This window comes from Corallococcus exercitus (genome assembly GCF_003611585.1).
Lineage (GTDB): Bacteria > Myxococcota > Myxococcia > Myxococcales > Myxococcaceae > Corallococcus > Corallococcus exercitus.
The window spans coordinates 1-57,671 of the sequence record NZ_RAVW01000002.1; the positions used below are offsets into that span (position 1 = coordinate 1).

The 57,671-nt window shown below is 71.0% G+C and carries 28 protein-coding genes (1 of these 28 running past the window's edge); 7 read left to right on the forward strand and 21 right to left on the reverse strand.

Going from position 1 to position 57,671, the window contains the following annotated elements; translation table 11 throughout:
* From D7W79_RS00380 to D7W79_RS00430, 12 genes are all read right to left on the reverse strand, one after another.
* A partial coding sequence (locus D7W79_RS00380; protein WP_120523321.1) for a non-ribosomal peptide synthetase occupies positions 1-24,051 on the reverse strand: 24,051 nt, incomplete at its 3' end.
* Positions 24,052-24,371: 320 nt separating this feature from the next.
* Positions 24,372-25,322, reverse strand: a complete 951-nt coding sequence (locus tag D7W79_RS00385) for a bifunctional UDP-sugar hydrolase/5'-nucleotidase (protein ID WP_208729597.1) — start codon at positions 25,320-25,322, stop codon at positions 24,372-24,374.
* Between the two features lie 66 nt (positions 25,323-25,388).
* Positions 25,389-25,523, reverse strand: a complete 135-nt coding sequence (locus tag D7W79_RS45600) for a hypothetical protein (RefSeq protein ID WP_276375021.1) — start codon at positions 25,521-25,523, stop codon at positions 25,389-25,391.
* The gene (locus tag D7W79_RS00390; protein WP_120523322.1) at positions 25,520-26,383 is read right to left on the reverse strand and encodes a tetratricopeptide repeat protein; all 864 of its coding nucleotides are present in this window, start codon (positions 26,381-26,383) and stop codon (positions 25,520-25,522) included. Before D7W79_RS00390 ends, D7W79_RS45600 begins: the two co-directional genes overlap by 4 nt.
* Before the next feature lie 78 nt (positions 26,384-26,461).
* Complete coding sequence (locus D7W79_RS00395; protein WP_120523323.1) at positions 26,462-27,655, reverse strand: CheR family methyltransferase; 1,194 nt, start codon at positions 27,653-27,655, stop codon at positions 26,462-26,464.
* A 9-nt stretch (positions 27,656-27,664) separates the two neighbouring features.
* Entirely contained in the window at positions 27,665-28,723 is a 1,059-nt protein-coding gene (gene cheB / locus D7W79_RS00400) for a chemotaxis-specific protein-glutamate methyltransferase CheB (RefSeq protein WP_120523324.1), read from the reverse strand.
* A 90-nt stretch (positions 28,724-28,813) separates the two neighbouring features.
* Positions 28,814-31,780: a response regulator gene (locus tag D7W79_RS00405; RefSeq protein WP_120523325.1), complete on the reverse strand. Its 2,967-nt coding sequence runs from the start codon at positions 31,778-31,780 to the stop codon at positions 28,814-28,816.
* A complete protein-coding gene (locus D7W79_RS00410) occupies positions 31,777-33,603 on the reverse strand; it encodes a methyl-accepting chemotaxis protein (protein WP_120523326.1) in 1,827 nt (608 codons plus the stop codon). The genes D7W79_RS00405 and D7W79_RS00410 overlap by 4 nt, the downstream gene beginning before the upstream one ends.
* Position 33,604: 1 nt before the next feature.
* A complete protein-coding gene (locus tag D7W79_RS00415; RefSeq protein WP_120523327.1) occupies positions 33,605-35,446 on the reverse strand; it encodes a methyl-accepting chemotaxis protein in 1,842 nt (613 codons plus the stop codon).
* Positions 35,443-35,811 (reverse strand): protein CrdC, encoded by a 369-nt coding sequence (locus D7W79_RS00420; RefSeq protein WP_120523328.1) that lies wholly within the window; start codon positions 35,809-35,811, stop codon positions 35,443-35,445. The genes D7W79_RS00415 and D7W79_RS00420 overlap by 4 nt, the downstream gene beginning before the upstream one ends.
* A 4-nt stretch (positions 35,812-35,815) precedes the next feature.
* A complete protein-coding gene (locus D7W79_RS00425; protein ID WP_120523329.1) occupies positions 35,816-36,253 on the reverse strand; it encodes a chemotaxis protein CheW in 438 nt (145 codons plus the stop codon).
* 23 nt (positions 36,254-36,276) lie between these two features.
* A complete protein-coding gene (locus D7W79_RS00430) occupies positions 36,277-37,026 on the reverse strand; it encodes an OmpA family protein (protein WP_120523330.1) in 750 nt (249 codons plus the stop codon).
* A gap of 177 nt (positions 37,027-37,203) precedes the next feature.
* Between D7W79_RS00430 and D7W79_RS00435 the strand changes: the two genes are divergently transcribed.
* Positions 37,204-38,676, forward strand: coding sequence for a sigma-54-dependent transcriptional regulator (locus D7W79_RS00435; protein ID WP_120523349.1), 1,473 nt, complete (start codon positions 37,204-37,206; stop codon positions 38,674-38,676).
* A gap of 9 nt (positions 38,677-38,685) precedes the next feature.
* On the opposite strand, the gene D7W79_RS00440 is transcribed toward D7W79_RS00435, so the two are convergent.
* Positions 38,686-39,369 (reverse strand): hypothetical protein, encoded by a 684-nt coding sequence (locus D7W79_RS00440; RefSeq protein ID WP_147441743.1) that lies wholly within the window; start codon positions 39,367-39,369, stop codon positions 38,686-38,688.
* A 310-nt stretch (positions 39,370-39,679) separates the two neighbouring features.
* Here D7W79_RS00440 and D7W79_RS44420 point away from each other — a divergent pair, with 310 nt between their 5' ends.
* From D7W79_RS44420 to D7W79_RS00450, 3 genes are all read left to right on the forward strand, one after another.
* Positions 39,680-40,249, forward strand: a complete 570-nt coding sequence (locus D7W79_RS44420; protein ID WP_208729598.1) for a hypothetical protein — start codon at positions 39,680-39,682, stop codon at positions 40,247-40,249.
* Positions 40,239-40,619 (forward strand): GIY-YIG nuclease family protein, encoded by a 381-nt coding sequence (locus tag D7W79_RS44425; RefSeq protein WP_208729599.1) that lies wholly within the window; start codon positions 40,239-40,241, stop codon positions 40,617-40,619. Before D7W79_RS44420 ends, D7W79_RS44425 begins: the two co-directional genes overlap by 11 nt.
* A gap of 89 nt (positions 40,620-40,708) precedes the next feature.
* The gene (locus tag D7W79_RS00450) at positions 40,709-42,226 is read left to right on the forward strand and encodes an Hsp70 family protein (protein WP_120523332.1); all 1,518 of its coding nucleotides are present in this window, start codon (positions 40,709-40,711) and stop codon (positions 42,224-42,226) included.
* Between the two features lie 4 nt (positions 42,227-42,230).
* Here the strand turns inward: D7W79_RS00450 and D7W79_RS00455 are convergent, their stop codons facing one another.
* Together D7W79_RS00455 and D7W79_RS00460 are read right to left on the reverse strand one after the other, a co-directional pair.
* Complete coding sequence (locus D7W79_RS00455; protein ID WP_120523333.1) at positions 42,231-44,945, reverse strand: PAS domain-containing hybrid sensor histidine kinase/response regulator; 2,715 nt, start codon at positions 44,943-44,945, stop codon at positions 42,231-42,233.
* A 116-nt stretch (positions 44,946-45,061) separates the two neighbouring features.
* Positions 45,062-46,261, reverse strand: coding sequence for a hypothetical protein (locus D7W79_RS00460; protein ID WP_120523334.1), 1,200 nt, complete (start codon positions 46,259-46,261; stop codon positions 45,062-45,064).
* Positions 46,262-46,461: 200 nt separating this feature from the next.
* Here D7W79_RS00460 and D7W79_RS00465 point away from each other — a divergent pair, with 200 nt between their 5' ends.
* Positions 46,462-46,866 (forward strand): response regulator, encoded by a 405-nt coding sequence (locus tag D7W79_RS00465; protein WP_244221530.1) that lies wholly within the window; start codon positions 46,462-46,464, stop codon positions 46,864-46,866.
* A gap of 10 nt (positions 46,867-46,876) precedes the next feature.
* Here D7W79_RS00465 and D7W79_RS00470 read toward each other — a convergent pair whose 3' ends face one another.
* The 6 genes from D7W79_RS00470 to D7W79_RS00495 form a co-directional block, all read right to left on the reverse strand.
* Positions 46,877-47,551 (reverse strand): SOS response-associated peptidase, encoded by a 675-nt coding sequence (locus D7W79_RS00470; protein ID WP_120523335.1) that lies wholly within the window; start codon positions 47,549-47,551, stop codon positions 46,877-46,879.
* A gap of 93 nt (positions 47,552-47,644) precedes the next feature.
* On the reverse strand, positions 47,645-48,316 hold the full coding sequence (locus D7W79_RS00475) for a DUF2378 family protein (RefSeq protein ID WP_120523336.1): 672 nt from the start codon (positions 48,314-48,316) through the stop codon (positions 47,645-47,647).
* A gap of 69 nt (positions 48,317-48,385) precedes the next feature.
* Positions 48,386-49,828, reverse strand: a complete 1,443-nt coding sequence (locus D7W79_RS00480) for a sensor histidine kinase (RefSeq protein WP_120523337.1) — start codon at positions 49,826-49,828, stop codon at positions 48,386-48,388.
* A gap of 351 nt (positions 49,829-50,179) precedes the next feature.
* Entirely contained in the window at positions 50,180-51,823 is a 1,644-nt protein-coding gene (locus D7W79_RS00485; protein ID WP_120523338.1) for a GMC family oxidoreductase, read from the reverse strand.
* A 102-nt stretch (positions 51,824-51,925) separates the two neighbouring features.
* A complete protein-coding gene (locus tag D7W79_RS00490) occupies positions 51,926-52,450 on the reverse strand; it encodes a hypothetical protein (RefSeq protein WP_120523339.1) in 525 nt (174 codons plus the stop codon).
* A 92-nt stretch (positions 52,451-52,542) separates the two neighbouring features.
* Complete coding sequence (locus tag D7W79_RS00495) at positions 52,543-52,749, reverse strand: hypothetical protein (protein WP_171435039.1); 207 nt, start codon at positions 52,747-52,749, stop codon at positions 52,543-52,545.
* 59 nt (positions 52,750-52,808) lie between these two features.
* On the opposite strand from D7W79_RS00495, the gene D7W79_RS00500 reads away from it, so the two are divergent.
* Together D7W79_RS00500 and D7W79_RS00505 are read left to right on the forward strand one after the other, a co-directional pair.
* Positions 52,809-55,199 (forward strand): glycoside hydrolase family 31 protein, encoded by a 2,391-nt coding sequence (locus tag D7W79_RS00500; protein WP_120523351.1) that lies wholly within the window; start codon positions 52,809-52,811, stop codon positions 55,197-55,199.
* 188 nt (positions 55,200-55,387) lie between these two features.
* A protein-coding gene (locus D7W79_RS00505; protein WP_120523341.1) for a PAS domain-containing protein crosses the window boundary here: on the forward strand, positions 55,388-57,671 show its 5' portion. It continues 932 nt past the right edge of the window; the window shows 2,284 of its 3,216 coding nt (coding positions 1-2,284); it begins with the start codon at positions 55,388-55,390; its stop codon lies off the right edge, out of view.

Genomic DNA, 57,671 nt, shown 5'->3' on the forward strand with positions numbered 1-57,671 from the left:
GCCCTTCGGGCGGCCGGTGCTTCCCGACGTGTAGATGAGGTACGCCACGTTCTCCGGGCGCACGTCCGACGTCGGCGGGCAGCAGGACTCCTCCGCCCATTCCTCCTCACGGTCCAGGCACACGGCCTGCGCGGTGAAGGCGGGCAGCGACTCCAGGAGGTGTGAGTGCGCCACCAGTGCCGGACCCTGTGCATCCTCCAGCAGCCAGCCCAGCCGCTCCTTCGGGTAGCTCGGGTCCAGCGGCACGTATGCGCCGCCGGCCTTGAGGATGCCCAGTGTTCCCACCACTACGTCCGCCGTGCGCTCCACGCACAGGCCGACTCTCGACTCCGGGCCCACTCCCAGCTTGCGCAGCCGGTGTGCCAGCTGGTTCGCCCTCGCCTCCACCTCCCGGTACGTCAACCGCTGCTTGCCGCTCACCACCGCCACGGCTTCGGGCGTGCGCTTCGCCTGTGCCTCGAAGAGCCGAGGAATCGTCGCGTCGCGCTCGTACTCCGCCTGCGACTGATTCCACGTCACCAGCACCTGCTGGCGCTCCGCGGACGTGAGCATCGGCAGCCGACCCACTGCTTCCTCCGGCCTGGCCACCACGCCTTCCAGCAGGACGCGCAGGTGCTCCACCATCCGACGCATCGTCTCGGCTTCGAACAGGTCGGTGCTGTACTCCACCGCACCCGTCAGTCCGTCCGGCGTCTCCGTGAAGAAGAGGCTCACGTCGAACTTCGACGTCCCGCCTGAGAGCTCCACGGGCTTGAGCGCCATTCCGGGCAGCCGGGCTTCACCCACGGGTACGTTCTGGAGTGCCAGCAGCGTCTGGAAGAGCGGCGTGTGGCTGCGGCTGCGCTCGGGCTGGAGCGCCTCCACCAACTTCTCGAAGGGCACGTCCTGGTGCTCTTGCGCCTCCAGGACCGTCTCGCGCACCTGGTGGAGCAGGCCCCGGAAGCTGGGGTCTCCAGACAGGTCCGTCCGCAACACCAGCGTGTTGACGAAGAAGCCGATGAGCCCCTCTACCTCCGCGCGCGTGCGGCCCGCGATGGGTGAGCCCACGCTGATGTCCTGCTGGCCGCTGTAGCGCGACAGCAGCACCTGCCATCCCGCCAGCAGCACCATGTACAGCGAGGCGCCTTCGCGCTGCGCGAGGCCTCGCAGGCCCTGGGCCAGCGATTGCGGCCAGAGGAAGGCCTGGGTCGCCCCCGCGTTGCCTCGCACCGCGGGACGCGGACGATCCGTGGGCAGCTCCAGCACCGGCGGCGCGCCGGCAAGCCGCTGCTTCCAGTAGTCCACTTCCCGCTGGAGCGTCGCGCCCTGCAACCAGCCGCGCTGCCACGCCGCGTAGTCCGCGTACTGCAACGGCAGCTCCGGCAGCGGAGAGGGCAGGCCCTGAACGAAGGCCGCGTAGAGCGTACTGACCTCGCGGATCAGCACGCCGAGCGACCACCCGTCCGACACGATGTGATGCATCGTGACGACGAACACGTGCTCCCGCTCGGCCAGCTTCAGCAGCAGCGCCCGGATGAGCGGGCCGTGTGCCAGCTCGAAGGGCCGCAGCACTTCCTGCTCCACGCGCCGCTGGAGCGCGGGGGCGTTCGACGTCAAGTCGTCCATCGCCAGCTTGAAGCCGCTGTCGGACGTGGTCCGTTGCTCCGGCTCGGGGTTGCCCGCGACGAACGTCGTGCGCAGGGCCTCGTGGCGGTGCACGACCTCACGCAGGGCCCGCTCCAGGGCTCCCACGTCCAGGTCGCCTTCCAGCCGCATCGCCACCGGCACGTTGTAGAGCGCCGTGCCCGGCTCCAGCTGATCGAGGAACCACAACCGCTGCTGCGCGAACGACAACGGCAGCGAAGTTTCCCGCGACACGGGCACGAGGGCCGGTGCCTTCGCGCGTCCGGCCTTCTCCAGCCGACGAGCCAGCGACTCCACCGTGGGCGCTTCGAACAGCGCGCGCAGCGGAAGCTCCGCGCCCGTCTCCGCGCGCACTCGTGACACCACCTGGGTCGCGAGCAGTGAGTGGCCACCTAGCGCGAAGAAGTCGTCCTTCACACCCACCTGGGGCACTCGCAGCACCTCCGCCCAGATGGCCGCGAGCTTCGCTTCTGTCTCCGTGCGCGGCGCTTCGTACGTACTTCCAGCCTTGGGGGCCTCCGGCTCCGGTAGCGCCTTGCGGTCCACCTTGCCGTTGGAGTTGAGCGGCAGGGCCTCCAGCACCACCACCGCGCCCGGCACCATGTACTCAGGCAGCCGCTGACGCAGGCTGGCCTTCAGCGCCTCTGCCTCCAGCGTCTTGCCTGCCTTCGGCGCCACGTACGCCACGAGGCGCTTCTCCGCGCCCTCCCCCTTCGCCACCACGACGGCTTCCTTCACCGCCTCCTGCTGGCGCAGCGCGGACTCCACTTCTCCCAACTCGATGCGGAAGCCGCGCACCTTCACCTGGAAGTCCACTCGCCCCAGGTACTCCAGCACTCCGTCCGCCCGGTACCTCACCCGGTCTCCCGTGCGGTACATGCGGCTGCCTTCGGGGCCGTACACCTCCGGCAGGAACTTCTCCGCCGTCAGCTCCGGCCTCAGCAGGTAGCCGCGTGCCTGGCCTTCTCCGGCCAGGAACAGCTCTCCGGCCACGCCCACCGGCACCGGCTGGAGGTAGCGGTCCAGCACGTACGCCCGCGTGTTGGTGAGAGGCCGGCCGATGTTCGGGACCTCCTCCCGTCCCACCAGCGACCACGTCGAGTACGTCGTGTCTTCCGACGGGCCGTACAGGTTGTAGAGCTTCTTCACCGTCGGCACCGCGTACACGGCCTTTGACAGCGTCTCCGGCAGCGCTTCGCCCGCGAGATTCACCACGCTCACCGACGGCGGCACGGCGTTCAGCCGCACCAGTTGTGCCATCGCGGAGGGTACCGTGTTGATGAGTGTTACCTCTGCGTCGGGCTTCTCCTCTGCCAGGTGCAAGGCATTGCGCACCACCACCACGCTGCCGCCTCGCACCAGCGGTGCGAAGAGTTCGAAGACGGAGAGGTCGAAGTTCAGGCTCGTCGCCGCGAGCACGGCCTTCGTCTCCTCCTCCGTGAAGGTTTCCGTGGCCCACGCGAGGAAGGCCGCCGCATTCCGGTGCGTCACCGCCACGCCCTTCGGGCGGCCGGTGCTTCCTGACGTGTAGATGAGGTACGCCACGTTCTCCGGGCGCACGTCCGACGTCGGCGGGCAGCAGGACTCCTCCGCCCAGTCTTCCTCACGGTCCAGGCAGACGGCCTGCGCACTGAAGGCGGGCAGCGACTCCAACAGGTGCGAGTGCGCCACCAGCGCCGGGCCTTGCGCGTCCTCCAGTAGCCAGCCCAGCCGCTCCTTCGGGTAGCTCGGGTCCAGCGGCACGTACGCGCCTCCGGCCTTCAAGATGCCCAGTGTCCCCACCACCACGTCCGCCGTGCGCTCCACGCACAGGCCGACTCGCGACTCCGGGCCCACTCCCAGCTTGCGCAGCCGGTGCGCCAGCTGGTTCGCCTTTGCCTCCACCTCCCGGTACGTGAGGCGCTGCTTGCCGCTCACTACCGCCACGGCTTCGGGCGTGCGCTTCGCTTGCGCCTCGAAGAGTTGCGGAATCGTCGCGTCGCGCGCGTACTCCGCCTGCGACTGATTCCACGTCACCAGCACCTGCTGGCGCTCCGCGGAGGTGAGCATGGGCAGCCGGCCCACCGCTTCCTCCGGCTTCGCCACCATGCCTTCCAGCAGGACGCGCAGGTGCTCCACCATCCGGCGCACCGTCGCCGCTTCGAACAGGTCGGTGCTGTACTCCACCGACCCGCTCAAGCCCTGCGGCGTCTCCGTGAAGAAGAGGCTCACGTCGAACTTCGACGTGCGGCCCTCCAAGGCCAGGGGCTTGAGCACCAACCCCGGGAGCTGGGCCTCATCGATCGGCACGTTCTGGAGCGACATCAGCGACTGGAACAGCGGCGTGTGGCTCAGGCTGCGCTCCGGATGGAGCGCCTCCACCAGCTTCTCGAAGGGCACGTCCTGGTGCTCGTACGCGCCCAGCACCGTCTCCCTCACCTGCGAGAGCAACGCCCGGAAGGACTGGTCCCCGTCCACCTGGGCACGCAGCACCAGCGTGTTGACGAAGAAGCCGATGAGCCCCTCCACCTCCGCGCGCGTGCGGCCCGCGATGGGCGTTCCCACGCTGATGTCCGTCTGCCCCGAATAACGCGACAGCAGCACCTGCCAGCCCGCCAGCAACACCATGAACAGCGACGCGCCCTCCTTCTGGGCGAGCGCGCTCAGTCCGCGCGACAGCTCCGGGGACAGCATGAAGCCCAGCGTCGTGCCGGCGTTGGTGCGCACCGCCGGACGCGGACGGTCCGTGGGCAGCTCCAGCACCGGCGGCGCCCCCGTCAGCGACTGCTTCCAGTAGTCCACTTCGCGCTGGAGCGTCTCATCCCGCAACCAGTCCCGCTGCCAGGCCGCGTAGTCCGCGTACTGCACCGGCAGCGGAGGCAGGCTCGCCGCCAGCCCTCGTGACAACGCGGTGTACAGCGTCACGAGCTCCCGGAGCAGCACGCCCACGGACCATCCGTCGGAGACGGAGTGGTGCATCGTGACGACGAGCACGTGGTCGCGCGCGTCCAGGCGCACCAGCAGCGCGCGCAGGAGCGGGCCCCGCATCAGGTCGAAGGGCCGGGCCATCTCCCCCATCACCCGGCGCCGGGCCTCCTCCTCCGTCGCCTCTCCAGACGTCCCCAGGTCCACGAGGCGCAGCGGCACGTCCACGGACGCGTGGATGCGCTGGACCGGCTGACCCGCCTCTTCTTCGAACGTCGTGCGCAGGGCCTCATGGCGGCGGACAACGCCGTGCAGCGCCTGCTCCAGCGCCGCGGCGTCCAGCTCGCCCTCCAACCGCACCACCGTCGGCACGTTGTAGAGGGGACTGCCCGGCTCCAGCTGATCGATGAACCACAGCCGCTGCTGAGCGAACGACAATGGCAGCGACGCGGGACGCGCCCCGGCGCTCAGCATGGGCACACCGGAGCGTCCCAGCTGGGCGAGCCGCGCCGCCAGCGCTTCCACCGTGGGCGCCTCGAACAGCAGGCGCAACGGCATCTCCACGCCCAGCGCCGTGCGGATGCGCGACACCACCTGCGTCGCCAGCAGCGAGTGGCCTCCCAGCGCGAAGAAGTTGTCCTGCACGCCCACGCGCTCCAGGCGCAGCACCTCCGCCCAGACGGTCGCGACCTTCGCCTCCGGCACGGTGCGCGGGGCCACGTAGGCGTCGCCCAGGCGGGCGGCCTCCGGCTCCGGCAGCGCCCTGCGGTCCACCTTGCCGTTCGCGTTGAGCGGAAGGGCGTCCAGCACCATCAGCGCCGAGGGGACCATGTACTCCGGCAGCCGCTGCCGCAGGCCCGCGCGCAGCGTGTCCACCGCCAGCGCGTGGCCCTGCTTCGCCACGACGTAGCCCACGAGCCGCTTGTCGGCACCGTTGCCCCGCACCAGCACCACGGCCTCGCTCACGCCCGGATGCTGCGCCAGCGCGGTTTCCACCTCGCCCAGCTCGATGCGGAAGCCGCGCACCTTCACCTGTGCGTCGGTGCGTCCGACGAAGTCCAGCTGGCCGTCCGCACGCCAGCGAACGACGTCGCCCGTACGGTAGAGACGGGCGCCCTCTTGACCCGAGAAGGCGTCCGGCACGAAGCGCTCCGCGGTGAGTGCGGGACGTCCCGCGTACCCACGCGCCAGGCCCACGCCACCGATGTGCAGCTCGCCGCGCACACCCACGGGCACCGGCTGCCCCTGCGGGTCGAGCACATAGACGCGCACGTTCGCCAGCGGCTTGCCAATGGCTGGCACGTTTCCATCCGCCACCACCTCGCCCAGCGTGGCGATGACGGTGGCTTCCGTCGGGCCGTAGGTATTGAGCAACCTTCGCCCCGGAGCCCAGCGCGCGACGACCTCCGCGGGCAGGGCCTCACCGCCGGAGATGACGGTGCGCACCTGGGGCAGGTCCTCGGAGGACGTGGCCGCCAGCGCCGCGGGGGTGAGGCTGACGACGCTCAGCTCCTGCTCACGCAGCAGCACGGGCAGCGGCGCGCCCGGCATCAGCTTCTCCAGCGGCGCGAGCACCAGCGTGGCGCCGTTGCAGAGCGTGGTGAAGATCTCCTCCACCGACAGGTCGAAGCTGAGGCTCGCGAACTGGAGCACGCGGCTGCCAGGGCCGATGCCGTACGCCACCGCCTCGTGGGTGACGAGGTTGGCGACGCCGCGGTGTTCCACCGCCGTGCCCTTCGGCGTGCCCGTGCTGCCCGAGGTGTAGAGCAGGTACGCCATGTTCGCCGGCGTCACGCCCGTCATGGGCGCAGCCGTCGGCTCGGCGGCAAGAGCGCCGCGCTCAGCGTCCAGGCAGAGCGCTCGGGCATGCAGCGCCTCCGGGAAGCGGGCCACCAGCCCCTGCTGGGTGACGAGCACCTGGGCGGCGCTGTCCTCCAGCATGAAGGCCAGTCGTTCACGCGGCAGCAGCGGATCCACCGGCACCCAGGCGCCACCGGCCTTCAGGATGCCGAGCAGGCCGATGACGATATCGAGCGACCGCTCGACGCTGAGGGCGACGCGGACTTCGGGCCCAACGCCGCGACGGCGCAGGGCATGGGCGAGCTGATTGGCGCGCGCGTCCAGTTGCGCGTACGTCAACTGCGTCCCCTCGAACGCCGCGGCCAGCGCCTCGGGTGCATGGCGCACCTGCGCCTCGAAGAGCGAATGCACGCACGCTTCCGGGAACGGCGCCCGCGTGGCGTTCCAATCCACCAGCATCTCGCGGCGCTCGGCGGCGGTCAGCAGGGGCAGGCGGGACACGCGCGTGTCCGGGCGCGCCACCGCGCCTTCGAGGAGCGTGATCCAATGCGTGACCATCCGCTGGACGGTGCCCGCGTCGAACAGCTCCGTGCTGTACTCCAGGACGCCCGTGAGCCCGCGCGGCTGCTCCATGAGCGTCACGCTCAGGTCGAACTTCGCGATGGGGCTCTCCGCGTCCACCGGCGTGAGGGCCAGGTCCGGCAGGCGCAGCTCGCCCATGGGCACGTTCTGCAGGGCCAGCATCGTCTGGAAGAGCGGCGTGTGGCTGAGGCTGCGCTCCGGCTGCAGCGCTTCCACCAGCTTCTCGAACGGCACCTCCTGGTGCTCGTACGCGTCCAGCACCGTCTCGCGCACCTGGGCGAGCAGCTCGCGGAAGGACAGGTGGCCCTCCACGTTCGCGCGCAGCACCAGGGTGTTGACGAAGAAGCCGATGAGCCCTTCCAGCTCCGCGCGTGTGCGGCCCGCGATGGGCGAGCCCACGCTGATGTCCGTCTGCCCGGAGTAGCGCGCCATCAGCACCTGCCATCCGGCGAGCAGCACCATGTACAGCGACGCGCCCTCACGCTGGGCCAGGGCCCCCAGGCCTGCGGCCAGTGGCTGGGACAGGGTGAACGCGTGCGTTGCCCCCGCGATGCTCCGTTCGGGAGGACGCGGACGGTCCGTGGGCAGATCCAGCACCGGCGGCGCGCCGGCGAGCTTCTGCTTCCAGTAGTCCACCTGTCGCGCCAGGACGTCGCCCTGGAGCCGGTTGCGCTGCCAGGCCGCGTAGCGCGCGTACTGCACGGGCAGCTCGGGCAGGGGGGACGGCTGCCCCAGGGAGAAGGCCGCGTACAGCGCGCCCACTTCGCGGATCAACACGCTCAGCGACCAGCCGTCCGACACGATGTGGTGCATCGTCACCACGAGGACGTGCTCGCGCTCCCCGAGCGTGAACAGCCGGGCGCGGATCAACGGCCCGCGTCCCAGGTCGAACGAACGGAGCATCTCCTGCTCCACCTGCCGGTGGGCCTCCGCCTCGCGGTGGGCGGCATCGACGGAGCGCAGGTCCACCCGGCCCAGCTCCAGCGCCAGGGTGGGATGGATGACCTGGATGGCGTGACCGCCGCGCTCCTCGAAGGTGGTCCGCAGCGAGTCATGCCGGCGGACGACTTCATTCAGGGCCCGCTCCAGGGCCGCGACCTCCAGCGCGCCCTCCAGCCGCACCGCCACGGGCAGGTTGTAGAGCGCCGTCCCGGGCTCCAGCTGGTCGATGAACCACAAGCGCTGCTGCGCGAAGGACAGCGGCGGCAGCGTGCCCATGAGCGTGTCGCCCAGGAGGGAGCCCTGGGCACGGTTCGCTTTCTCCATCCGCTGGGCCAGGGCCTCCAGGGTGGGAGCCTCGAACAGCGCGCGCAGCGGCAGCTCGGCGCCCGTCTCCGCGCGGATCCGTGACACCACCTGCGTCACCAGCAGTGAGTGCCCGCCCAGCGCGAAGAAGTCGTCCTTCACGCCCACCTGGGGCACCCGCAGCACCTGTGACCAGATCGCCGCCAACATTGCTTCCGCTTCCGTGCGGGGTGCCACGTACGTGCGGGTGGAAACGGGTGCCTCCGGCTCCGGCAGGGCCTTGCGGTCCACCTTGCCGTTGGAGTTGAGCGGCAGCGCCTCCAGCACCACCACAGCCCCAGGCACCATGTACTCCGGCAACCGCTGACGCAGGCTCGTCTTCAGTGACTCCGCTTCCAGCGTCGCGCCTGCCTTCGGCGCCACGTACGCGACGAGCCGCTTCTCCGCGCCCTCCCCCTTCGCCACCACGACGGCTTCCTTCACCGCCTCCTGCTGGCGCAGGGCTGCTTCGACTTCGCCCAGCTCGATGCGGAAGCCGCGCACCTTCACCTGGAAGTCCACGCGCCCCAGGTACTCCAGCACGCCGTCCGCCCGGTACCGCACCCGGTCTCCCGTGCGGTACATCCGGCTGCCTTCAGGGCCATGGACTTCTGGCAGGAACTTCTCCGCCGTCAGCTCCGGCCTCAGCAGGTAGCCGCGTGCCTGGCCTTCTCCGGCCAGGAATAGCTCTCCCGCCACGCCTACCGGCACCGGCTGGAGGTAGCGGTCCAGCACGTACGCCCGCGTGTTGGTGAGAGGCCGACCGATGTTCGGAACCTCCGCGCGCCCCACCAGCGACCACGTCGAGTACGTCGTGTCCTCCGAGGGGCCGTACAGGTTGTAGAGCTTCTTCACCGTCGGCACCGCGTACACAGCCTTCGCAAGCGTCTCCGGCAGCGCTTCGCCTGCCAGGTTGATGACTTGGACGGACGGCGGCACTGCCCCCAAGCGCACCAGTTGCGCCATCGCGGAGGGCACGGTGTTGATGAGTGTCACCTCTGCGTCGGGCTTCTCCTCCAGCAGGTGCAGCGCATTGCGCACCACCACCACGCTGCCGCCTCGCACCAACGGGGCGAAGAGTTCGAAGACGGAGAGGTCGAAGTTCAGGCTCGTCGCCGCGAGCACGGCCTTCGTCTCCTCCTCCGTGAACGTCTCCGTCGCCCACGCGAGGAACGCCGCTGCGTTCCGGTGCGTCACCGCCACGCCCTTCGGGCGGCCGGTGCTTCCCGACGTGTAGATGAGGTACGCCACGTTCTCCGGGCGCACGTCCGACGTCGGCGGGCAGCAGGACTCCTCCGCCCAGTCTTCTTCACGGTCCAGGCACACCGCCTGCGCGGTGAACGAGGGCAGCGACTCCAAGAGGTGCGAGTGCGCCACCAGTGCCGGCCCCTGTGCGTCTTCCAGCAGCCAGCCCAGCCGCTCCTTCGGGTAGCTCGGGTCCAGCGGCACGTACGCGCCGCCGGCCTTCAGGATGCCCAGCGTCCCCACCACCACGTCCGCCGTGCGCTCCACGCACAGGCCCACGCGTGACTCCGGGCCCACTCCCAGCTTGCGCAGCCGGTGCGCCAGCTGGTTCGCCTTTGCCTCCACCTCCCGGTACGTCAGCCGCTGCTTGCCGCTCACCACCGCCACGGCTTCGGGCGTGCGCTTCGCCTGCGCCTCGAAGAGTTGCGGAATCGTCGCGTCGCGTTCGTACTCCGCTTGCGACTGGTTCCACGTCACCAGCACCTGCTGGCGCTCTGCTTCCGTCAACAGTGGCAGCCGGCCTACCGCTTCCTCCGGCTTCGCCACCACGCCTTCCAGCAGCATGCGCAGGTGCTCCGCCATCCGGCGCACCGTCTCGGCTTCGAACAGGTCGGTGCTGTACTCCACCGCACCGGTCAGTCCGTCCGGCGTCTCCATGAAGAAGAGACTCAGGTCGAACTTGGACGTCCGGCCTTCGTAGGCCACGGGCTTGAGCGTCAATCCCGGCAGTCGCGTCTCGCTCTCAGGCAGGTTCTGGAGTGCCAGAAACACCTGGAACAAGGGCGTGTGACGCCGGTCACGCTCGGGCTGGAGTGCCTCCACCAGCTTCTCGAACGGAATCTGCTGATGCTCCTGCGCCTCCAGGACCGTCTCCCGGACCTGGTTCAGGAGCGCACCGAAGGAAGCACCGCCCGACACCTGAGCGCGCAGCACCAGGGTGTTGACGAAGAAGCCGATGAGCCCTTCCACCTCCGCGCGCGTGCGCCCCGCGATGGGCGAACCGACGCTGATGTCCTCCTGTCCCGAGTAGCGCGACAGCAGCACCTGCCACCCGGCCAGCAGAACCATGTACAGCGACGCGCCCTGACGCTTGCCCAGCTCTCGCAGCGCCTGGATCAACGGTCGGGGCCAGAGGAAGTTCAGCGTCGCGCCGGCGCTGCCACGCACCGGCGGGCGCGGATGATCCGTCGGCAGCTCCAGTACCGGCGGCGCGCCAGTGAGCTTCCGCTTCCAGTAGTCCACCTCCCGCTGGAGCGTCGCCCCCTGCAGTCCGTCGCGCTGCCAGGCCGCGTAGTCCGCGTACTGCACGGGCAGCTCCGGCAGCGGCGACGGTCGCCCTTCCGCGAAGGCCGCGTACAGCGCGCCCACTTCACGCACGAACACGCCCAACGACCAGCCGTCCGACACGATGTGATGCATCGTGACGACCAGAACGTGCTCCGAGTCCCCCACCTTCAGCAGCAGTGCCCGGAGGAGCGGACCGCGCGACAGGTCGAACGGCTTCAACATCTCCTGCTCGATCCGCTGCCGGGCCTGTTCCTCCCGTTGCGGCGCATCCCCCACGGACGACTCCACCCGCTCCAGGTGCAGGGCCATGTCCGGGTGGATGACCTGGATGGGCTGACCGTCCTGTTCCGCGAACGTCGTCCGCAGCGTCTCATGGCGCCGCACCACTTCACGCAACGCCCGTTCCAGGACGTCGTGACGGAGCGTTCCCTCCAGCCGCACCGCCACGGGCATGTTGTAGAGCGCCGTGCCCGGCTCCAGCTGGTCGATGAACCACAGCCGCTGCTGCGCGAACGAGAGAGGCCGGGCGGCATTCCCCTGCCTCCGTCTCAGCGCCGTCATGCTCGAGAACGCGGCCTTCTCCATCTGGCGGGCAAGCAATTCCACCGTGCGCGCTTCGAACAGCGCACGCAGCGGCAACTCCGCGCCCGTCTCCGTACGCACCCGCGACACCACCTGCGTCGCCAGCAGCGAGTGCCCGCCCAGCGCGAAGAAGTCGTCCTTCACGCCCACCTGGGGCACTCGCAGCACCTCCGCCCAGATGGCCGCCAGCTTCGCTTCCGTCTCCGTCCTCGGGGCTTCGTACGTGCTTCCGGCCTTGGAGGCCTCTGGCTCCGGCAGGGCCTTGCGGTCCACCTTGCCGTTGGAGTTGAGCGGCAGCGCCTCCAGCACCACCACCGCCCCGGGCACCATGTACTCCGGCAACCGCTGGCGCAGGCTGGCCTTCAGCGCCTCTGCCTCCAGCGTCGCGCCTGCCTTCGGCGCCACGTACGCCACGAGCCGCTTCTCCGCACCCTCCCCCTTCGCCACCACGACGGCTTCCTTCACCGCCTCCTGCTGGCGCAGCGCGGACTCCACTTCTCCCAGCTCGATGCGGAAGCCGCGCACCTTCACCTGGAAGTCCACTCGACCCAGGTACTCCAGCACGCCGTCCGCCCGGTACCTCACCCGGTCTCCTGTGCGGTACATGCGGCTGCCGGCCGGCCCGTAGACTTCTGGCAGGAACTTCTCCGCCGTCAGCTCCGGCCTCAGCAGGTAGCCGCGTGCCTGGCCTTCTCCCGCCAGGAACAACTCTCCGGCCACGCCCACCGGCACCGGCTGGAGGTAGCGGTCCAGGACGTACGCCCGCGTGTTGGTGAGAGGCCGGCCAATGTTCGGGACTTCCTCCCGTCCCACCAGCGACCACGTCGAGTACGTCGTGTCCTCCGAGGGGCCGTACAGGTTGTAGAGCTTCTTCACCGTCGGCACCGCGTACACGGCCTTCGCCAGCGTCTCCGGCAGCGCTTCGCCCGCGAGGTTCACCACGCGCACCGACGGCGGCACGGCGTTCAGCCGCACCAGTTGCGCCATCGCGGAGGGCACGGTGTTGATGAGCGTGATTTCCGCCTCGGGCTTCTCCTCCGCGATGTGCAAGGCATTGCGCACCACCACCACGCTGCCGCCTCGCACCAGCGGCGCGAAGAGTTCGAAGACGGAGAGGTCGAAGTTCAGGCTCGTCGCCGCGAGCACGGCCTTCGTCTCCTCCTCCGTGAACGTCTCCGTCGCCCACGCGAGGAACGCCGCTGCGTTCCGGTGCGTCACCGCCACGCCCTTCGGGCGGCCGGTGCTTCCTGACGTGTAGATGAGGTACGCCACGTTCTCCGGGCGCAGCCCTGCTTCTGGCGCCTCCTTCGGCTCCTTGGCCAGCGTCGCGTCCGTGTCCAGGCATACCGCCTGCGCGGTGAACGCGGGCAGCGACTCCAGGAGGTGTGAGTGCGCCACCAGTGCCGGGCCCTGTGCGTCCTCCAGCAGCCAGCCCAGACGCTCTTTCGGGTAGCTCGGGTCGAGCGGCACGTACGCGCCACCGGCCTTCAGGATGCCCAACGTTCCCACCACCACGTCCGCCGTGCGCTCCACGCACAGGCCCACGCGTGACTCCGGGCCCACGCCCAGCTTGCGCAGCCGGTGCGCCAGCTGATTCGCCTTTGCCTCTACCTCCCGGTACGTGAGGCGCTGCTTGCCGCTCACCACCGCCACGGCTTCGGGCGTGCGCTTCGCCTGCGCCTCGAAGAGTTGCGGAATCGTCGCGTCGCGTTCGTACTCCGCTTGCAACTGATTCCACGTCACCAGCACCTGCTGGCGCTCCGCGGGCGTCAGCATGGGCAGCCGACCCACTGCTTCCTCCGGCCTGGCCACGACGCCTTCCAGCAGGACGCGCAGGTGCTCCACCATCCGGCGCACGGTCGTGGCATCGAACAGGTCGGTGCTGTACTCCACCGCGCCACTCAAGCCTTGCGGCGTCTCCGTGAAGTAGACGCTCACGTCGAACTTCGACGTGCGGATCTCCAGGTCCAACGGCTTCATCGTCAGACCGGGGAGCCGTGCCTCTCCCTCGGGCGTGTTCTGCAACGCCAGCATCGTCTGGAAGAGCGGCGTGTGGCTCAGGCTGCGCTCCGGTTGCAGCGCCTCCACCAGCTTCTCGAACGGGACCTCCTGGTGCTCGTAGGCCTCCAGCACCGTGCCCCGCACCTGCTTCAGCAGCTCACGGAAGGACAGCTCCCCGTCCACCTGGGCACGCAGCACCAGCGTGTTGACGAAGAAGCCGATGAGCCCTTCCAGCTCCGCCCGCGTGCGCCCCGCGATGGGCGAGCCCACGCTGATGTCCGTCTGCCCCGAGTAGCGCGATAGCAGCGCCTGCCATCCGGACAGCAGCACCATGTACAGCGACGCACCTTCATCCCGAGCCAGCGCCTTCAACTGCTGCTCCAGCGATGACGGCAGGACGAAGGTGTGCACCGCTCCGGCGTTGCCTCGCACTGCCGGGCGCGGACGGTCCGTCGGCAGCTCCAGCACCGGCGGCGCTCCCGCGAGCTTGCCCCTCCAGAAGTCCACCTCCTTCTGGAGTGTCTCTCCCTGCAACCAGCCTCGCTGCCACGCGGCGTACCCCGCGTACTGCAAGGGCAGCTCCGGCAGCGGCGACGGACGACCTTGCGTGAAGGCCGCGTACAGCGCCCCCACCTCGCGGATCAACACGCCCAGCGACCAGCCGTCCGATACGATGTGATGCATCGTGATGAGCAGCACGTGCTCGGTGTCTTCCAGCCGCAACAGGCTGGCCCGGATGAGCGGCCCCCTGTTCAGGTCGAAGGGCTCCGCCAGCTCCAACCCGAGCCGGCGCCGGACCTCCTGCTCCCGCTGCTCGACGTCGAGCGCCCTCAGGTCGACCTCCGCCATCGCGAGGCGTGCATCGGACTGGATGCGCTGCACGGGCTGCCCTTCGTGCAGTTCGAACGTCGTGCGCAGGGACTCATGACGGCGCACGACTTCACGCAGGGCCTCTTCCAGGGCACCCACGTCCAGTTCGCCGTCCAGGCGCACCGCGACGGGGACGTTGTAGAGCGCGCTGCTCGGCTCCAACTGGTCGATGAACCACAGGCGCTGCTGCGCGAAGGACAAGGGGGCCAGCCCACCACTCGCGATGGGCTTCAGCGCCGCGGGCAGCGGACGCGCGGCCGTTCCCAGCCGTTCGGCCAGGACCTCCAGCACGGGCGCCTCGAAGAGGACGCGGAGCGCGAGTTCCACGCCCAGCTCCGCACGGACCCGTGACACCACCTGCGTGGCCAGCAGCGAGTGACCGCCCAGCTCGAAGAAGTGGTCCTTCACCCCCACCCTGGGGATGCGCAGGACCTCCGCCCAGATGGCCGCCAGCTTCGCTTCCGCCTCCGTGCGGGGCGCTTCGTACTCACGCTCCGAGCGGGCCGTATCGAGCTCAGGCAGGGCCTTGCGGTCCACCTTGCCGTTGGCCGTGAGCGGCAGCGCGTCCAGCACGCCCATGGCTGACGGCACCATGTACTCCGGCAGCCGCTGCCGCAGCTCCGTCTCCACCGCCTTCGGGTCGATGTTCTGACCCGGCTTCGCCACGAGGTACGCGACGAGCCGCTTGTCCCCACCGACTTCGCGCACCACCACCGAGGCTTCCGCCACGGCCTGCTGACGCAGCAGCGCCGCTTCCACTTCTCCCAGCTCGATCCGGAAGCCGCGCACCTTCACCTGGAAGTCGGTGCGCCCCAGGAACTCCAGGGTGCCGTCTTCCTTCCACCGCGCCTTGTCCCCAGTGCGGTACAGCCGCGCGCCGGGCTTCGTGCTGAAGGCATTCGGGACGAAGCGCTCCGCGGTGAGGTCCGCGCGGTTGAGGTAGCCCCATGCGAGGCCTTCGCCTCCCACGTACAATTCACCCGGTACGCCCACGCCCGCCACGTCTCCGTGCGCGTCCAGCACGTACGCCGTCGAGTTTCCAATCGGCTTGCCGATGGGCACCGAAGCCGTCAGGGTCGTGTCACGCGTTAGCGTGTATGTCGTGGAGAACGTCGTGTTCTCGGTCGGGCCGTAGCCGTTCACCAGCACGGCGCCGTCCGGCAGCAGCCTCAGGTGCTCGCGCACGCGCGGGGCCGGCAACACATCGCCGCCCGCCAGCACCTGCGACACGCTCGCGAGCGCCTCCACCTGGTGCAGCGCCATCTGCTCGTACAGCGCCGCCGTCAGCCACAGCGCGCTGATGCGCTCCTGCTTCAGCAGCGCGCCCAGTTCCTCCAACGTCAACGCGTGCGGCGGGGCCAGGACCAGCTTCGCTCCGTGCAGCAGCGCACCCCAGATTTCCAGCGTCGAGGCATCGAAGGCCACCGGCGCCAGTTGCAGCCAGACCTCTTCCGGCCCGAAGCGCAGGAAGGCGTTGCCCACGACCAGCCGCGTGATGCCCCGGTGCGGCACGCTCACGCCCTTCGGACGGCCCGTGCTGCCCGACGTGAACATCACGTACGCCAGGTCTTCGGCGCCGACCTCCACCTGCGCCGGCGTTCGCGGCTGGCGCGCGACTTCGCTCCACACCGTGTCCAGCGTCAGCAGGGCGCCCGCACTCGTCGGCAGCTTCTCCACGAGCGACTGCTGCGTCAGCGTCACTGCGACGCCCGCGTCCCCCAGCAGCAGCGCGATGCGCTCCGCCGGGTAGTTGCGGTCCACCGGGACGTATGCGCCTCCAGCCTTCAGGATGGCGAGCAGTCCCACCACCATCTCGAACGAACGCTCCACGAACACGCCCACCCGCGTGCCGCGCTTCACGCCCAGGCCCCGCAGGTGGTGCGCCAACTGGTTCGCCTTCGCGTCCAGCTCGCCGTACGTCAGCGTGGAGCCTTCTTCCGCGAGCGTCAGCGCCACTGCCTGTGGCGTCTTCCGGGCCTGCTCCTCGAAGCGGGCGTGCACCGGTCCTTCGCCGAGAGATTCGGTGGTCGTCTGGTTCCACGTCACCAGCACCTGCTGGCGCTCCGCGGGCGTGAGCAGCGGCAGACGACCCACGGCCGCCTCCGGCTTCGCCACCACGCCTTCCAGCAGCACCCTCAGGTGCTCCGCCATCCGGCGCACCGTCGTCGCATCGAACAGGTCGGTGCTGTACTCCACTGCTCCACTCAAGCCCTGCGGCGTCTCCGTGAAGAAGACGCTCACGTCGAACTTCGACGTGCGGATCTCCAGCTCCAGCGGCTTCATCGTCAGGCCGGGGAGCCGCGCCTCTCCTTCAGGCATGTTCTGCAACGCCAACAGCGTCTGGAAGAGCGGCGCGTGGCTCAGGCTGCGTTCCGGGTGCAGCGCTTCCACCAGCTTCTCGAACGGGACCTCCTGGTGCTCGTAGGCCTCCAGCACCGTGCCCCGGACCTGCTTCAGCAGCTCACGGAAGGATGCCTCCCCGTCCACCTGCGCACGCAGCACCAGCGTGTTGACGAAGAAGCCGATGAGCCCTTCCAGCTCCGCGCGTGTGCGCCCCGCGATGGGCGAGCCCACGCTGATGTCCGTCTGCCCCGAGTAGCGCGACAGCAGCGCCTGCCACCCGGCCAGCAGCACCATGTACAGCGATGCACCCTCGCGGTGCGCCAGCTCCCGCAGCGCCTGGGCCAGCGACGACGGCAGCAGGAAGGAATGCACGGCTCCGGCGTTGCCTCGCACCGCCGGGCGCGGACGGTCCGTCGGCAGCTCCAGCACCGGCGGCGCTCCCGCGAGCTTCCCTCGCCAGAAGTCCACTTCCTTCTGGAGCGTCTCTCCCTGCAACCAGCCTCGCTGCCACGCCGCGTACCCCGCGTACTGCAGGGGCAGCTCTGGCAACGGCGACGGACGCCCTTCCGTGAAGGCCGCGTACAGCGCTCCCACCTCGCGGATCAACACGCCCAGAGACCAGCCGTCCGACACGATGTGGTGCATCGTGATGAGCAGCACGTGCTCGGTGTTCTCCAGCCGCAACAGGCTGGCCCGGATGAGCGGTCCCTTGTTCAGGTCGAAGGGCTCCGCCAGCTCCAACCCGAGCCTGCGCCGGACCTCTTCCTCCCACTGCTCGCGGGTGACCCCCTCCAGGTCGACGTCCGCCAACGGCAGGCGCGCATGCGGATGGATGCGCTGCACGGCCTGACCTTCGTGCTGCTCGAACGTCGTGCGCAGGGATGCGTGACGGCGGACCACTTCGTTCAGGGCTCGCACCAGCGCGCCCCGCTGCAAGGCGCCTTGCAGCCGGACCGCCACCGGGACGTTGTAGAGCGCGCTGCCCGGATCCAGCTGGTCGATGAACCACAGGCGTTGCTGCGCGAACGACAGCGGCGGCGCCTCATCCCTTGCGATGGACTCCAGCGCCGCGGGCAGTGGACGCGTCGCCGTTCCCAGCCGCTCGGCCAGGACCTCCAGGACGGGCGCCTCGAAGAGGACCCTCAGCGAGAGTTCCACTCCCAGCTCCGCGCGGATCCGCGACACCACCTGCGTCGCCAGCAGTGAGTGACCACCGAGCGAGAAGAAGTTGTCCTTCACGCCCACCCTGGGCACCCGCAGGACCTCCGCCCAGATGGCCGCCAGCTTCTGCTCCGCCTCCGTGCGGGGTGGCTCATAAGCAGTGCCTGCCTCGTGCGCGTCCAGCGCCGCGAGGGCCTTGCGGTCCACCTTGCCGTTGGCCGTGAGCGGCAGCACGTCCAGCACGCCCATGGACGACGGCACCATGTACTCGGGCAGCCGCTGCCGCAGCTCCAGCTCCACCGCCTTCGGGTCGATGTTCTGCCCCGGCTTCGCCACGAGCCAGGCGATGAGCCGCTTGTCGCCGCCCACCTCCCGCACCACCACCGCGGCTTCCGCGACGCCCTCCTGCTTCAAGAGCGCTGCTTCCACTTCTCCGAGTTCGATGCGGAAGCCTCGCACCTTCACCTGGAAGTCGGTGCGGCCCAGGAACTCCAGCGTGCCGTCTTCCTTCCAGCGGGCCTTGTCTCCCGTCCGGTACAACCGTGCTCCCGGCTTCGTGCTGAAGGCGTTCGGCACGAAGCGCTCCGCCGTCAGGTCCGCGCGGTTGAGGTAGCCCCATGCGAGGCCTTCGCCTCCCACGTACAACTCTCCCGGCACCCCCACTCCGGCCAGGTCCCCACGCGCATCCAGCACGTACGCCGTCGAGTTCCCGATCGGCTTGCCGATGGGCACCGACGCCGCGAGCGATGAGTCACGCGTCAGCGTGTACGTGGTGGAGAAGGTCGTGTTCTCCGTCGGGCCGTAGCCGTTCACCAGCACCGCGCCTTCCGGCAGGTGCTTCAGGTGTTCGCGCACGCGCGGGGCCGGCAGCACGTCGCCGCCCGCCAGCACTTGCGACACGCTCGCGAGCGCCTCCACCTGGTGCAGCGCCATCTGCTCGTACAGCGCCGCCGTCAGCCACAACGTGCTGATGTGCTCCTGCTTCAGCAGTGAGCCCAGCTCCTCCAGCGTCAGCGCGTGCGGCGGCGCCAGCACCAGCCTCGCTCCGTGCAGCAGCGCGCCCCAGATTTCCAGCGTCGAGGCGTCAAAGGCCACCGGCGCCAGTTGCAGCCAGACCTCTTCCGGCCCGAAGCGCAGGAAGCCATTGCCCACCACCAGTCGGGTGATGCCCCGATGCGGCACGCTCACGCCCTTCGGACGGCCCGTGCTTCCTGACGTGAACATCACGTACGCCAGGTCTTCCGCGCTCACTTCTCCGTCAGGCGCCGTCTGTGGCTGGCGGTTGGCTTCGCTCCATGCCGTGTCGAGCGTCAGCGCCCGGCCCGCGCTCCTGGGCAGCTTCTCCACCAGCGACTGCTGCGTCAGCGTCACTTCAACGCCCGCGTCCTCCAGCAGCAGCGCGATGCGCTCCGCCGGGTAGTTGCGGTCCACCGGCACGTACGCGCCGCCGGCCTTCAGGATGGCCAGGAGGCCCGCCACCATCTCCAGCGAGCGTTCGACGTACACGCCCACCCGAGTGCCGCGCTTCACACCCTGGCCTCGCAGGTGGTGTGCCAGCTGGTTCGCTTTCGTGTCCAGCTCGCCGTACGTCAGCGTCCGCCCGTCCTGCGCCTTGAGCGCCACCGCGCCCGGCGTCTTCCGGGCCTGCTCCGCGAAGAGCAGGTGCACCGGCGTAATGTTCGTGGCCTCCGCCACCGTGCGGTTGCCACTGTCGAGGAGCAACTGCCGCTCCTCCTCGTCCACCATCGGCAGCCGGGACACGGCCTGCTCCGGACGCGAGAGTGCCGCATCCAGGAGGACTCGCAGGTGCTCCACCATCCGGCGCACGGTCGTGGCGTCGAACAGCTCGGTGCTGTACTCGAGCGTTCCCCTCAGCCCTTCGCCCTCCTCCACGAAGAAGACGCTCAGGTCGAACTTCGCGGTGCGGCTTTCCATCATCACCGGCTTGAGCGTCATGCCCGGCAACCCCAGGTCGCCCTGGGGCACGTTCTGGAGCGCCAGCAGCGTCTGGAACAGCGGCGTGTGGCTCAGGCTGCGATCCGGCTGGAGCGCCTCCACCAGCTTTTCGAAGGGAACGTCCTGGTGCTCGTAGGACTCCAGCACCGTGCCTCGGACCTGCTTCAGCAGCTCACGGAAGGACGTCTCTCCGCTCACCCGGGCGCGCAGCACCAGCGTGTTGACGAAGAAGCCGATGAGCCCTTCCAGCTCCGCCCGCGTCCGGCCCGCGATGGGCGAGCCCACGCTGATGTCCTGCTGGCCGCTGTAGCGCGACAGCAGCGTCTGCCACCCGGCCAGCAGCACCATGTACAGCGATGCACCCTCGCGCTGCGCCAGCGCGCGCAGACGCTGCGTCATCGAGGGGGACCACTGGAAGAAGTGCATCGCGCCCGCGTTGCTCCGCACCGCTGGACGCGGACGGTCCGTGGGCAGATCCAGGGCGGAGGGCGCGCCTTCGAGCCGGCCCTTCCAGAAGGCAACCTCGCGCTCGAGCGCGTCCCCCTGAAGCCAGCCGCGCTGCCAGGCCGCGTAATCCGCGTACTGCAAGGGCAGCTCCGGCAGGGCGGAAGGCTGCCCCTGCACGAACGCCGAATACAGCGCGCCCATCTCCCGCACGAGCACGCCCAACGACCAGCCATCCGAGATGGCGTGGTGCATCGTGAGCGCGAGCAGGTGGTCCTGCGCGTCCAGCCGCACCAGCTGCGCGCGGACCAGCGGCCCGCGCAACAGGTCAAAGGGCCGCTGCCCCTGCGCCATCACGCGGCGACGGGCTTCGTCCTCTCGCTGGCCCGCTTCAAGGCCTCGCAGGTCCTCCACCTCCAGCGACATCGCCGACGGCGGATTCACCACCTGCACCGGGGTGCCTTCGTGCGCGGTGAACGTCGTGCGCAGCGCCTCGTGGCGGCGCACCAGCTCATCGAGCGCCCGCTGGAGCACCGCGACGTCCAACCGCCCCTCCAGCCGGACCGCCAGCGGAACGTTGTAGAGCGGGCTGCCCGGCTCCAGCTGATCAATGAACCACAGGCGCTGCTGCGCGAACGACAGCGGCAGGGGCTGCTCGCGCGAGACGGACACCAGCGGCGGGGCAACGGAGCGTGTGGCGCGCTCCAGGCGCAGCGCCAGGGCCTCCAGGGTGGCGGATTCGAACAGCTCCCGCAGGGGCAGCTCCACGCCGAAGACAGCACGGATCCGCGAGGCCACCTGCGTCGCCAGCAGCGAGTGACCGCCCAGCTCGAAGAAGTTGTCCTTCACGCCCACCTGGGGCACGCGCAGCACCTGCGCCCAGATGTCCGCCAGCTTCGCTTCCGTCTCCGTGCGGGGCGCCTCGTGGACCCGCTCCGAGCGCGGAGCCTCTGGCTCCGGCAGCGCCTTGCGGTCCACCTTCCCGTTGGCGCTGAGCGGCAACGCCTCCAGCACCATCAGGATGGCGGGCACCATGTACTCCGGCAACCGCTGCCGCAGGTGTCCCCGGAGCTCCGCCACGTCGAGCGTCCGGCCCGGCCTCGGGACGCCATACCCCACCAAGTGCTTGTCCCCGCCCAGGCCGCGCACCACCACCGCGGCCTCCGCCACGTCCGGGTGCTGGATGAGGGCCGCTTCGATTTCCCCCAGCTCGATGCGGAAGCCACGCACCTTCACCTGGAAGTCGGTGCGGCCCAGGAACTCCAGCGTGCCGTCTTCCTTCCACCGTGCCTTGTCGCCCGTGCGGTACAGCCTCGCGCCGGGCTCCGTGCTGAAGGCGTTGGGCACGAAGCGCTCCGCCGTGAGGTCCGCGCGGTGGAGGTAGCCCCATGCGAGGCCCTCGCCGCCCACGTACAGCTCACCGGGCACGCCCACGCCCGCGGAGGCCCCGTACGCGTCCAGCACGTACGCCGTCGAGTTCCCGATCGGCTTGCCAATGGGCGCGGCGGCCTCGAGCGTCGTCCGCCCCGTCATCGTGTACGTGGTGGAGAAGGTGGTGTTCTCCGTCGGGCCGTACGCGTTCACCAGCACCGCGCCTTCCGGCAGCCGCTGCAGGTGCTCACGTGCGCGCTGCGCCGGCATCACGTCGCCGCCCGTCAGCACCTGCGCCACGCCCGCGAGCGCATCGCCCTGGTGCAGCGCCATCTGCTCGTACAGTGCCGTCGTCAGCCACAGCACGCTGACGCGCTCCTTCTTCACGAGCCCGCCCAGCTCCTCCAGCGTCAGGGCGTGCGGCGGCGCCAGCACCAGCTTCGCCCCGTGCAGCAGCGCGCCCCAGAGTTCCAGCGTCGAGGCATCGAAGGCCACCGGCCCCGTCTGCGACCAGACCGCATCCGGTCCGAAGCGCATGAAGTCGGTGCCCACCACGAGCCGGGTGATGCCCTGGTGTGGAATGCACACGCCCTTCGGGCGGCCCGTGCTTCCCGACGTGAAGATGACGTACGCGAGGTCCAAGCCCCCGATCGCCACGTCCGGCGCCGTCTCCGGATGGCGGGAGAGGCATTCCCACGCCGTGTCCACGCAGAGCGGTGTCCCCGCGCCGGCCGGCAGCTTCTCCAGCAGCGACTGCTGCGTCAGCGTGACTTCAACGCCCGCGTCCTCCAGCAGCAGCGCGATGCGCTCCGCCGGGTAGTTGCGGTCCACCGGCACGTACGCAGCTCCGGCCTTCAGGATGGCCAGCAGCCCCGCCACCATCTCCAGCGAGCGCTCCACGTACACGCCCACCCGCGTGCCGCGCTTCACGCCCAGCTCCCGCAGGTGGTGCGCCAGCTGGTTCGCCTTCGCGTCCAGCTCGCCGTACGTCAGCGTCCGGCCATCCGCGCCCTGCACGACCGCCACCCGGTCTGGCGTCTTCCGCGCCTGCGCCGCGAAGAGCGCGTGTACCGGCTGCTCCCTCGGATACGCCGCCTGCGTCCGGTTCCAGTCCTCGGACAGCAGCCGCTGCTCGGCGGCCCCCAGCATGGGCAGCCGGGCCACGGGACTGCCGGGGTGCGCCACGGCGGCCTCCAGCAGGCCGCGCAGGTGCTCCACCATCCGCGCGACGGTGCCAGCGTGGAAGAGGTCGGTGTCGTACTCCACGTAGCCGCTCAGGCTGCCGTCCGCCTCCGTGAGCTGGAGGAGCAGGTCGAACTTGGCGGTCTGGGTGTCCACCTCCATCGCGTTCAGCTTCAGGCCCTGCACGGCGACCGGGCCGCGCGGCGCGTTCTGCAGCGCGAACATCACCTGGAAGAACGGCGTGCGCCCCGAGTCGCGGTCCGGCTGGAGCGCCTCCACCAGCCGCTCGAAGGGCAGGTCCTGGTGGTCCGTCGCGCCCACCATCGTCTCGCGCACCTGGCGCAGCAGCCCCCGGAAGGACAGCTCCGGCGTGAAGCGCGCGCGCAGCACCAGCGTGTTGACGAACATGCCGATGAGGCCTTCAAGCTCCGAGCGGGTCCGGCCCGCCATCGGAGAACCCACGCTCACGTCGTCCTGCCCGGAGTAGCGCGACAGCAGCGACTGCCAGCCGGCCAGCAACACCATGAACAGCGTCGCGCCCTCCTGCTGCGCCAGCGCCCGGAGCGCGTCCGTCAGCTCACGCGACCACTGGATGGGCGTGCGCGCGCCCCGGAAGCCGCGCGCCGCGGGCCGGGGCTTGTCCGTCGTCAGCTCCAGCGCGGGCGGAGCGCCCGAGAGCTGCTCGCGCCAGTACGCCAGCTGCTTCTCCAGCGCCGCGCCCTGCAACGTGTCCCGCTGCCACGCCGCGTAGTCCGCGTACTGCACGGCCAACTCCGGCAGCGGCGACGGCTGGCCCTGCAGGAACGTGGCGTAGAGCACCGCCACCTCGCGAACGAGAACTCCCAGCGACCAGCCGTCGGAGACGATGTGGTGCATCGCCACCAGGAGCAGGTGATCCGCGTCCGCCAGCTTCACCAGCAGCGCGCGCATCAGCGGGCCCGTGGCGAGGTCGAAGGGGCGCAGCGCCCCTTCCTTCACCCGGCGCCAGGCCTCCGCCTCCCGGCCTTCCGCCGCGAGCGCGCTCACGTCCGTGCGCTCCAGTTCCAGCACGGGCGCGTCCGCGAAGTGCTGCACCGGCCCGCCTTCGCCGCCCTGGAAGGTCGTGCGCAGCGATTCGTGGCGGCGCACCACCTCCCGCAGCGAGCGCTCCAGCACCGCCACGTCCAGCGCGCCCTCCAGCCGCACCGCCACGGGCACGTTGTAGAGCGGGCTGCCCGGGGCCAGCTGATCCATGAACCACAGCCGCTGCTGCGCGAAGGACAGCTCCGCCGGCCGCGAGCGGTCTCTCAGCGGGAAGCCAGCCCGGTTCGCCGCGCCCGGGACCTGCTTCTGCGCGGCCATCTTCTTCAGCAGCTCCGCGCGCTTTTCCGGAGACAGGTTCGCGATTCGCTTCGACAGATCACCGCTGCTGCTCATCGAATTGACTCCGCACTCTGGACGCGACACGGCCCTGAAGGACGCCCGGTAATCCGGACGCATGGCCTTCGGGTCAATGTCGCCAAATGTCGATCACGCGCGGCCTGCCGCTCGTCGCGCGAGCAGCGTGGGGGAGGCCATAAAACCTGCTGTTCACATTATTCGGTCGAACAGCGGCCTGCCATGCGTTCCATGCCGCGCGGCCTGCCTGCTCTCCAGCGGGGCTGGAACAGGCGTGACACATCCCAAGAAAGGGCGAATGAAACAGGCGTTTCAGTCCCCGTCCCAGGATGGACGGGGTTGGTTCCACGCAAGGAAGCTCAGTGACCCGCGGAGCCGGGCGGCTCGACGCGCTCCACCTGCTTCTGGACGGCGGCATCCGACGCCACGTCCGCGCCCAGCTGCAGGTATGTCAGCAGATAGGTGCGCCCCGTCGCCGGCCCCTGGGCCGCCGCAGTGCGGGCCAGCGCGTCGCGCCGGGACTCGAAGGAGGCCAGCGTCTCCTGGAGCGAGCGGCGCGTGTCCTCGCTCTTCTCCACCTTCAGGCGCTCCTGCACCCGCGCGATGTTCGCCTCCACCATGCGCTGGCTCTCCCGGGCGCGGTTCGCCTCGGACAGGTCGGTGAAGGGGCCCGTGCCCTCCACGGACAGCTCCAGCTTCGCGACCTGGCGGCCGCGCTCCCCGGGCGGCACCAGCGTGGACACGCCCTGGCGCTGCGCCATGCCCACGCCCCGGCCGTCGTGCGACTGCACCACGAAGTCCACGCCCTCGGCGCCCTGGGCCAGCCGCACGGCCTCCACGTAGGGCACCGCCGCGAGCAGCACCACCAGCTGCACCTGCTCCTTCTGGCGCAGGCGCTTCACCTCCGCGGCCACGGCCGGCCCCACCGGCAGGCCCCGGACACCCTCGGGCAGCACGGCCGCGCCGTCCGCGCTCGCGGCCGGAGCCTTGGGGTTCGCGGACGCGGGCGACGCGCCGATGACGCCCACCTTCAGCCCGCCCACGGTCGTCACCACCGAGGCGGGAAAGAGCGGCTGCCCCTTCGCGTCCACGAGGTTCACGGACACGAGCTTCAGCTTCGCGCCCTTCGTCTTCTTCTTCAGGAAGTCCACGCCCAGCACGAGGTCGCGCTGGCCCACGGCCATCGCCGCGTAGCCCTGCGCGTCCAGCTGCTCCAGGAGCAGCTCCGCGCGAGGCTTCGCCGTCGCATCCTGGCCGTCCGCCAGGGTCTTGAAGAGCGCGTTGCCCGCGTCCAGTGCGAGCACCGGCACGCCCTTCGCGCGCTCCTGCGTCAGGACCGTCTTTCGTCTGGCCAGACCGCCAGACGGGTTGTGGCGTCAACCACAGGGGGCGATTTCGCCCCCGTTGTCTCCCGTGAAGAGCAGCACGAGCTGCTTCGGCGCGGCCCCCGCCACGAAGGGCAGGAGCAGGAGGAGCGCCAGGGCGGCGAGCCGGGGGGCGCGGGGGCTCACTTCTTCCCCTTCTTCGGAGCGGGCGCGGCCTTCTTGTCCAGCTCCGCCAGCTTCGTCTTCGCCGTCTTGGCCGCGTCCGACTTGGGGTAGCTCTTCACCAGCTCCTCCAGCGCGAGCTTCGACTCCTCCTTCATCTTCAGCTTCTGGAAGCAGTCGGAGGAGCGCAGGTACGCGTCCGGCGCGGACGCCGTCTTCGCGTGGTCCTGCACCACCTTGCCGTACTCGAAGAGGGCCTCGCGGCACTTGGACTCGGTGAAGTACGTCTCGCCCAGGCCGAAGTGCGCCTCGCCCACGAGCGCGTCCTTGGGCCACTTCTTCATGAACTCGTTGTAGAGCTGGCGCGCGACCAGCGCGTCGCCGGCCTTCGCCTTCTCCTGCGCGAGCGTGAGGAACTCCTTCTTGTCCGTGGGGCGCTGGAGCTCCTCGGCCTTCTTCTTGGCCTCGGCCTCCTTCACCGCCTCCGTTCCCTGGAGCGCCAGCAGCCGCTGGTTCGTCTCCTCCGTGCTCTTGCCGAGCGCGGCCTCCAGCTCGGCGATCTTGTAGAGGTACGTCTCCACCTGGCCGCGCAGCTGCGCCAGGTCCTCCACCGTCTTCTGGAACTGCACGCCGATGTCCGCGTCCTTGCGGCGCGCGGCGGTGTCCAGGCTCTGCAGCGCCTGGGTCACCTGGGCGATCTTCTCGTCGATCTTCGGCTGGGTGGCGGCGAGCTGGTCGCGCGCCTCCTTCAGCTCCGTGGCCATCCGGGCGTTGTCCGAGCCCAGCCGGTCCACCTTGGCTTCAAGGGCACGGCCGCGGTCGGCGGGGTAGAAACAGCCGGGAACGGCGGCGGTCAACAGGGCGAAGAGCACGAGCCTGCGCATGGGCCGGGCATCCTAGGTCCAAAGCGCCCCGCGCGCCGCTTCTGTTTCGGCGGACAGGCGAGCCACCCCCTGCCCCCTTCAGCGCGCCCCTTCCGCCTCCAGCCGCTCCACGGCCCGGGCGCAGGCCACCCGGAGCCGGGGCAGGTTGAGGAAGAAGGGCACCGGCCGCGCCCGTCCTGACTCCACCGCCCGCAGGGCCCGGCGGTAGGCCTCCAGCGCCGCGCCGGGCTGGCCGCACTGCTCCAACAGCAAGCCCAGCAGGTAGCGCGCGGCGACGTGGTCTGGATCCAGGTCCAGGCACCGGCGCAGGTCGCGCTCGGAGCGCTCATCGGGGACGCCCGTGGAGGCCCCGTCGAGCACGCACGAGAACAGCCAGTCCGCCATCGCGGTCTCGTCCGGAGGCACGGGCACGTCCGGCTTCGGCGCGGTGGAGTCCCGCTTCGGCCGGGGTGCCTCCACGGCCGGGGCGTCCTCGCGCACGTAGAAGAAGGCGTGCTCGCTGGGCAGGAGCCGCAGCTCCGGAGGCACCTGGAGCAGGGGCTCCGCGGCGGACAGCACCAGCACGCCACCGGGCGCGAGCCTTTCGCTCAGGCTCCGCACGGTGCGCTGGAAGGCGTCCGGGGTGAAGTAGATGAGGACGTTGCGGCAGAAGATGACGTCGAACCCGCCGCCCCCGGGGGCCTCCGGATAGGGGGCCTCCATCAGGTTGTGGCGCCGGAACTCCGCCTGCGCGCGCAGCGAGCCCACCAGCGCGTGGCGCCGGCCCCTGGGTTCGAAGTAGCGCGCGCGCGGCCCCTCCGGCACGCGCCGGAGCGCCTCGGCCGGAAAGCTCAGCTCGCGCGCCCGGGTGAGCACCTGTTCGGAGATGTCCGTGCCCAGCACGCGGCTGGCAGGGTCCGCGCCCTCCTGCGCCATCATCAGCAGCAGCGTGGCGACCTCCTCCCCCGCCGCGCAGCCCGCGCTCCACACGCGCAGCGGCGTCTTCGAGCGCTGCACCCGGGGCGACAGCACGTGCTCGCGGAAGGCGGCGAGCTGCACCTCGTCCCGGAACACCTCCGACGTGTGCACCGCCACCGCGTCCACCAGCCGGGCCAGGTCCGCCGCTCCCGACGGGGAGCGCAGGTGCGCCGCCAGCTGCGCCGGGCCTCCGCCGTGTCCCAGCGCCTCCAGCCGCGCGTCCAGCCGCCGCCGCTGGGCCCCGCTCAGCGCCATGCCCGTGTGCGCCTGAAGCCAGGCGTGGACGGGAGCCCAGCGCTCGGAGGAGGACGTCATCGCGCGCGGTCAGCGGCTGACGGCCAACGACTCTCCGCGCGCCAGCCGCGCCAGGGTGGCCGCGACGTCATCGCCGTGGATGAGGTGGTCCACTGCCTTGCGCTCCACCGCCGCGCCCGGCATGCCGAACACCACGCAGGACTCCTCGTTCTGCGCCAGCGCCAGCCCACCGGCCTGCTTGATGGCCAGGAGCCCGTCCGCCCCGTCCGCGCCCATGCCGGTGAGCACCACGCCCACCGCGCGCCGGCCGTAGGCCTTCGCCACGCTCTCCAGCAGCACGGTGCCGCTGGGCATGTGCCCGTCGCGCTCCACGCCGGCCTTGAGCGCCACGCGCCCGCGCACGGGCACGACCATGTGCTGATCCGGCGGCGCCACCAGCACCAGCCCCGGCGTCAGCGTGTCCCCGTCCCCGGCCAGCCGCACCTTGAGCTTGCTCGCGTTGGCGAGCCAGCTGGCCAGCGACTCCGAGAAGGCGGCGTTGATGTGCTGGACGATGACGATGGGCGCCGGGAAGTCCGCCGGCAGCTCCGACAGCATCCGGTAGAGCACCTGCGGACCGCCCGTGCTGGCGGCCACCGCGACGATGCCCATGGAGGCGGCGGGCAGCACCGGGACGGGCGGATGCGGCACCCCGGGCGCGCCACGCTTCTGGCCGCGCACGTGGCGGATGACGCGCACGGAGGAGATGAGCTTCACCTCCTTGGTGAGGTTCCACGCCTCCGGCCCCGCGTCGATGGAGGGCTTGATCTGCAGCGCCAGCGCGCCCAGCTCCAGCGCGCGGTAGGTGAGCGCGGGGGCCTGCGAGCGTGGATCACCCGTCAGCACCAGGATGGGGGTGGGGACCTCGGCCATGATGTGTTCCACGGCCGTGAGCCCATCCATCACGGGCATGTCCACGTCCATGGTGATGACGTGGGGACGCAGCTCCTTCGTGAGGGCAACGGCCTCCTGGCCGTTCGCGGCGGTGCCAACGACCTGGATGTCCGGGTCGTCGCTCAACGCCGCGCTGATGAGCTGGCGGCAGATGACCGAGTCATCGACCACCAGCACCGATACTTTCTTGCCCATGACCGTTCAATACCCCGTACGCGCCGCGGGAGTATAGCAATGCGAGGGGCTCCCGGGCGTCTCCGGGCATCTCCCAGCATCTGGGAACTTTCAGGCCAGCAGCCGCCCCACGACGTCCACCAGGTCCTGCCGGACGAGGTCGCCCTTGGTGATGTAGCCGTCCGCCCCGGCCGCCAGCCCACGCGCCCGGTCCGCCTCCCCTCCCCGGGTGGTGAGGATGACGACGGGCAGGCGGCCCCGGGCAGGGTCGGCCTTCAGGCGCCGGGTGAGCTCCACGCCGTCCATCTCCGGCATCTCCAGGTCGGTGACGACCAGCTCCACCGGAGGGCCCTCCTGGCCCAGCAGGTCCAGCGCCGAGGGGCCGTCCGCCGCCCGGAGGGTGTCGTACCCCACCGCCTCCAGCAGGTTGGCCACCAGCTCGCGGGTGAGGGGCGAGTCGTCCACCACGAGGATGCGGCGCCGGCGCGGCGCCGGCGCGCGCAACGGCGGCCGGGCGAGCTTCAGCGGCGCGATGCCGTGCACCCCCGCCGCCAGCGCGGCCGCGGACAGCACCATGGCCAGCCGCCCGTCCGCGAGCGACGTGGCGCCGGTGAGGTGCGTGAAGCGCGCGAGGATGCCCTTCAGCGGGAGGATGGCCTGGACGCGCTCCTCCAACACCCGGTCCACCGCCAGTGCGGCCTCCATGCCCTGACCCTTCACCACCAGCACCAGCTCCCCCTCCCGGGCGGGGCGCTCGGTGGCGTGCCCCAGCAGGGACGCCAGCGTCGCGAAGGGCAGCACGCGGCCCTCCATGCGCAGGGTGGGACGGCCGGCGACCTCTCCCACCTCGGAGGCGTCCACCTTGAGGGCGCGGGAGACGTGGACGGCGCTGAGGGCGAGCGTCTCGTCGAAGACCTGGACGAAGAGCAGGGGCGCCACGGTGAGGGACACCGGGACGCGCAGGGTGAAGATGGTGCCCCAGCCGGGCGCGGACTCCACGCCCACGTCGCCGCCCAGGGCCTGGAGGGCGGTCCGCACGGCATCCAGTCCCACGCCCCGACCTGACAGGTCGGTCACCACCTCGCGCGAGGTGAAGCCGGGCAGGAAGACGAGGTCGCGCGCGGCGGCGTCGGACAGGGCGTTGGCGGCGGGTTCGTCCAGCATGCCCCGGCGCACGGCCACGCGCCGCAGGAGCGCCGGGTCCATGCCCGCGCCGTCGTCCTCCACGCGCAGGACGATGCGGCTGCCCTCGCGGGCGGCGCGCAGGGTGAGGCAGCCCCGGGGGTGCTTGCCGGAGGCGACGCGGTCCACGCGCGTCTCCAGGCCGTGGTCCAGCGCGTTGCGGACCAGGTGCATGAGGGGTTCGCGCAGGGCCTCCACGACGGAGCGGTCCGCGCGGGTGTCCTCGCCGTCCACGACGAGCTCCACCTCCTTGCCCAGCTCCCGCGCGAGGTCGCGGACCATGCGGGGGTAGGGTTCGAAGAGGACGGAGAGGGGCAGCATGCGCAGGCCCTGGATCTCCTCCGACACCTGGCTCAGGTCGCGCAGCTCCGCGTTGGCGAGCAGCTTGGCCTCGCGGTGCAGGGTGGCGGCGACTTCCTTGGCGCGGCCCAGCCGTTCGGCGAGCGCGACGCCCGCGGGGCCCAGGTCCTCCGCGGCGCGGGCCAGTTCGCTCAGCTCGCGCACGAGCTCCAGGCGGCGCGCGGTGGCCAGCTCGCGGCGGCGGGCCACCTGGCCCAGGTTGGTGACCGCACTGGTGAGCATGTCCAGGCTGGCCACGCCGATGCGCACGGCCGTGTCCATGCGGACGTCACCGGTGCGCACCGTGCCGGGGCCGGCCTTCGGCGTGGCGCTGGCGGGCGGGCGCGAGCGCGCGGTGTCGACCATGCGCGCGCCGGGCGATGGGCTGGGGGACGCGGTGAGGTGCGCGTTCGAGGATGCGCCCGTCGCGGGGCCCACGAGGTGCGCGCCTCCCGTGCTTCCGGCGGCACTGCCAATGTGAGAGCCCGCGCTTCCGGAAGTGGGCGCCACGAGGTGCGGGTTTCCGGTCGCAGGCGCCACGAGCTGCGAGCCTCCCGCGCCACCCGAGGCGGAGCCCCCTGGGTGCGCACCGTGCGCGCCCGATGCGGCTCCTGTGGCGTGACCAGGACCGAAGCTTCCATGCGCTGCGCCCGGTGCGACTCCGGGGCCGGGGTGCATGGAGTGCGCGCCCGATGCGGATCCAGCGATGTGGCCAGAAGGGGAGTTTCCGAGCGCGGCACTCGACGCCGCTCCGTGGCCTGGATGGAGGTGCGAACCCGATGAGGATCCAGCGGCGTGGCCAGGACCTGGGCCTCCGTGCGCAGCGCCCGGTGCCGTTCCGTGGCCTGGATGGACGTACGAGCCCGACGCGGCTCCAGCGGCATGGCCAGGAGGGGAGCTTCCGAGCGCGCCCCCGTCGCCGTGGCCTCCCGCCGAAGTCCCGGACGGATCCGCGCGGAGGGCCGTCGCGAGGAACTGAGATGCGGCGGTTGCCGGGGATGCGCCTCCTGCCGGCGCGTCCGGGCGCGTGGCCGGCACGCCCCAGTGCGCGGGGACCACCACGGGCCCTGACGGCTCCCGGCGGTCCGTCACGATGAGGTGCGACGCGCCCGCCGTCCCCTCCCCCTTCGCGACCCGGCCGCCTTCGTCCAGACGGGAGGCTCCCGGCGGACGCGCGGACTCCACGACGACCTGCTGCTGCAGCGTCGCCACCAGCGTCTCCACCGCCAGCAGCGGCTCCCCCGCCTGGAGCGCGCCCGACAGCGCGAGCACCGTGTCCGCCGTGGCGAGCAGCGCGTCGGTGGACTCCGACGACAGGCGGTAGCGCTGCGGCTCCGCGCACCGGACCAGCTCCTCCATCTCGTGCGCGAGCGTGTTGATCTCACTGAAGCCCATCATCCGGGCCTCGCCCTTGAGCCCGTGCAGCTCGCGCAGCACCCGCTGCCCGGCCTCCAGGTTGCCCCCGGACTCCAGCTCCATCAGGGAGCGGTTGATGCGCTCCAGACGGACCGTGACCAGGTCGCGGAACTGCTTGAGGAGCCGTTCGCTGGGGTTCACCCGCCGCCCCCCTTGCGCAGGGTCGCCTGGTGGATCTGGAAGCGCTCCACCACCCCACGCAGGTCCTGCGCCAGCCCCAGCAGATCGCCATTCGCCGCGCCCACCTGCTTCGTCGCGTTGAGGCTCTGCTGCGTGATGCGCAGGATGTCCGCCATCGTGTCCGCGAGCTGATCCGTGCCCGCCTGCTGCTGCTGCGTGGACCGGGAGATGATCCGCACCGCGTCCGACGTCTGCCCCGCCAGGCTGACAATCTGCCGGAGCGACTCGGACACCTGCTCCGCGAGCGCCGTCCCCGTCTCCACCGCGCGCACTCCGCCGCCCGTCACCGTCACCGTCGCGGAGGAGGCCTCGCGCACCTCCTCGATGAGCCCCTCGATCTCCTTGGTGGACTCCAGCACGTTCTCCGCCAGCCGGCGCATCTCCGCCGCCACCAGCGAGAAGCCCCGCCCCACCTCGCCCGCCTTCGTCCCCTCCAGCTCCGCGTTGAGCGCCAGCAGGTCCGACTTGTCCGCGACGCCGTTGATGAACTCGACGATCTTCCCGATCTGCTGCACGCGCTTGTTGAGCCGCGCCACCGCCGCACCAATGGCCTGGTTGTCCTGGCGCATGCGCGACATGGCCCCCAGGAACGACTCCGCGCTGCGCTGTCCGCCCTGGGCCGCCGCCAGCGTGCGCTGGGCAATCTCCGCCACCGAGCTCGCGTTCTCCGCGATCTGCTTCGCCGAGCGCGCCAGCTCCTCCGTGGTGGCGCTCGTCTCGTCCAGGCTGCTGGCCTGCTCCGCGGCGCCCGCCTCGTAGCGCCCGGAGGTGCTGAGGATCTCCTCCGTGGTGGCCGAAATCTGCGAGCCCGCGCGCTGCAGCTCCGCGAGCACGTCCGCCAGGTGCGTGCGCATCGTGGTGAAGGCCGCGGACACCGCCCACACCTCGTCCTCCGCGGGCACCAGCCGGGGGCTGGCCAGGTCGCCCGCGGCGATGCGGCGCGCCTCGCCGGACAGCTCCCGCATGGGCCGCCCCAGCAGCGTCCCGCCCAGGTACGCCGTGGCGAGCGCCAGGCCGAACACCACCGCGCACAACAGCGCGCTGGACGTGAACGCGTCCAGCCGCAGCGCGTCCACCAGCACGCCCTGCGCGTCCGGGCTGCCCGCGTCCATCAGCCGATGGAAGAGCCGGTCCGTCAGCGCCGTGACGACCTGCGCGCACATCACCGCGGGCGTCACCACGCAGATGGCGGTGAAGGCCACCAGCCGCGCGCGGATGCGCGAGCGCCGGGGCAGCGCGGCGATGACCTGCGCATGCGTCAGCCCCTGCTCAGCCACCCACAGCACGCCACGCCGCGCCCTCAACGTGACCAGCCCGTACACGAGCAGCGACGTGAGCGGGCCGAACAGCGCCCCCAGCCCCGCGACCCGCAGGGTGGTGTCCCCCGGCAGCTCCATCCCCGACCAGAGCGCCACCGCCACCACGCCCGTGGTGAGCCCCCACAGGCCCAGCGAGCGGAAGAACGCCTCGCCCGGCGCGCGCGCCACCTCGCCCACCGCCATCGCCAGGTGCTCGGGCGTGGGCGGCAGCGCTCCGCGCTCCAGGGCCCGCAGCCGGGGGAAGCGGCGCAGGGACACGCCCACGCCCAGGAGCATGTGCAGCGCGCTCACGCCCACCACCAGGATGACGAGCTTGCCCAGCTGAGCCACCAGCTCACCGCCCACCACGAGCGACGCGAAGTGCAGCCCCAGCGTGGAGCCCACCAGGTTCGCCAGCGGGATGGGGACCATCAGCTGCCGGCTGAAGGCGGCCCGCCGGGAGCTCACGCGCGAAGGGGAGGCCATGTCACCCACCTCCCAGCGCGGGGGGCGAACCGGGAGCCCCGGTGGTTTCGCCAGCGGGCGGCTCGACGTGGAAGCGCTGCACCACGTGTTGCAGGTCCGCCGCCAGGGCGGACAGGTCCGCGTTGGCCGCCACCATCTGCTTGGTGGCCGCGGCGTTCTGCTCGGTGACGCGCAGGATGTCGCCCATGGCCGCCGCGAGCTGATCCGTGCCCGTCTGCTGCTGCAGCGTCGCCAGCGAGATGCTGCGCACCGCGTGCGACGTCTGCCGCGCCAGCTCCAGGATGAGCCCCAGGCTGTCGTCCACCTGCGCCGCCAGCAGCGTGCCCAGCTCCGTCGTCTTCAGGCCCGCCTCCGTGGCCATCACCGCGCCGTTGGTCGCGTCGCGGATCTCCCCGATGAGGCCTTCAATCTCCTTCGTGGAGCGGATGACGTTCTCCGCCAGCCGGCGCATCTCCGCCGCCACCAGCGAGAAGCCCCGCCCCACCTCACCGGCCTTGGTGCCCTCCAGCTCCGCGTTGAGCGCCAGCAGGTCGGACTTGTCGGCGATCTCGTTGATGAACTCCACCACCTTGCCAATCTGCTGCACGCGCTTGTTGAGGCGCACCACCGCGTCCGCGATGGCCTCGTTGTCCTCCTTCATGCGATGCATGGCGCCCAGGAAGGCGGTGGCGCCGCGCTGGCCGGACTGCGCCGCGCCGAAGGTCGTCTCCGCGATGGCGGACACGGACTCCGCGTTGTCGGCGATCTGCTGCGCGGACCGGGCCAGTTCCTCCGTGGTGGCGCTGGTGGCGTTGAGCGCGCCCGCCTGCTCGTCCGCGCCCACCCCCTGCTCCGTGCTGGTGGCCACCAGCTGCTCCGTGGTGGAGGAGATCTGGATGCCCGCCCGCTTGAGCTGCGACAGGGCCTGCACCAGCTGCACCTGCATCTGGGTGAAGGCCGCGGAGGTGGCCCACACCTCGTCCTCGGCGTGGATGACGCGCGGGGGCCGCACCTCGCCGCGCGCGATGCGCGTCGCGTCCTCGGTGATGGCGCGCAGGGGCTCCGACAGCGCTGTGCCCGCGAGCGCCGCGGTGCCCAGGATGAGCAGCGTGACGAGCCCCGCGATGAGCCCCAGCGGCGGGCCCTCTCCCTCGCGCGCCCGGGCCATCACCTCCGCCCGCTCCGCCGGCGTGGTGGCCTGGGCCCACTCATCCACCACCGTCACCGTGCGCGTGAAGGCCACGTCCAGGATGAAGAGGGAGGGGCTCAGGACCGCGATGGCGGTGAACACCACCAGCCGGCGGCGGATGTGCATGCGCCGGGGCGGCAGCGCGGCCAGCACCTCCAGCGGCGACGGCCCCAGTTCCACCAGCCGTGCCAGCGTGGCCCGCGCGCGGCGCACGACCATCAGGTAGACGAGCATCGCGCTCAAGGGGCCGATGGACAGCCCCAGCACCGTCACCCGCAGGCCCTCCGTCCACGGCACGTGCGCAAGCGTGGGGAAGGCCAGCGCCACCGTCAGCGTGCCGCCCAGCCAGCCCTGCATCACGAACCAGAAGCTGCGGCCGGGGATGGCCGCCACCTCCTGGATCGCCACCAGCAGGTGCTCCGACGTGAGGGGCAGCTTTCCCTCGCCCAGCGCGAACAGCGTGCGCAGGGCTCGCGTGTCGCGCGCGAACCCCACGCTGATGAACAGCGCGAGCGCGCAGAACATCAGCCACGTCAGCGGCGTGCGGCCGGCCTCCGGCAGCGTGTGCGACAGGTGGATGTGGAGGAACGCGACCCCCACGCCCAGGCAGCTGCCCGGGATGCGCGGCCGCGTCGTCCAGCGGCCCAGCGCGCGAAGCTCCGGCGGCGGCGTCATGCGCCCTCCCCGGCCAGGCCCAGCAGGTAGCGCTGGAAGGACTCCAGGCGCAAGAGCGGCCAGAGCACCCCGCGCGTGATGACGAAGCCGCGCAGGCTTCCCCCGGAGGCCCCCGCCACCACCGGCGAGGGCGGCAGCACCGACAGCACCTCCGAGTCGATCTCCAGCCCGTCCACGCCCACCGTTCCCCCGGTGGCCGTCACGAGCACGCGCTGGGCACCGCCGGCGCCCTGGAAGGCCCGGTGGGCGGACACCATGGAGGTGTCCGGCCCTGCGATGGAGGCCACCTCGCCCGCCTCGAAGGCGATGCGGTGCGGCCCCACGTGGCACAGGAGCGTCCCCTCGACCCGGCCCGCGGGAAGCATGGGGCTAGCCGCCCTGGCTGAGGTGGTCGAAGAGGCCTTCCGGGTCGATGACGGCCACGTCGCGCGAGCCGCTCTTCACGGGGCCGCGCAGGTGGACGTGCACGCCGGAAGGGCCCAGGGGCTCCAGCGGTCCCATCAGGGCGGACACGCCGGCGACGTTGCTGGCGGTGAGGGCCAGCGTGCCGCGGGACAGCCGCACCAGGACGGCGCGGCGGGACCCGGCGGTGACCCCGCCCACCAGCAGGCTCATGTCCACGACGGGGATGACTTCCCCCCGGTGCGCGAACACACCCAGCAGGTGGGGCGGGGAACCCGGTACCCGCGTCAGCTCGGGGAAGGTGACGACCTCCGCCGCGGCTTCCGCGGGCACCGCGTACCAACTGCTTCCACACGCGAAGACCAGGTAGGACTGTCGCGTCGTTTCCGACTCTAGGGCGGCCATGCGCCCCAGAGCCTACCCCAGAACTAGCGCTGGAACTCCACGCGGCGGTTCTCCGCCCAGCCTTCCTCGGTGGCCGCGCTGGACACCGGGCGGGTCTCACCATAGCCCACCGTGGACAGCCGGTTGGCCGGCACGCCCAGGTCGGTCAGGTAGCGCTTCACGGCCGCGGCGCGGCGGTTGGACAGCTGGAGGTTGTACTCCTCCGTGCCGCGCTCGTCCGCGTGGCCGCCCAGGGTGATCTTGCCCTGGCTGGCCTTGATGCAGGCCGCCAGCTCGCCCAGGCGCGACTGCGCGCTGGAGTCCAGGGTGGACTCGTTGAAGCCGAAGCGCACCGGCGAGTAGTCGCACTTGGAGCTGGCGTCCGCCGTCACGCACTTGCCGGACTGGCACTCCTGGCCCTCACCGCAGTCGGTGCTGGCGGTGCAGGTGTCCTTGGGGGCCTGGCAGCGGCCGGCCTGGCACTTGCCACCGTTGCACGCGGAGTCGTCCTTGCACTGGGCCTCGGCGCACTTGCCGGCCTCGCAGATGCGGCCGGTGCCACAGGCCGTGTCCGTGGTGCACTCGGGCGGCTTGGGCGCGCACTTGTTGGCCTGGCAGGTGAAGCCCTCACGGCAGTTCGCGTCCGTCGCGCACTCCTGGCACTGGCCCTGGACGCAGACCTCGCCCTTCTCCTGGCACTGCTCGTCGTTGTTGCACTTGGGGTAGGTGGGCGGGCACCCGGTCATCACGGCCACGGCGAGGGCCAACCCGGCCCAAAGCGAAATCCGACGCATCATTCCTCCGACAGCAACCACGGGAAAAGAGAGGCCCACAGGGGATGGGCCCAGGCCTGTCGCGTGTAGTCGGACCCACCGGGGAGAGTCAAAAGATTTGTCTTTTCCCGAGCCTTGGGGGCAGCACGAGACCCTTGAAGCCCCGATTATTTCCGTGAGAGTGTGAGCGGTTTGCCCATGCCCGCCGCCGTCCTCATCGTCGATGACGAAAAAAACATCCTCCTCACCCTGAGTCAGTCGCTTCAGCTGGCCGGCTACCGCACGGAGCTCGCCAGCAGCGGGCAGGTGGCGCTGGACGTGGTGAGCGCGCGCCCCGTGGACGCGGTGTTGATGGACGTGAAGATGCCGGACATGGACGGCCTCACGGTGCTCTCGAAGCTCACGGCCCTCAAGCCGGACCTGCCCGTCATCATGATGTCGGGCCACGGCACCATCGACACCGCGGTGAAGGCGACGCAGCTGGGGGCGCGAGACTTCCTGGAGAAGCCCCTGGCGCGCGACCGGCTGCTGGTGGCGCTGCGCAACGCGCTCAAGCACCAGGCGGCGATGGAGGAGCTGCAGGAGCTGCGTGCGCAGCTGGGCCGCTTCGACATGGTGGGCGGCGGCCCCGCCATGCAGCGCATCTTCTCCCTCATCCAGCGGACCGCGCCCAGCGAGGGGCGCGTCCTCATCACGGGTGAGAACGGCACCGGCAAGGAGCTCATCGCGCGGGCGCTGCACCAGAACTCCAAGCGCAAGGCCGGCCCGTTCGTGAAGCTCAACTGCGCCGCGGTGCCGCACGACCTCATCGAGAGCGAGCTGTTCGGCCACGAGAAGGGCGCCTTCACCGGCGCGGTGAGCGTGCGGCGCGGCAAGTTCGAGCTGGCGCACGAGGGCACCCTCTTCCTGGACGAGATTGGCGACATGCCGGCCGCCATGCAGTCGAAGCTGCTGCGCGTGCTCCAGGAGGGAGAGCTGGAGCGCGTGGGCGGCGCGGAGACGCTCAAGGTGGACGTGCGCGTCATCGCCGCGACGAACAAGAATCTAGAGAAGGAGATCGCCGCGGGGCGCTTCCGCGAGGACCTCTACTACCGCATCAACGTCGTGCAGATTCACTCCCCGCCGCTGCGCGAGCGCCGCGAGGACCTTCCGGACCTCATCGACACCTTCCTGCGCGAGGCCTGCGCGAAGAACGGGCGGCGGCCGCTGGCGCTGTCGCCGGACGCGCTCGCGGTGATGAGCGCGTATGACTACCCGGGCAACGTGCGCGAGCTGCGCAACCTGGTGGAGCGGCTGGCCATCCTGTGCGAGGGGCCCGTCGTCTCGCGCACGGACGCGCTGGAGCTGCTGCCCCGGGGCCGTCCCCTGCCCCCCATGCCCGAGCCCACCGTGGGTGGTGACGTGCCCGCCGCGCCGTCAGTGGTCGTGTCGGCCCCCGCCGCCGGGCCCGTCACCGAGCCTGCTGCCGCGAATCCGGGCGGATGGAGGCCGCGCGTGGATCAGACCTTCCGCGAGCAGGTGGAGGACGCGGAGCGGGAGATCATCCAGCGGGTGCTCGCCCACACGCACGACAACGTGACGGAGGCCGCGCGGATCCTCGACCTGGAGCGGGGCCACTTCTACAAGAAGATGAAGGCCCTGGGCCTGCGCCGCGGCCAGTCCGAGGCCTGAGTCCCGGCCTCAGAACTGGCCCATGAGCCCGCCCACGACGGCGCCCTGCTTCGACATGCCGAGCACGGGCGTGACCTGGGCGCCCGGGAGGCTCGGGGTCGAAGGAGGCCACGCGTCCGCGGCGTCCCCACCCTGGGACAGCCCGTAGCCCAGGAACGAGCCCACGAAGGGCATCACCACCAGCCCGATGACGCCCACGGAGCGCAGGGCGCTGTCGTCGCTGAGGGTGAGCAGGGCGGAGGGCACGGCCCCCAGGGTGGCCCCCAGCAGGGTGAGGCCGTAGCTTCCCTGCCCTCCCGACATGTTTCCGGCGAAGTAGATGGGAAGCGAGGTCCCGATGGCCGCCCCCAGCCCCACGGGGACGAGGCTCATCGCGGAGCCCGGGCAGCCCAGCGCATCACACCGGCGGTCCAGCCCGACGCCGACGAACAGGCCCGTCAGGGCGCCGCTCACGAACCCGGCGCTCCCCATCAGCGTTCCCAGGGCGAGGTGCTTGCCCACCCGATAGTCGGACGAAGCCCTCGCGGTGGCGGAGACGGTCGTGGGGGCGAAGGGTGGCTCCGGCGCCATGCCGGGAGGCGTCAGGAGGTTCAGCGACTCCGGGTCACGTGAGGCAGGACCGCCCTGGGCCCGCGCGACTTCGGGGCTCAACGCCAGCCACAGCAGCAGAAGAACCCCTGGGTATCGACGCATCACTGCCCCCTGCCGGGTGGGCCCCCCCCGGCGGCCCGGGACGGTATCAGCGCGTGAGACCTCCCCCTGGGGCCGCCGGCCACGCCGCGCCTCCCTGCCATCCAACACACGCTTGCATCCGACCCGGGGCCCGTTGCGTCGCGCGTTGACGGCCCCGGGACGCGTCTGGTCTATTCGTCCCACGGGTGCCGAGGGGCGCCCGCCGCCCGGAAAGACGACGTCACCCTCGCTTCACCCGCTGTCGCCAGACTCCCGATGCAGTCCTTCCACGGTCCCCCAACGGGTGAGGGCCAGCACCGAAGGATTCGTCATGGGAACCGGCAGCACCCTCCCCGTCACGCTTCATGAATACAAGGTCCGCGCGTCCCTGCTCATCAAGGACCTGGACTCGTTCGACACCGCCCGCGCCACGCGCGCCGCGGAACGGATGCGCGCCCTGCCCTTCTTCGCGGCCCTGCCCCTGGGCGAGGTGCTCGCGCGCCGGGACACCGTGCAGCACAAGCACGGGCTCGCCGTCATCGCGCGGGAAGCCGGCCATGCCACCTGGACCGACTTGAAGCAGGCCCTGGAGGACGGTGCGCGGGGGCTGGACACGCGCGCCTTCTTCCAGAAGGTCCAGGCCGTGTTCCTCAACCGGTGGTTCTCCAGCTACGAGGAGGCCGCGCGTTCGCTGGAAGCGCAAGGGGGTTTCCTCTTCCCCTTCCGCGCGCAGTGCTTCGTCTGCGAGGCCGACTTCCTCCAGGCGCTGGGCATCGATTCGGGGGACGCGGACTGGGAGCGGATGGGCCGCGACTGGGTGCGCCCTCGCGACCGCGCCGCGAAGGAGCGGCTGGAAGCGAAGCTCGTCGCGCTGGGCTACGGAGGCCACCATGTCCGGTGACGACTCGCGCGCGTCCCGCGCCGAACGCAAGCGCGCGTACAAGGAAGCGGACGTGCCCATGGGCATCTACGCCATCCGCTGCCACGCCAACGGCAAGCTCTTCGTGCACCACGCGCTCAACCTGACCGCGATGTTCAACCGCATCCGGTTCGAGTTCGCCCAGCGCATGCACCGCGTCCCGGAGCTGCAGGCGGACTGGGAGCGCTACGGCGAGGCGGCCTTCTCCTTCGAGGTGCTGGACAAGCTGCCGCCCCGCGAGGAGCCCGGCGGCCCTCCGCCCCTGGAGGAGCTGAAGGTGCTGGAGGAGATGTGGCTGGAGCGCCTGAAGCCCTACGGTGACGCGGGTTACAACGCGCCGCCCAGGACCTGATACGGGGGGTTCAAGCGACCTCCGCGCGGAGGCGAACCGCCGTGCCGGATGCCCCGGCGCGGCGGGACGTGCGAGGATGGCGGCCTCTCATGAGCACGAGCGCCGCCCCCATCCTCGGCATTGACTTCGGGACCACCAACACCGCGGCGGCCTTCTTCGACAAGGCGAACAAGCTGCGCGTGGTGCCCATTGCGGAGAAGAGCCTCACCCTGCCGTCCATCGCGTGGTTCCACGCGGGCGACAAGGCCATCGTCGGCCCCGCGGCGCGGCGGCAGATCATCGACGACCCGCGCCACACCGTCTTCGGCGCCAAGCGCTTCCTGGGCCGCCGCTTCCAGTCCGAATACGTGGCCCGCCACCGCGGCCGCTTCGCCTTCGAACTGGTGGAGGGCCCGGACGGCTACACCGCCGTGCAGGTGTACGGGAAGGTGACGCCGCTCATCGACGTGGCGCACTTCATCCTCAAGCACATCCACACCCTGGCCACGCACGCGGCCGGCATGAAGTTCGAGGAGTGCGTGCTCACCGTGCCCGCGCACGCCAACATCCGCCAGCGCGAGGCCATCCGCCGCGCGGCGGAGAAGGCGGGGCTGCGCGTGCGCGCCATCGTCAACGAGCCCACCGCCGCGGCGCTCTACTACGCCAACCTGCGCAACCCCGAGCAGACGGTGATGGTGTTCGACCTGGGCGGCGGCACCTTCGACGTCACCCTTATGTCCGTGCAGAACCGCGTGGTGAAGGTGCTGGCCACCGGCGGCGACGCGTTCCTCGGCGGCGCCAACTTCGACGAGGCCATCGTCGAGGCGATGGTGGACGACTTCCAGCGGGAGCACGGCATCAACCTGCGGGACAACAAGGTCGTGATGCAGCGGCTGGTCTTCGCCGCCGAGTCCGCGAAGATTGCCCTCTCCAGCGGCGCGTCCGTCCCCATCCGCATCCCCTGCATCACCCAGAAGGACGGCGCCTTCGTGGACTTCAACGTCACGCTCACGCGCGAGCGGATGGAGGCCATGGTGTTCCAGCTCATCGAGCGCACCGCCGCCGCGTGCGACGACGTGCTGGAGAAGGCGGGCCTCAAGCCGGACGCCATCGACGAGCTGGTCATGGTGGGCGGCCAGACGCGCATGCCCGCCATCCGCAAGCGCCTCTCCCACTTCAAGAAGCTGTCGTCGGACAAGGAGGTTCACCCGGAGCTGGGCGTGGCCGTGGGCGCGGCCATCCTCGGGCGCAACCTGGCGCGCGGCATCAGCGGCCTGTCGGACGTGGTGCCCATGCCCATTGGAGCCATGGTGCCCGGCGGCGGCCAGCACGAGGTGCTCCCCGCCAACACGCCCGTGCCCGGCACGCGCACCGTGGACCTGGAGCTGCCGCCCTGGCCCGGCCCCGTGCCGGTGGCGCTGTTCGAGGCGCTGGACCGCACCACCGTGGAGCGCGAGCTCCTGGGCACCGTGCGCATCGAGCCGGACTGGCGCGTGGCCCATCCGGGCCCCACCACGCTGGAGCTGCGCATGGGGCCGGACTTCGCCCTCACCGCCAGCCTCGTCGCGAAGGACGGACGCAGGCAGCCGCTCACCATCAGCGACCCGAACGCGCCCCAGCGGGCTTGAACGGTCAGCGCACCGTGCGCTTGAGCTGCTCCAGGAGCTGGCGGCTCTCCTCCAGCGCCTCCTGGCAGTGGGCGACGAGCGGCTCCAGCCCCTCCAGCACCCGGGCGTCCGCGCGCTGCTCGATGTCCCAGCACAGCGACTCCAGCGTGGCCGCCCCGAAGTAGGCCGCGTTGGACTTGAGCGTGTGCGCGGCCCGCGCCAGGTTCTCCAGCTCACCGCGCGCGAGCGCGCCCCGCGCGTCATCCATCAGCCGGGGCATGCTCTCCAGCGCGGTGTCGACGAGCTCCGGGAGCATCCGCTCCACCTGCCCGTCCAACGACTGCCACAGCCGCTCCAGCGCGCCTGACTCCAGGCCCCGGATGCGCGGGGCGCCCAGGCGCGGGGCTTCCGGGACGCGGGCGATGGGGGTGGCGCCGGGCTCGCGCGGCAAGCGCTCCCAGGCGCGGCGCAGCGCGGAGATGAGCTCCTCCACGCGGATGGGCTTGCTGAGGAAGTCGTCCATGCCCGCGTCCAGGCACTCGCGCCGGTCCGCCGTCATCGCGTTGGCCGTCATGGCGATGACCCACGGCTGCTCGTGCACGGGCACGTCCTTGCGCAGCTGGCGCGTCGTCTCCAGGCCGTCCAGCTCCGGCATCTGGACGTCCATCAGCACGACGTCGTAGCGGCTGCGCGCCAGGAGGTTCAGCCCCTCGCGGCCGTTGTTCGCGGTGTCCGCCGGGTAGCCCAGCCTGTCCAACACCAGCAGCGCCAGCTTCTGGTTGGTGGGGTTGTCCTCCACCAGCAGGATACGCAGCGGCATCTGTTCGCCGGGGCGCGTGTTGAACACGGAGCGCTCGCGCGTGGCGGGCGCGGGGGCGACGGGCAGGGGCCGCGCGGAGATGAGATCCTGGGCCAGGCACGTCATCAGCGCGTCATGCAACTGCGACGCCTTCACCGGCCGGGGCAGCACCGCGGTGAACAGGCCCGGCGGCTGCGCGTCGCGCTGATCATACGAGGTGAGCAGCAAGAGGGGCAGCTCGCGCGCGTCGCGCTGCTGGCGGATGTGCGCCGCCAGCGTGGGGCCGTCCATCAGCGGCATGCGGTGGTCCAGGATGGCCAGGTCGAAGCGAGCCCCGGACTCCAGCTTGGACAGCGCCTCCGCGCCGGAGCCCACCTCCACGATGGTCATGCCCCACGCGGCCAGCTGGCGGCCCAGCAGCTTGCGGTTGATGGCGTTGTCGTCCACCACCAGCACGCGCCGGCCGTGCAGCTTGAGCGCGTCCGGGCGCAGGGCATCCGCGCTGCGCGGGGCCTCGCGCGCCTGGAAGGTGAAGTGGAAGGTGGCGCCGCGGCCCGGGACGCCCTCGCTCTCCATCCACAGCCGCCCGCCCATCGCCTCCACCAGCCGCTTGCTGATGGCGAGCCCCAGGCCCGTGCCGCCGTAGCGCCGCGACACGGATTCGTTCAGCTGGTTGAAGGGCTGGAACAGGCCGCCGCGCGCGGCTTCGGAGATGCCCAGGCCGGTGTCCTGCACGGCGAAGTGCAGCTCGAAGAGGCCGCCCGGCGCGAGCGGCTGGCGCGGGGTGTCCACGGAGATGGACACGCCGCCGCGCTCGGTGAACTTCACCGCGTTGCCCACCAGGTTGAGCAGCACCTGCCGCAGGCGCGCGCCGTCGCCCACCACGGTGACGGGCGTCTCGTCGGTGACGTGGTAGCCCAGGTCCAGGGACTTCTCGCTCGCGCGCATGGCGAGCAGGTCCAACACGGACTCCACGCACTGGCGCAGGTTGAAGGGCTGCTGCTCCAGTTCGACCCGGCCGGCTTCGATCTTGGAGAAGTCCAGCATGTCGTTGAGCAGCCCCAACAGCGCGTCCCCGCTCTGGCGGATGGTGGACGCGAAGTCGCGCTGCTCGGGCGTGAGCGCCGTGTCCATCAGGAGCCCCGCCATGCCGATGATGGCGTTCATCGGCGTGCGGATTTCATGGCTCACGGTGGCCAGGAACAGGCTCTTGGCCTGGTTGGCGTGCTCGGCGGCCTGGCGCGCCCGCTGGAGGTCGGTGACGTCGTGGTAGATGGCGATGAAGCCCATGGACTGGCCGGCCACCGTCACCGGCAGCGCGCGCAGCTCCACGTCCACCACCGTGCCGTCCTTGCGCACGCGCTTGGTGACGACGTGCACGCGGTCCTTGCGCAGCACCTCGCGCGACGTCTCCTCCGCCTCCGGACGGATGCCGTCCGCGTTGGCCACGAGCTTGAGGATGTTGCGCCCCAGCGCCTCCTGCGGCGTGTAGCCGAAGAGGCGCTCCGCGGCGGGGTTCCAGGTGAGCACCTCGAAGGTGCGGCTGATGGTGATGATGGCCACCGGGCTGTGGCTCACCACCGCCTCGAAGAACTCCTTCTGCTGCCGGAGGATGGACTCGGCCGTCTGGGCGGCGTCCATGCCCCGCAGCATCAGCATCCAGCCGCCGTCCTGCGGCACGGCCAGCACCCGCACCGGGTGCACCGGGCCCACGTGGCAGTCCGTCTCGTGAGGACCCGCGCCCGGGGAGAAGACCTGGGGGGGCGTCCAGCCCGGCAGCAAGTGGCCCACCGCCTGCCCCAGCAACAGGTCACGGGGCCCCAGCAGCGCCTCCGCGGCGCGGTTCACGGCCACGACCCGCAGGGTCGGGTCCAGGACGAGCACGCCGTCTCGCGTGTGCTCGAACAAGGCCGGATACGCGCTGGGTGGCAGTTCGGGCAACTTCCCCCTCCGTTCAAGAACTGTAGGTCAGTCGAGGCGCCAGTTCCATGTCATCCACGGAAAACCGTGGAGGTGGGCAGGCGCAGGCCTTTTTCCAGCGCTTCGAGGACGATGATTCAGGGGGTTGGCGTGCTTGCCTGGCCACGGACACGGTCGGGATGTTTCGGTTTGTATTCGCCTGGCGGTGGGAGGTCTCCCAGGGCGCTGGCGAGGACGCCCCAGGCGATGCGTGAGCGGAGCCAGCGGCCGGGGGGCCCGGGGATCCATGCCATGGAGGAGGCCAGGGTGGACATGCCAGAAGCGGGGTCGCGCAGCGTTACACCCCGCGTCCGGATCTCATGCGCGGCGAGCGTGGGGCAGCCGGCCTCCGCCAGGTCCTGGTCGAGCGCCGCGGAGGCCTCGGCCAGGGACGGGTCGGCGAAGGGCTCCAGCAGCCGCGCGTGGAAGGCGGTCTCCGTGAGGGCGATGCACCGGTTCGTCTCCGTCGCGCAGCGGCGGGCCTGACGGGCCACGTCCGGGGACGCGGCGAGGCCGGCGAAGCGGGGCCCCGTCAGCAGCAGGGCGTTCATCCGGGCCGTCTGCTCGGCGGGCATGGGCGTCCAGTCCGCGGGGGGCGAGGGCATGGCGTCGTGGGCCATGCGCTCGATGTCGAGCAGGTTGACGGCGAGGGAGCCGCCCGCGAGCGAGTCCGTGCGCAGGCTCAGCCACGCGAGGTGGCGCACCTGCTGCGCGGCCTCCAGCGGGTGGCCCGTCCTCATCCCGTGGAGCATGCGGAACTTCGCCCAGCGCTGAAGGAGGAAGACGTCGGGGACCTCGCCGGCGACCCAGTTGAAGCGTCCCTGGGTGCTCAGGGGACTGCCGTTGAACAGGTCCCACCGGTCATACGCCAGCAGCCGGACCATCCAGTCGAAGTCCAGGCGGGACACGTCGATGTTCGCGGTGAGCCAGCGGCCCTGTCTCAGGTCCAGGGCCTCCTCGCGCAGCGCTTCGGGAAGCACCAGCGGCGAGCCCTCGGGCGGCGCCCGCTTCAGGTCGCGAGACCAGGGCAGCCACGCGTTGAGCAGGAGCCCCGCGTCGCCTTCCGTCCGGCCTTCGTGGAACCAGGGGTCGGCGTCCAGCGCGGCCTCCTGCGCGCAGTAGGCCTCCACGTTCGCGGCGAGCGCCTCGCGGTGGAGGCGCAGGGGCGCTTCGACCTTCCGCTGGAACCACGCCTCCGCGCCCATCCCGCCGGCGCCGGCCAGCACGACGAGCCCCGCGACGGAGGCCACGGCGATGCGCCGGCCCCTCTTCGGCACGGCCCTGTCGGAGGACGTCATGGCCGAATTCTAGAGGGCTTTTTCCAGGGCACCCAGGAAGTGTCTGTGGCCGCCGCGCCACTGTTTCAGGGTAGACGGCCAACCAGCCCCCTGTCCTATTGGCAGTGGTAGGGACCGCCTGCCCGGAATCAATGGCGGGCCCTGGGCAGTGCGTCGCGCGGGCGACCTAGCTTTCTTTCGAACACACGGAAGAGAGAGCCGTGCCCGACGCGACGACCCCGCCCCTGATTCTCATCATCGATGACGAGCCGGAGCTGGAAGTGATGGCCCGTTACCTCGAGCTCGAAGGCTACTCCGTCCTGACGGCGTCCAATGGAGAGGAGGGACTGCTGGCCCTGGCCTCCTGTCGCAAGCCCTGCATCGTCCTGCTGGATTTGATGATGCCGGTGATGGACGGCTACGGCTTTCTCCGGCGCCTGCACGACGATGCGACACTCTGCGGACTGCCCGTCTTCGTGCTCACCGCCAGCTTCCAGACGGAGCGGATGGCCGGCGTCGTCGGGCTGCTGCGCAAACCCCTGCACATGGAGTTGCTGCTGGAGGCAGTCGCGCCGTACTGCCCCTGCACGCCTCCCGGTGAAAAGGAGAACTCCACGGCGGGTTAGCGGGAACAGGTCAGGCCGCGATGCGGGCCACGCACTCCGGGCTGTCATTGGCGGGTGAGTTCACCCCGCGCGCCACTTCGTAGACGTCCAGCGGCGCTTCCGGCGCGGGCACGAGCAGCGGCAGGAGGACGGACGCCTCCTGGGGCTCCGGGCGCAGCCACACCGACTGGCCTTCCGGCGACAGGATGACGGGCATCCGGTCGTGGATGGGCGCCATCAGCGCGTTGGGGCCGGTGGTGATGATGGTGCAGGTGCGCAGCACCTCGCCGGTGTCCGGCGCCGTCCACTCCTCCCAGAGCCCCGCCAGCGCCAGGGGCTTTCCGTCGCGGTGGTGGAAGAAGTACGGCGTCTTGGGCTTCGTGGACTGCTTCCACTCGTACCAGCCGTCCACCACCACCAGGCACCGCCTGCGCTTCAGCGCGGAGCGGAAGCTGGGCTTCTCCGCCACCGTCTCACCGCGCGCGTTGATGAGCTTGTTGCCGATGGACGCGTCCTTCGCCCAGGACGGGATGAGCCCCCAGCGGAACACGTCCAGCAGCCGCGCGCCGTCGTTGGGCACCACGGGCAAGAGCTGCGTGGGACAGAGATTGAAACGCTCGCGCTCCAGCGTCGCGCGCGCGCCCGCGAGCTCCAGCTCGGCGACGAGCTGCGCGGGAGAGGTCCGGACGGTGACTCGGCCACACATGGGCCGTAAGCGTAACGCCCGGCGGCCGGGCTCGCACCTTCCGGGCGTCTGGACGGTGGGGGACCAGGCCCCCACGCCCGGTCCCCCCGCGGCCTACTGGAACATCCGCCAGCGCGACTCCTTCGGTGCTCCCGCGGGTATCACGACGGGCGCTTCCCAGGTGATGTGGTACTCGGTGTCCAGCAGGCCCAGCTTGCGCCCCTGGACGCGCGGGTTGCGGACCCCCACCATGGTGAGCACCTCGCGCAGGACCCCCTCGTGGTACGCCGCCGGCATGAAGTCGCGCCGCATGACGAACAGGGCGTCCCCTTCCCCCTTCCAGTCGACGGAGCGCTCTCCGTAGCTCACCGCCATCTGGTAGCCGGAGGGCAGGTTCGTCACGAGCTTGCGCGCGTCCCCCGCGGCCAGGAGCAGGAAGGTGCGCCCCACCGCGGACTCCAGGAAGCTGCGCGTGGCCTGCATGCCCATCTGCCGCAGCGACTCGTCGAACCCGCCCCACCGCGGCGACAGCAGGCGCGCCGCCACCTGCGTCAGCTTGAGGAGGCTGGCCACCGGGTAGTTGAAGAAGCCCACGAAGCGGCGCTCGTCGGTGACGGACCGGCACGTGGCCAGCGCCTCCTCCCCCACGCCGGTGCGCACCGACTCCAGCACTCCCAGGAAGAACATGCCCCGGGCGGTGTCCTGCTCCGTCGCCGCCATTCGCCGCACTGCCCAGTCCGCGTCCACTGAGCCCGCTTCCAGGAACGGCTTCGCCTGTGCATGCATGTGCATCCTCCATGTTCGCGTGGGCCCACGCCCCACGGCGAGTCGCCAACCTGCCGCTGCACTCTCTCTTCAGGGATGCGCCGCCACTCCGGCCGCCTGCGCGCACGCGTCCGGGAACAGGACGGTGAAGCGCGAGCCATGGCCGAAGTCGCTCTCCGCCTGGATGCGCGCGCCGTGCCCCTGCACCAGGCGCTTCACGATGGCGAGCCCCAGCCCGGTGCCGCGCAGCTTGGTGGTGAACATGGGCTCGAAGATGCGCTCCAGCAGCGGCGCGGGGATGCCCGGCCCGTCGTCCGTCACGCGCAGGCTCCAGCCGCCCTCGCCCCGCGCGTCGGCGTGCACGCAGACCGTCCCGGTGCGCTCCGGCGGGATGGCCTCCACCGCGTTCTGGATGAGGTTGACCAGCACCTGGCGGAACTGCTCGCGGTCCAGGTGCGGCACCGGCAGCCCGTCCGGCACCTGGTTGTTCACGCGCACGCCCTCGCGCCGGGGCACCACGCTGATGGCTTCCTCCACCAGCGGCTTGAGCGGACAGGGCGTGCGGCGCGGAGGCCGGCCCTTCGCGTAGTCCAGCAGGTCGGAGATGATGACCGAGCACGCCTGCAGCTCCCGGTCGATGATGTCCAGGAAGCGCGGGATGCGCGGGTCGGACGGATAGTCCTCCGCCTTGCTCAGCCGGCGCAGGACGAACGCGTGCGCGGTGCGCGCGGCCGCCAGCGGGTTGCGCAGCTCGTGGCTGACGCTCGCGGTGAGCTGCCCCAGCGACGCCAGCCGCTCCAGCCGCTCCGCGTGGTCGCGGAAGGCGTGCACCTCGCGCACGGCGGCGTCCAGCTGCCCCGTCCGCAGCGCCAGCTCCTCTTCACTGGCGGCCTCCGCCAGGGCCTGGCGCCCGGCCCGCTCCCCCATGTCGCGCAGCGCGTCCCGGCAGGCGACGAGCAGCACCGCGTCGATGACGGCCACCCAGAAGGCGTGCTCCAGGAAGCGCCACCACTCCGGGTGCAGCTGGCCGTAGACGGACTCCGGCCACAGCGCGCCCCGCATGCAGTGGTCCGCGACGATGGCCAGGCTCGCGGTGAGCAGCACCTTCGGGTCGCGGTAGAAGGACAGCACCGCCAGCGACCCGAAGATGTGGAAGTGCGTCTCGATGCGGCCCCCCGTCAGGTGGATGAGCAGCGCGGACCAGAGCATCTGGCTCACCGCCACCACGTGACGCGTCACCGCCTCCCCCGGATGCAGGCGCGTGAGCATCACCGGGAACACGCTCAACGCCGCGCCCAGCAGCACCGCCGTCTGCACGTGCAGGTGCGGCGCGCGCACCTTGCCCTCCCAGCCATGGGGAGACACGAACACCGCCACCAGCACCGCCGCCGCCCACTGCCCCAGCATCAGCCAGGTGAACAGGCCATCCACCCGCTTGCGAGAGTCACGCAGCTGCAATGCCAGAAGCGCCGCCGCCCGTCCTTCCAGACACGGAGAGACCTTCGCCGGAGCATGAAAGGAAAAGGCTGGCATGGACGAAGTCATCTCTTCACCCGACCGGAATGGTGGCGGAAGCGATTAACCCTGTAAAATACGGACTACACGGAACTCCCTGAACCAACCATGCTGCCCGGGGGCACGAGGAATGCCGAAGCTTGAACACTGCCGGCGCCCACCCACGCCGACGGTGTGAGACGGAGCCAGAGGGCGGCTCCATCCCGTGCATTGCCCGCTAACAATGACATCCTGGCCATCCCTGTGGCCACCGAAGCGAGCGCATCCGGGACCGCAGTACGAGGCCCGCGCTCAGCTCTGTCCACTGGGAGCGCCCCGGGTCTCAAGGGGGCACAGGGGCCCGCGGCGTACACGCCCCGCGGGGCAGCGTCAGGAGGCGGCGGCCTGGGGCTGCCGGGGCGCCTCGAGCGTGGCGTCGGTGTCGCCCCGGGGCAGCTCGCGGGCGGCGGGGATGAAGGTCATGGCGCGCTCGGCGAGCGCGGTGATGGTGAGAGAGGGATTGACGCCCGGGTTGGCGGAGATGGCCGCGCCATCCACCACATACAGCCCCTCATAGCCATACAAGCGGTGGCGTGAGTCGATGGCGCCTGTCTTTGGCGAGTCCCCCATGCACGCGCCGCCCAGGATGTGCGCGGTGGTGGGGATGCCCATGAGCGTCTCGCTGACCATGGTCATGGGGTAGCCATCCAGCTTGTCGGACACGCGCTTCGCCAGGTCGAAGGCCTCCGGCATGTTCGCGGTGGGCGCGGGGCCCTCCTGCAGGCCGGTGGTGAGGCCGGAGCGGAAGCCGGTGGTGAGCGCGCGGCCCCGGCGCATGCGCAGGTGGCCCTCCATGGTGCGCATGTACAGGAGGATCATCGTGCGGCGCGCGAAGTCCGGGACGAACCACGCCTGGAGGAAGCGCAGGGGCTTTCGCGCGAGCAGGCCCACCAGGCGGGCCACGCGCGTCCACGCGGTGGCGCCGGGGACGTGGGGCGCCATGAGCAGGCGGAAGAAGCCGGAGCCCTCCGGGTAGCGCACGGGCTCCAGGTGCGAGTGCTCATCGGTGTGGAGGATGGACCCGATGGCGATGCCCCGGGACAGGTCGCGAGCCTTCTGCTTGTTGCCGCTGACGATGCCGATGAGCGCCTCGGAGTTGGTGCGCACGCCGTCGCCCACGCGCTCGGAGAGGTTCGGCAGCCCGTCCTTCGCGTCCTTGAGCTTGAGCAACAGGTCCATGGTGCCCAGCACGCCGCCCGCGAAGATGACGTGCTTCGCGGTGAAGCGGCGCGTCTTCCGGAAGAAGCCGGTGCCCTCTTTCGCCGTCACCTCGTAGCCGTCGCCGCCCGGCAGGGGGCGCACCCACGTCACCTCCGTGTCCGCGTGGAGGGTGAGGCCGCGCTTCTCCGCGAAGTAGAGGTAGTTCTTGTCGAGCGTGTTCTTGGCGTTGTTGCGGCAGCCCAGCATGCAGCCGCCGCACGCGTTGCAGCCGGTGCGGTCCGGGCCCTCGCCGTTGAAGTAGGGGTCCTTCACGGTGACGCCGGGCTCGCCGAAGTAGATGGCCACGGAGGTGGCCTGGAAGTCCGTGCGGCCCAGGTCCTGGCCCACTTCCTTGAGCACCTGGTCGGGGTACGTGGTGAGCGGGTTGACGGTGGCGCCCAGCATGCGGCGCGCGGTCGCGTAGTGCGGCGCGAGCTCCTCCTTCCACGGCGCCAGATGGCCCCAGGAGGAGGCGTCGAAGAAGTCGTCCTTCGGGATGGGCAGCGTGTTGGCGTAGACCAGCGAGCCGCCGCCCACGCCGACGCCGGACAGCACGGTGACGTGGCGGAAGAAGGTCATCTTGAAGAGGCCGCGCCACCCGAGCTGGGGCATCCACAGCCAGCGCTTCAGGTTCCAGTTGGACCTGGGGAAGTCCTGGCCCTGGAGGCGCCGGCCCTTCTCCAGCATCACCACGCGATAGCCCTTCTCGACGAGCCGCAACGCGCTGACGCTGCCGCCAAACCCCGAGCCGATGATGAGCCAGTCGCAGTCCATGACGTCCTCTCCGTCCCCCTGGGCGCGCGAGTCCCCCGCGCCAGGAGGTCCGCACTCTATGCCACGAGCGCGGGCCGTCCTCGCGGGACCTGTCGCACGCCCTCAGGAGCGGGCCGGCGCGGCCTGGCGCTTCGTGGCCTGCTTCCTCGCCCGGCGTGCGGCGGGCGTGTTGGCGACGAACTGGCGGCCCGCCTTCGAGCCCGCGCGCTTGCGGCGCTCGGTGGCCTTCTTCTGGGCCGGACTCAGGTGGGCCCAGGCCTTCTTCGGGAGATAACGCGCGGTGGTCCGCCCGTGGCGGGCGCGGGTGCCGCCGTCCTGGGTGCCCCACTCCTCCTTCGTCCAGGAGGACAGGTGGCGCTGAGCGGTGCCACGTCCGCCACGGTAGCCGCCGCCGGCCTTCTTGTACTCGGCGGCGAGGAGCTGGGCCTTGCGCGCGCTCCACTGGCCGGCGCGGCCGCCCTTCTCGCCCTTCAGGATGCGCTTCTTGAGGCGCTCGCGGAGGGCGGGGTCCGTATACCGGCCGCTGGCGCTGGCGGACGCGTGGCTCTTGCGGGCCGCGCGCTTCGCGGGCGTGGCGGCGGCGTGCTTGCGGCGGGGCGCGGCGTGGGTCTTCCGACGGCTGGCCATGGGGCCTCCTTTGCTTGGGACAAAGGTACGGACGCCCGCACGGGGTGCCTCTCGCGCCCCGCTGCCTGCTCGCCGTTGGAGCCGGGTGGACGCTACGTGGGCGCGGCGCCGGGCTCGCGGGGGCGGAACAGCGAGCACGCGCGCACCGGCTGGGGCGCGTACTTCTGGGGCAGCAGCGGGCACATGATGAAGGTGGAGGTCCGCGTCTGGACGTAGCGGGGCGGCGCGGCGCAGCGATGGCAGAGGCTGTCCGGGAACGGCAGCGGATCCGGGGGCGGCGTCATGGCAGTGGACAGCATGGCACGGGCCCGGAAGGAAAGGCGGGTGCGGGCCGCGCGCGCTCCCTAAATTGCGAGGCATGCACGTCGCTGACGCCCACGTCGAACCCTACCGGCTGCGCCTGTCCGGCCGGCACGCCGTCCTGGAGGTGTCGTGTCCGCTGCCCGGGGTGCTGCGGCTGCGGCACTCGCCGGTGTCGTCGGAGGTCGGCTTCCTCCATCCCGAGCTGCCCGGCAAGCGTTCCTGGTCCGTCATCGCGGAAGGCGGCCAGGCGCTGACGGTGGAGCGCGACGGAGACCGGGTGCGCGTGGAGGCGGAGGGCGTGTCCCTGGAGGTGGACGTGGAGTCGGGGACGTGGCGCTTCCGGGACGCGCGGGGACGGGAGCTGGCGCGCTGCGTGGACGTGTCCGGGGAGGTGCAGGCCGCGTATCCGATGAGCCGGCAGCGCGCGCGGCTGGCGCTGCGGGCGCCTGAAGGGGAGCGCTACCTGGGCTTCGGGGAGAAGGTGGGGCCGCTGGACAAGCGCGGCATGCACTTCACGTTCTGGAACACGGACGTGGTGCCGCACCACCCGGACACGGATCCGCTCTACCAATCCATTCCGTTCTTCGTGGGCCTGCGCGAGGGCGTGGCGTGGGGGTTCTTCCTGGACGAGTCGTGGCGCTCGGAGGTGGACGTGGCGCTCGCGCACGCGTCGCGGGTGGCGTGGGAGTCGTGGGGGCCGGAGCTGGACTGCTACCTGTTCGCGGGGCCGGGCGTGGCGGACGTGGTGCAACGGTACGCGGCGCTGACGGGGCGGCCTCCCCTGCCCCCGCTGTGGAGCCTGGGCGCGCAGCAGAGCCGCTGGGGCTACGAGAACGCGGACGACATCCGGGGCGTCATCCAGGGCTACCGGCAGCGGGGCCTGCCGCTGGACTGCGTGTATCTCGATATCGATTACATGGATGGGTACAAGGTCTGGACCTGGGACGGGGCGCGCTACCCGGATCCCGCGGGCCTGGTGCGCGAGGCCGCGGCGCAAGGCGTGCGGCTGGTGCCCATCATCGACCCGGCGTTGAAGCTGGAGCCGGGCTGGAGCGTGTACGAGGAGGCGAAGGCGCGCGACTACCTGGTGCGCTACGACCGGGGTGGCGTGCTGGTGGGCGAGGTGTGGCCCCGGCCCGCGGTGTTCCCGGACCTGACGCGGCCGGAGGTGCAGCGCTGGTGGGGCGGCCTGCACCGCGACTTCGTGGCGCTGGGCATGGCGGGGTTCTGGAATGACATGAACGAGCCGTCCTGCTTCGCGGTGCAGCCGGACGTGGGCATCCTCACGCTGACGAGCGAGCGTTCCGAGGGCGTGGGCAAGGTGGAGGGCAACACGCTGCCCTACGACGCCCGGCACGGGGACAAGCGGCACCTGGAGGTGCACAACGTCTACGCGCTGGGCATGGTGAAGGGCGCGTTCGAGGCCCTGCGCGAGCTGCGCACGGAGGCCCGGCCATTCCTGCTGACGCGGGCGGGGTTCGCGGGCATCCAGCGCTACTCGGCGGTGTGGACGGGGGACAACTCCAGCCACTGGACGCAACTGGAGACGTCCTTGCCCATGTTGATGGGATTGGGCCTGGCGGCGGTGGCGTTCACGGGGGTGGACATCCCGGGCTTCATCGGCCGGGCGAACGGCGAGCTGCTGGTGCGCTGGATGCAAACGGGCACGTTCTACCCGCTGATGCGCAACCACGCGGGCAAGGGCACGTCGCCGCAGGAGCCGTGGCGATACGGCGAGCCGTATCTGTCATTGGCGCGAGCGGCGCTGGAGCGGAGATACCGGCTGTTGCCCACGCTGTACACGCTGATGCACGAGGCGTCGGAGACAGGGATTGCGCCGCTGCGGCCGCTGCTGATGGAGGCGCCTGGGGACGCGGAGGCGGCGGGAGCGTTTGATCAGTTCCTGTTCGGGAAGGACCTGCTGGTGGCGCCGGTGGTGCGGCCCGGACAGACGAAGCGGCTGGCGTATCTGCCGGCGGGCGCATGGCTGGAGTGGCCGGGGCTGGAGCGGACGGGAGCGGTGCTCGAGGGAGGACAGCACGTCATCGCGGACGGGCCCCTGGACACGGTGCCGGTGTGGCTGCGCGCGGGAGGCGCGGTGGCGCTGACACGGCCCGCGCTGCACACCACGGACGCGAACTGGAAGCACCTGGAGTGGCACGTGCACGCGGCGCCGCAGGTGCACGGCCAACTGTACGAGGACGCCGGAGACGGCTACGGCGAGTCACGGCTCACGGTGCTGCGCGGCGGTGTGACGGGCGGCGTGCTGCGCTTGGAGCGGAGCGAGACGGGAGCGCTGCCCCGTGTCCGGACGGAGGAGACCCTCCGCGTGTATGGCTTGGAGTCCGTGAAACAGGTCACGGGGGCGCGTGCACACCGTTTCGAGAACGGCGTGCTGGAGCTTCGGGTCTCCGCGGACTGGACCCGGCTGGACGTGACGCCGTAGGTCAGCTGAGGGTCCGTTGTGCAGGCTCGGCTGGCCTGGGAGCAGGCGTTCGACGTACCCGTGAGGAGGCCTGAGACACCGGGAAAGGCCTGTCCGTGACAATGCGTGAATCAAAGGGTTGCGCGCACGCGTGCGACTGAGCACGACTCAGACGACATGGCTGAGCACGCGCGACAGGGACGGAGGGAGTGAGAGACGCCGTAAGACAGCTCCTCACCGCGCCGCGCTCCCGGACCGCGCGGTTCTCCGTGGCGGTTGTCGCCGCCCTGGTCAGCACCGTCCTCTCCACGTTGCTCGAGCCCTGGGTGGGCGGGCACTTCTTCGTCGTGCCGCTCAGCGGCGTCATCCTCAGCGCCCTGTATGGCGGTGTTGGCGCGGGTCTGGTGACGACCGTGCTGAACGTCGCCGGCTTCGTGCTCCTGCCCTACTTCCCGATGGTCGCGACCCGCCCTCCCCTGCTGGAGGACTTCCTCCGGGCGCTCGTCTTCGTCGTGGTGGCGGCCCTGCTGTCCTGGGTCGGCGCGGCGCTGAGGGACTCCTACCTCCGCAACGAACAGGCCCGGCTTGAAGCGGAGCAAGCCCGCTCGGAGGTCGAGCGTACGAGCGCCGCCCGGTGGGCCGCGGACGAGGCGCGGCGGGTGGCCGACGCGCGGCTCATCGAAGTGCTCGAGCGGATGTCCGATGCCTCCTTCACGCTCGATGCGGACTGGCGCTTCCTGTACGTCAACCGGGAGGGCGAGCACGTGATGGGCCTCCCTCGCGAGTCCCTCGTGGGCCGACGCCTGTGGGACGTGTTCCCGGCCACCCTGGGCTCGGCCTTCGAGCGCTACTACCGGCAGGTCATCGAGACGCAGCAGCCCGTCGAGTTCGTCGAGTTCTATCCGCCGTTCCAGGCCTACTTCGAGGCGCGGGTGTTCCCGGTGCAGGACGGCATCTCCGTCTTCTTCCGCGACGTGACGGCCCCACGGCGGGCGCAGCAGTCCCTGCGGGAGAGCGAGGCGCGCTTCCGCTCGCTCGTCCTCGCCATCGCGCAGGTGGTCTGGACGACCAGCGCGGAGGGCCTCATCGAGGAGGACAGCGCGAGCTGGCGGGCCTTCACCGGCCAGACGTTCGAGGAGATGAAGGGCTACGGGTGGCTCAACGCGCTGCATCCGGACGACCGGGCGCAGGCGGCGAGCGTCTGGAAGGAGGCGCTGGCCCGCCGCGGTCTCTACGAGGTGGAATACCGCGTGCGCAGGCCCGACGGCACCTACACCCCGGTGCTCGCGCGCGCGGCACCCGTCCTCAACGCGGATGGGAGCATCCGCGAGTGGATGGGCACCAACACGGACATCACCGAGCGCAGGCGGGCCGCCGCCGTGCAGACGGTCCTGGTGGAGGCAGGACGGCTGCTGTCGGAGTCGCTCGACCCTCATGTGATCGCGAAGTCCATCGTCCAGCTCGCGTCCGAGCAGCTCGCGGACCACGGGGTGCTGGACCTGCTGGACGCCAGGACGGGCCGCCTGGAGCGGATGGCCGTCTTCACGCCGGACCCCACGCTGCGCCCGCTCCTCGATGAGGCGCTCCCGCCGACGCCCGACCTGGACGCGCACAACCCTGCGGCCGAGGCGCTGCGGAGCGGCAGCCCCAGGCTCCTGACGGTCACCCCGGAGGTCCGCCAACGCCTCGCCGGCACCCAGCGGCAGCGCGAGGCACTCGCCCGGTTGGATCCACGGAGCGTGGCGCTCGTCCCGCTGATCGTGCGCGACCGCAAGGTGGGGCTGCTGTCGCTGGGCTGGACGGGGCGGGTGCGGCAGCCCACCGGGGACGACCTGAGCGTCGTGATGGCGGTCGCGGACCGGGCCGCGCTCGCGCTGGAGCAGGCGCGGCTCCACGAGGAGCTGCGGCAAAGCGAGGCGCGGCTCCACGCCATCGTGGAGAACTCGCCCGCCGCCATCTTCCTCAAGAGCATGACGGGCGAGTACCTCCTCGTGAACCGCCGCTTCACGGAGGTGACGGGCGGCATCACGGGCAGCCCCCTCGGGCGCACGGACGAGGAGTTCCTGTCGTCGGCCATCGCGACGGCGGTGCGCGCGAACGACCAGGAGGTGCTCCACCACGGGCGGGTCGTGGAGCGCGAAGAGGTGGTCCCCATGCCGGGCGGCGAGCAGCGCACCTACCTCTCCATCAAGTTCCCGCTCTTCGACGCGCAGGGGCACGCGTTCGCGGTGGGCGGCATCGCCACGGACATCACCGAGCGAAAGCAGGCCGAGGCCCAGCTGCGCCGGTACGCGGAGCGCCTGGAGGCGCTGCACGCCATCGACCGGGCCATCCTCCAGGCCGTCTCCCTGCAGGACGTCGCGCGCACCGCGCTCTCCTCCCTGCGCCGGCTCGTCGGGTGCGACGAGGCCAGCCTGCTCATCATCGAGCCGGGCGCGGAGGTCTCCCGCTGGACCGTGAGCGCCGAGGCCCCGGAGGCCCTGCGCCACGAGC

Excerpts from the sequence above, each read along its gene's own strand:
- D7W79_RS00390 (WP_120523322.1), bottom strand. The coding sequence starts at position 26,383 with ATGCGCAGGCTCGTGCTCTTCGCCCTGTTGACCGCCGCCGTTCCCGGC.
- D7W79_RS00395 (WP_120523323.1), bottom strand. The coding sequence starts at position 27,655 with ATGACGTCCTCCTCCGAGCGCTGGGCTCCCGTCCACGCCTGGCTTCAG.
- cheB (WP_120523324.1), bottom strand. The coding sequence starts at position 28,723 with ATGGGCAAGAAAGTATCGGTGCTGGTGGTCGATGACTCGGTCATCTGC.
- D7W79_RS00410 (WP_120523326.1), bottom strand. The coding sequence starts at position 33,603 with ATGGCCTCCCCTTCGCGCGTGAGCTCCCGGCGGGCCGCCTTCAGCCGG.
- D7W79_RS00415 (WP_120523327.1), bottom strand. The coding sequence starts at position 35,446 with ATGACGCCGCCGCCGGAGCTTCGCGCGCTGGGCCGCTGGACGACGCGG.
- D7W79_RS00420 (WP_120523328.1), bottom strand. The coding sequence starts at position 35,811 with ATGCTTCCCGCGGGCCGGGTCGAGGGGACGCTCCTGTGCCACGTGGGG.
- D7W79_RS00425 (WP_120523329.1), bottom strand. The coding sequence starts at position 36,253 with ATGGCCGCCCTAGAGTCGGAAACGACGCGACAGTCCTACCTGGTCTTC.
- D7W79_RS00430 (WP_120523330.1), bottom strand. The coding sequence starts at position 37,026 with ATGCGTCGGATTTCGCTTTGGGCCGGGTTGGCCCTCGCCGTGGCCGTG.
- D7W79_RS00435 (WP_120523349.1), top strand. The coding sequence starts at position 37,204 with ATGCCCGCCGCCGTCCTCATCGTCGATGACGAAAAAAACATCCTCCTC.
- D7W79_RS00440 (WP_147441743.1), bottom strand. The coding sequence starts at position 39,369 with ATGCGTCGATACCCAGGGGTTCTTCTGCTGCTGTGGCTGGCGTTGAGC.
- D7W79_RS44420 (WP_208729598.1), top strand. The coding sequence starts at position 39,680 with ATGGGAACCGGCAGCACCCTCCCCGTCACGCTTCATGAATACAAGGTC.
- D7W79_RS44425 (WP_208729599.1), top strand. The coding sequence starts at position 40,239 with ATGTCCGGTGACGACTCGCGCGCGTCCCGCGCCGAACGCAAGCGCGCG.
- D7W79_RS00450 (WP_120523332.1), top strand. The coding sequence starts at position 40,709 with ATGAGCACGAGCGCCGCCCCCATCCTCGGCATTGACTTCGGGACCACC.
- D7W79_RS00460 (WP_120523334.1), bottom strand. The coding sequence starts at position 46,261 with ATGACGTCCTCCGACAGGGCCGTGCCGAAGAGGGGCCGGCGCATCGCC.
- D7W79_RS00470 (WP_120523335.1), bottom strand. The coding sequence starts at position 47,551 with ATGTGTGGCCGAGTCACCGTCCGGACCTCTCCCGCGCAGCTCGTCGCC.
- D7W79_RS00475 (WP_120523336.1), bottom strand. The coding sequence starts at position 48,316 with ATGCATGCACAGGCGAAGCCGTTCCTGGAAGCGGGCTCAGTGGACGCG.
- D7W79_RS00480 (WP_120523337.1), bottom strand. The coding sequence starts at position 49,828 with ATGCCAGCCTTTTCCTTTCATGCTCCGGCGAAGGTCTCTCCGTGTCTG.
- D7W79_RS00485 (WP_120523338.1), bottom strand. The coding sequence starts at position 51,823 with ATGGACTGCGACTGGCTCATCATCGGCTCGGGGTTTGGCGGCAGCGTC.
- D7W79_RS00490 (WP_120523339.1), bottom strand. The coding sequence starts at position 52,450 with ATGGCCAGCCGTCGGAAGACCCACGCCGCGCCCCGCCGCAAGCACGCC.
- D7W79_RS00495 (WP_171435039.1), bottom strand. The coding sequence starts at position 52,749 with ATGCTGTCCACTGCCATGACGCCGCCCCCGGATCCGCTGCCGTTCCCG.
- D7W79_RS00500 (WP_120523351.1), top strand. The coding sequence starts at position 52,809 with ATGCACGTCGCTGACGCCCACGTCGAACCCTACCGGCTGCGCCTGTCC.